Source organism: Thermonema lapsum (genome assembly GCF_011761635.1).
GTDB lineage: Bacteria > Bacteroidota > Bacteroidia > Cytophagales > Thermonemataceae > Thermonema > Thermonema lapsum.
The window spans coordinates 173,015-230,685 of sequence record NZ_JAASRN010000002.1; the positions used below are offsets into that span (position 1 = coordinate 173,015).

47 protein-coding genes (2 of these 47 running past the window's edge) are annotated in these 57,671 nt (G+C 47.7%); 17 read left to right on the top strand and 30 right to left on the bottom strand.

Translation table 11 applies throughout. From position 1 onward, the window contains the following. Nucleotides 1-125: the end of a T9SS type A sorting domain-containing protein gene (locus tag FHS56_RS06095; RefSeq protein WP_166919016.1), read on the top strand. Its footprint begins 1,690 nt before the window's first position; 125 of the gene's 1,815 nt are visible here — the last part of the coding sequence; its start codon lies off the left edge, out of view; its stop codon occupies nt 123-125. Nucleotides 126-137: 12 nt separating this feature from the next. Next, the gene (locus FHS56_RS06100) at nt 138-641 is read left to right on the top strand and encodes a SixA phosphatase family protein (protein WP_166919017.1); all 504 of its coding nucleotides are present in this window, start codon (nt 138-140) and stop codon (nt 639-641) included. Between the two features lie 179 nt (nt 642-820). On the opposite strand, the gene FHS56_RS06105 is transcribed toward FHS56_RS06100, so the two are convergent. Next, nucleotides 821-5,113 carry a choice-of-anchor D domain-containing protein gene (locus FHS56_RS06105; RefSeq protein WP_166919018.1) on the bottom strand — a complete coding sequence of 1,431 codons (4,293 nt, stop codon included), beginning with the start codon at nt 5,111-5,113 and terminating at the stop codon, nt 821-823. A 210-nt stretch (nt 5,114-5,323) separates the two neighbouring features. On the opposite strand from FHS56_RS06105, the gene FHS56_RS06110 reads away from it, so the two are divergent. The 3 genes from FHS56_RS06110 (at nt 5,324) to FHS56_RS06120 (ending at nt 8,703) form a co-directional block, all read left to right on the top strand. Then, a complete protein-coding gene (locus tag FHS56_RS06110; protein WP_166919019.1) occupies nt 5,324-6,772 on the top strand; it encodes a trypsin-like peptidase domain-containing protein in 1,449 nt (482 codons plus the stop codon). A 210-nt stretch (nt 6,773-6,982) separates the two neighbouring features. Then, entirely contained in the window at nt 6,983-8,107 is a 1,125-nt protein-coding gene (locus FHS56_RS06115; RefSeq protein WP_166919020.1) for a hypothetical protein, read from the top strand. 17 nt (nt 8,108-8,124) lie between these two features. After that, entirely contained in the window at nt 8,125-8,703 is a 579-nt protein-coding gene (locus FHS56_RS06120; protein WP_166919021.1) for a DUF350 domain-containing protein, read from the top strand. A gap of 95 nt (nt 8,704-8,798) precedes the next feature. Here FHS56_RS06120 and FHS56_RS06125 read toward each other — a convergent pair whose 3' ends face one another. From FHS56_RS06125 to FHS56_RS06135, 3 genes are all read right to left on the bottom strand, one after another. Beyond that, nucleotides 8,799-9,539, bottom strand: a complete 741-nt coding sequence (locus FHS56_RS06125; protein ID WP_243844167.1) for a DUF1573 domain-containing protein — start codon at nt 9,537-9,539, stop codon at nt 8,799-8,801. Between the two features lie 65 nt (nt 9,540-9,604). Further along, nucleotides 9,605-10,864, bottom strand: coding sequence for a 3-phosphoshikimate 1-carboxyvinyltransferase (locus tag FHS56_RS06130; RefSeq protein ID WP_166919023.1), 1,260 nt, complete (start codon nt 10,862-10,864; stop codon nt 9,605-9,607). Nucleotides 10,865-10,935: 71 nt separating this feature from the next. Beyond that, on the bottom strand, nt 10,936-13,338 hold the full coding sequence (locus FHS56_RS06135; RefSeq protein WP_166919024.1) for an endonuclease MutS2: 2,403 nt from the start codon (nt 13,336-13,338) through the stop codon (nt 10,936-10,938). 314 nt (nt 13,339-13,652) lie between these two features. On the opposite strand from FHS56_RS06135, the gene FHS56_RS06140 reads away from it, so the two are divergent. From FHS56_RS06140 to FHS56_RS06150, 3 genes are read left to right on the top strand one after another with little or no spacing between them, the layout of a single operon-like run. Next, nucleotides 13,653-15,623, top strand: coding sequence for a hybrid sensor histidine kinase/response regulator (locus tag FHS56_RS06140; RefSeq protein WP_166919025.1), 1,971 nt, complete (start codon nt 13,653-13,655; stop codon nt 15,621-15,623). Between the two features lie 39 nt (nt 15,624-15,662). Then, a complete protein-coding gene (locus FHS56_RS06145; protein WP_166919026.1) occupies nt 15,663-16,232 on the top strand; it encodes a DUF2911 domain-containing protein in 570 nt (189 codons plus the stop codon). Nucleotides 16,233-16,237: 5 nt separating this feature from the next. Continuing rightward, complete coding sequence (locus tag FHS56_RS06150) at nt 16,238-18,040, top strand: tetratricopeptide repeat protein (protein ID WP_166919027.1); 1,803 nt, start codon at nt 16,238-16,240, stop codon at nt 18,038-18,040. Here the strand turns inward: FHS56_RS06150 and hutG are convergent. The 9 genes from hutG to FHS56_RS06195 form a co-directional block, all read right to left on the bottom strand. Further along, nucleotides 18,024-19,013, bottom strand: a complete 990-nt coding sequence (gene hutG, locus FHS56_RS06155) for a formimidoylglutamase (RefSeq protein WP_166919028.1) — start codon at nt 19,011-19,013, stop codon at nt 18,024-18,026. The genes FHS56_RS06150 and hutG overlap by 17 nt on opposite strands. 126 nt (nt 19,014-19,139) lie before the next feature. Beyond that, nucleotides 19,140-19,925: a type IX secretion system ring subunit PorN/GldN gene (gene porN, locus FHS56_RS06160; RefSeq protein WP_317165657.1), complete on the bottom strand. Its 786-nt coding sequence runs from the start codon at nt 19,923-19,925 to the stop codon at nt 19,140-19,142. Nucleotides 19,926-20,050: 125 nt separating this feature from the next. Further along, nucleotides 20,051-21,652, bottom strand: coding sequence for a type IX secretion system motor protein PorM/GldM (porM, locus tag FHS56_RS06165; RefSeq protein ID WP_166919030.1), 1,602 nt, complete (start codon nt 21,650-21,652; stop codon nt 20,051-20,053). 74 nt (nt 21,653-21,726) lie between these two features. Beyond that, the gene (gene porL / locus FHS56_RS06170) at nt 21,727-22,539 is read right to left on the bottom strand and encodes a type IX secretion system motor protein PorL/GldL (RefSeq protein WP_166919031.1); all 813 of its coding nucleotides are present in this window, start codon (nt 22,537-22,539) and stop codon (nt 21,727-21,729) included. A gap of 91 nt (nt 22,540-22,630) precedes the next feature. Further along, nucleotides 22,631-23,833, bottom strand: coding sequence for a T9SS ring complex lipoprotein PorK/GldK (gene porK, locus FHS56_RS06175; protein ID WP_166919032.1), 1,203 nt, complete (start codon nt 23,831-23,833; stop codon nt 22,631-22,633). 122 nt (nt 23,834-23,955) lie between these two features. Continuing rightward, a complete protein-coding gene (locus FHS56_RS06180) occupies nt 23,956-24,918 on the bottom strand; it encodes a PorP/SprF family type IX secretion system membrane protein (protein ID WP_166919033.1) in 963 nt (320 codons plus the stop codon). A 139-nt stretch (nt 24,919-25,057) separates the two neighbouring features. Beyond that, the gene (locus tag FHS56_RS06185) at nt 25,058-25,849 is read right to left on the bottom strand and encodes a uroporphyrinogen-III synthase (RefSeq protein ID WP_243844168.1); all 792 of its coding nucleotides are present in this window, start codon (nt 25,847-25,849) and stop codon (nt 25,058-25,060) included. A gap of 16 nt (nt 25,850-25,865) precedes the next feature. Continuing rightward, nucleotides 25,866-27,026 (bottom strand): hypothetical protein, encoded by a 1,161-nt coding sequence (locus FHS56_RS06190; protein ID WP_166919034.1) that lies wholly within the window; start codon nt 27,024-27,026, stop codon nt 25,866-25,868. Nucleotides 27,027-27,053: 27 nt separating this feature from the next. Beyond that, the gene (locus FHS56_RS06195) at nt 27,054-28,787 is read right to left on the bottom strand and encodes a BamA/TamA family outer membrane protein (protein ID WP_166919035.1); all 1,734 of its coding nucleotides are present in this window, start codon (nt 28,785-28,787) and stop codon (nt 27,054-27,056) included. A 14-nt stretch (nt 28,788-28,801) separates the two neighbouring features. Between FHS56_RS06195 and hemW the strand changes: the two genes are divergently transcribed. Both hemW and FHS56_RS06205 read left to right on the top strand, forming a co-directional pair. Next, complete coding sequence (gene hemW, locus FHS56_RS06200; RefSeq protein ID WP_166919036.1) at nt 28,802-29,935, top strand: radical SAM family heme chaperone HemW; 1,134 nt, start codon at nt 28,802-28,804, stop codon at nt 29,933-29,935. A 72-nt stretch (nt 29,936-30,007) separates the two neighbouring features. Then, the gene (locus FHS56_RS06205) at nt 30,008-33,004 is read left to right on the top strand and encodes a tetratricopeptide repeat protein (RefSeq protein ID WP_166919037.1); all 2,997 of its coding nucleotides are present in this window, start codon (nt 30,008-30,010) and stop codon (nt 33,002-33,004) included. Nucleotides 33,005-33,071: 67 nt separating this feature from the next. Here the strand turns inward: FHS56_RS06205 and FHS56_RS06210 are convergent, their stop codons facing one another. The 11 genes from FHS56_RS06210 to dacB form a co-directional block, all read right to left on the bottom strand. After that, nucleotides 33,072-34,565, bottom strand: coding sequence for an LptF/LptG family permease (locus FHS56_RS06210; RefSeq protein WP_166919038.1), 1,494 nt, complete (start codon nt 34,563-34,565; stop codon nt 33,072-33,074). Further along, on the bottom strand, nt 34,565-34,957 hold the full coding sequence (locus tag FHS56_RS06215; protein WP_166919039.1) for an START-like domain-containing protein: 393 nt from the start codon (nt 34,955-34,957) through the stop codon (nt 34,565-34,567). Before FHS56_RS06215 ends, FHS56_RS06210 begins: the two co-directional genes overlap by 1 nt. A gap of 160 nt (nt 34,958-35,117) precedes the next feature. Continuing rightward, the gene (rpsJ, locus tag FHS56_RS06220) at nt 35,118-35,423 is read right to left on the bottom strand and encodes a 30S ribosomal protein S10 (protein ID WP_038032688.1); all 306 of its coding nucleotides are present in this window, start codon (nt 35,421-35,423) and stop codon (nt 35,118-35,120) included. A 53-nt stretch (nt 35,424-35,476) separates the two neighbouring features. Further along, nucleotides 35,477-37,609 (bottom strand): elongation factor G, encoded by a 2,133-nt coding sequence (fusA, locus tag FHS56_RS06225; RefSeq protein WP_166919040.1) that lies wholly within the window; start codon nt 37,607-37,609, stop codon nt 35,477-35,479. Between the two features lie 27 nt (nt 37,610-37,636). Next, on the bottom strand, nt 37,637-38,104 hold the full coding sequence (gene rpsG / locus FHS56_RS06230) for a 30S ribosomal protein S7 (RefSeq protein WP_166919041.1): 468 nt from the start codon (nt 38,102-38,104) through the stop codon (nt 37,637-37,639). Nucleotides 38,105-38,210: 106 nt separating this feature from the next. Further along, entirely contained in the window at nt 38,211-38,591 is a 381-nt protein-coding gene (gene rpsL, locus FHS56_RS06235; RefSeq protein ID WP_166919042.1) for a 30S ribosomal protein S12, read from the bottom strand. 172 nt (nt 38,592-38,763) lie between these two features. Next, nucleotides 38,764-39,774 (bottom strand): FecCD family ABC transporter permease, encoded by a 1,011-nt coding sequence (locus tag FHS56_RS06240; protein WP_166919043.1) that lies wholly within the window; start codon nt 39,772-39,774, stop codon nt 38,764-38,766. A 64-nt stretch (nt 39,775-39,838) separates the two neighbouring features. Continuing rightward, nucleotides 39,839-42,001: a ferrous iron transport protein B gene (feoB, locus tag FHS56_RS06245; RefSeq protein ID WP_243844169.1), complete on the bottom strand. Its 2,163-nt coding sequence runs from the start codon at nt 41,999-42,001 to the stop codon at nt 39,839-39,841. Then, nucleotides 42,002-42,232 carry a FeoA family protein gene (locus tag FHS56_RS06250; protein ID WP_166919044.1) on the bottom strand — a complete coding sequence of 77 codons (231 nt, stop codon included), beginning with the start codon at nt 42,230-42,232 and terminating at the stop codon, nt 42,002-42,004. It lies immediately after the preceding gene. Between the two features lie 346 nt (nt 42,233-42,578). Further along, nucleotides 42,579-43,784: a lysophospholipid acyltransferase family protein gene (locus tag FHS56_RS06255; RefSeq protein ID WP_243844170.1), complete on the bottom strand. Its 1,206-nt coding sequence runs from the start codon at nt 43,782-43,784 to the stop codon at nt 42,579-42,581. A gap of 101 nt (nt 43,785-43,885) precedes the next feature. Further along, nucleotides 43,886-45,343, bottom strand: coding sequence for a D-alanyl-D-alanine carboxypeptidase/D-alanyl-D-alanine endopeptidase (dacB, locus tag FHS56_RS06260; RefSeq protein ID WP_166919045.1), 1,458 nt, complete (start codon nt 45,341-45,343; stop codon nt 43,886-43,888). On the opposite strand from dacB, the gene FHS56_RS06265 reads away from it, so the two are divergent. Both FHS56_RS06265 and FHS56_RS06270 read left to right on the top strand, forming a co-directional pair. Continuing rightward, on the top strand, nt 45,342-46,262 hold the full coding sequence (locus FHS56_RS06265; RefSeq protein WP_166919046.1) for a DUF58 domain-containing protein: 921 nt from the start codon (nt 45,342-45,344) through the stop codon (nt 46,260-46,262). The genes dacB and FHS56_RS06265 overlap by 2 nt on opposite strands. An 85-nt stretch (nt 46,263-46,347) precedes the next feature. Beyond that, on the top strand, nt 46,348-46,908 hold the full coding sequence (locus FHS56_RS06270) for a ferritin (protein WP_166919047.1): 561 nt from the start codon (nt 46,348-46,350) through the stop codon (nt 46,906-46,908). Between the two features lie 142 nt (nt 46,909-47,050). On the opposite strand, the gene FHS56_RS06275 is transcribed toward FHS56_RS06270, so the two are convergent. Then, a complete protein-coding gene (locus tag FHS56_RS06275; protein ID WP_166919048.1) occupies nt 47,051-47,479 on the bottom strand; it encodes an EVE domain-containing protein in 429 nt (142 codons plus the stop codon). A 198-nt stretch (nt 47,480-47,677) separates the two neighbouring features. On the opposite strand from FHS56_RS06275, the gene FHS56_RS06280 reads away from it, so the two are divergent. The 3 genes from FHS56_RS06280 to FHS56_RS06290 are packed head-to-tail and all read left to right on the top strand — an operon-like array spanning nt 47,678 to nt 51,346. Beyond that, nucleotides 47,678-49,342 (top strand): TonB-dependent receptor, encoded by a 1,665-nt coding sequence (locus tag FHS56_RS06280; RefSeq protein ID WP_166919049.1) that lies wholly within the window; start codon nt 47,678-47,680, stop codon nt 49,340-49,342. Nucleotides 49,343-49,388: 46 nt separating this feature from the next. Further along, nucleotides 49,389-50,600, top strand: coding sequence for an HU domain-containing protein (locus FHS56_RS06285; protein WP_166919050.1), 1,212 nt, complete (start codon nt 49,389-49,391; stop codon nt 50,598-50,600). A 59-nt stretch (nt 50,601-50,659) separates the two neighbouring features. Beyond that, nucleotides 50,660-51,346: a MotA/TolQ/ExbB proton channel family protein gene (locus FHS56_RS06290; protein WP_166919051.1), complete on the top strand. Its 687-nt coding sequence runs from the start codon at nt 50,660-50,662 to the stop codon at nt 51,344-51,346. 146 nt (nt 51,347-51,492) lie between these two features. Here the strand turns inward: FHS56_RS06290 and FHS56_RS06295 are convergent, their stop codons facing one another. The 3 genes from FHS56_RS06295 to fabG all read right to left on the bottom strand — a co-directional run bounded on the left by FHS56_RS06295 (nt 51,493) and on the right by fabG (nt 55,110). Then, nucleotides 51,493-52,182 (bottom strand): TapB family protein, encoded by a 690-nt coding sequence (locus FHS56_RS06295; protein ID WP_166919052.1) that lies wholly within the window; start codon nt 52,180-52,182, stop codon nt 51,493-51,495. 116 nt (nt 52,183-52,298) lie between these two features. Continuing rightward, nucleotides 52,299-54,362 carry a hypothetical protein gene (locus FHS56_RS06300; protein WP_166919053.1) on the bottom strand — a complete coding sequence of 688 codons (2,064 nt, stop codon included), beginning with the start codon at nt 54,360-54,362 and terminating at the stop codon, nt 52,299-52,301. A gap of 4 nt (nt 54,363-54,366) precedes the next feature. Then, entirely contained in the window at nt 54,367-55,110 is a 744-nt protein-coding gene (gene fabG / locus FHS56_RS06305) for a 3-oxoacyl-[acyl-carrier-protein] reductase (protein WP_166919054.1), read from the bottom strand. A 130-nt stretch (nt 55,111-55,240) separates the two neighbouring features. On the opposite strand from fabG, the gene FHS56_RS06310 reads away from it, so the two are divergent. Next, nucleotides 55,241-56,461 carry a DUF445 domain-containing protein gene (locus FHS56_RS06310; protein WP_166919055.1) on the top strand — a complete coding sequence of 407 codons (1,221 nt, stop codon included), beginning with the start codon at nt 55,241-55,243 and terminating at the stop codon, nt 56,459-56,461. On the opposite strand, the gene aroQ is transcribed toward FHS56_RS06310, so the two are convergent. Together aroQ and FHS56_RS06320 are read right to left on the bottom strand one after the other, a co-directional pair. Beyond that, entirely contained in the window at nt 56,444-56,881 is a 438-nt protein-coding gene (gene aroQ / locus FHS56_RS06315; protein WP_166919056.1) for a type II 3-dehydroquinate dehydratase, read from the bottom strand. The two genes, FHS56_RS06310 and aroQ, sit on opposite strands and share 18 nt — an antisense overlap. 88 nt (nt 56,882-56,969) lie before the next feature. Then, nucleotides 56,970-57,191: a YgaP family membrane protein gene (locus FHS56_RS06320; protein WP_166919057.1), complete on the bottom strand. Its 222-nt coding sequence runs from the start codon at nt 57,189-57,191 to the stop codon at nt 56,970-56,972. 139 nt (nt 57,192-57,330) lie between these two features. Between FHS56_RS06320 and efp the strand changes: the two genes are divergently transcribed. Next, nucleotides 57,331-57,671: the 5' portion of an elongation factor P gene (gene efp / locus FHS56_RS06325; protein ID WP_166919058.1), read on the top strand. Its footprint extends 220 nt past the window's final position; the window shows 341 of its 561 coding nt (coding positions 1-341); its start codon is at nt 57,331-57,333; its stop codon lies beyond the right edge, outside the window.

Consider the following 57,671-nt stretch of genomic DNA (forward strand, 5'->3'; position numbering starts at 1 on the left):
GGGTACTCCACTGCCCTCTTCAAGGCAATCGACTTGATATAAGCCATCTGCCGCCAGGGATGTACGTCTTAAAGCTGGTGCTGAACAACGAACAACAACACATTCTTAAACTTATCAAACAATAGTCGCTTCGCCCTATGAAGTATCTGTACATTATCCGTCATGCAAAGTCTTCTTGGGAAGAGCCTCTTTTGCCCGACTTTCAGCGCCCTCTGAAAAAAAGAGGGATGCGCGATGCCAAATTTATGGGCAAGTGGTTGAAAAAAAACAAACATGTACCAGAAGTAATCGTAAGCAGTCCGGCAATACGTGCCCGCCAGACCGCCGAACTACTTGCCGACGCCATGAACCTTCCCCTTACAGCCCTGCACTTCGACGATTCGGTCTATGATGCCCAACTTGCTGATTTGTTTAGCATTGTTACTCGCCAAGAAGCTAAAATCAACGCTATGGCTCTCATAGGGCACAATCCTGCATTGACCGATTTTGCTAATCTGCTTACACAAAATGTGCACCTGCAAAACCTACCCACTTGTGGCATTTGGGCAGTGCAATTCAGAGTAAAACGCTGGGAAGATATACAAGAAGACAGCGGGCAATTTTTGTTTTTTGAGTACCCAAAAAAGCACTACGATAAATAGAGCGCCTCGTACCACAAAACCAGCACTTGTTACAAGCCAGATAAAAGCCCTAAAGGCAGCCTTCATTGCTATAAGGCATCCATCACTGTGTAAAACCAAGCCAATTTTCTAAAAGCGTATGACAAAGAAAAAGCCCTTACTGCATAGTAAGGGCTTCCTATTGCCGCTCATGGCTTGCCTTATTCTTTGATTAGTTTTAGGCTATGTTGCTGCATTCCTTCTTGCAGCAGCAAAATGTAAGTGCCAGCAGGCAACGAATTTAAAACATTTTGCATGCTTGTTTCCACACTTTGGGCAAAACCTCGCCACTCACCCATCAGCTGTCCGTAAGCGTTTAGTAAGCGCAAAGAGACAACGGCGTTGGCAGGCATGCCTTTTATATTCAGCTTAACACCCCGTGGCAGAGGGTTGGGATATACAGCCCAAGCCACAGCCTTGCCTTCCACGTAGCGTATGGGAGTGTATTTGGTGCTGCCGTCGGCGGCAATAGCCACTATGCGGTAATAAGCGCCTGCACCCAAATCGGCATCTATCCAATGATACTGCGACACCCCTGCTTTAGCCTCCACATGCCCCATCGTTTCAAAATGCAGGGCATCGCCTACCGATTTCTCGACAGCAAACATGCGCAGGTCTTCTACTTTACCCACTTCCCACTCCAATACAGCTGCACTTTGCTCGCGATAAGCATCGAAGCGTACCCACTCAACCGGCAAAGGATTGAAAGAGGAAGTAGAGGCTAAGGTGAAGGGGCTGAAAGAAGCCACCTGCGAAGCGGTAGTTACCGTACGACTTGTGGTGTTCACACTGCCTCCTTCATCGAACCATTGTGAGCCAGTCCAGTGTGCTACGCGCAAGTCTGTTTCTTTCCCCGGCGTAATGCCACAGCTGCGTGTATCTTCGTAAGAAAGCGTTACCTCAACGGCAGAAGTCCCCGCCGTACGTTCAAGCATCCAGAACTCACAATTGCTCACGTGGTCCAATGTAGGCACTTTCTGATTGATGTCATAATAAGGTGCCGGCGATTCATGACGATACAGAGCGGTGAAGTGGTCAGTAGTTGCTCCAGGTGCAGATATACTCAAGGGGGCATAGTAGCCGCCATCTCCTACGGGAAAAGTGAAGGAGTCGTCGCCTTCTTTACGTACCCAGCCTGCCACGTGGCTGTTATCTTTGGCGCCAACAGCCAGTGCATTGTCGGCAAACTCTACCCGAGGACTATAAGTAGTGGACGTGCGGTCCTGATTGGCATGAATCACTCCATTTTGGAATACCATCGATTGTGTTACCCGCAAATTGGTGCTATTGAGCAATAAGCCCGCAGGGTTATCTACATACACTTTATAGAAGCTTTCACTACCAGCTGTGCTGTATAGCTGCTGTGGCGCATTGCCTTGCCAGTAAACACTGCCCTCACCTGCATCAAAAGCGGTAGCCCCTGCTTGGTTGTTCCAATTGCCGGCAAGTAACAGAGTGCCATCCGGAGTGCCGGCAATACCGTCGTTCATATCCAAGCGCCCCCCAGTACCAATCGTTATGTTTCCATATACCCGCAAAACGTTGGCAGGCGCCCCCTCAAGACGTACAGCCCTTGAAGTGATGTTCAAATTGCGGCAACGTGCTGTATCGGCATAAATGTCGGAATAAGTAGCGGCAGCACTGATAACTAAATCATGGGGTGCCGAAGCACTCACAGTTACATCTACGGTTTCATCCGGTACGCGCCGCGTTTGCCAATTACGACAGTTAAACCAATTGCTGTCATATGCACCAGTCCACAAACCGTCGGTGCCGGGTCCGGTTACTGTAAAAATATTTCCACATACGGAAGAAGAGATATCATCATTACTAGTGCCATTACCTTGAGTCCAGTTGGTCGCATAGTCCAAGATGGCAGCTATCAAATCAGGCTGGTTGCCGGTGGTAGGTCCACTATAATAGCCATAATAATTGATAGGAATGCCAATACTTTGAATGGCAAAACATTCAATAGCAGGCGGAATACGCGATCGGCGCTTGGCACTGCCATTGGGCAGGTTACTCAAGTCGTCGCTTATGCTGTACCAGTTGCCTCCCGCCTGAATGCCCGAAAGCACCCGCCCATTGAAGGTATAATAACTCCCATGACAAACCCACGTTCCTTGCATCAGGAAAATTGCGTCGGAGTTACTAGTAGAGATATTGACATAAAGAGGCATATTGCCACATCCTCCATTTATGGAAGAAACTGTAAAGGCACTCGTAGAAGCCCCGTTGATGCTGAAGTTTGTCGCATAACCATTATTCGGCAAATCCATACAAATTACTGAGCCAGCAGACAAGGTAGAAGCACCATTATAGGTAATACGGTAAGTTGAGATATTGCTTCCGGCAGTGCCGTTGCAATCGAACCAGCGTCCCGAGCGCACATTTGCAGGGTCGCCTATTTCATACACGGCATTGGCAAGTACAAAAGAGGTACCGGGTAGGATGTCCACCAAAGTCACTATAGATAGACGGTCAGTTGGAGCGTTGCTTATAGAATTATCGTAGCCTACAATCATCAAATCACCGGGCTGCAGTATGGTTTGGTTGTAAATGTTGAAGGCTGCACTATTGGCGGCACTCAAGCCCGCTGCTGTTGCCTGCAATGTAAGCCCCGTACCCGGCAGTGTATGCACGATGTTGTTGAAAACAGCCACCCCATTGTTTGCAGCTACTATTTGAGGAGCGGGCGACATGCTGCCCGTAGAGTTCAGCGTAATGTTGCCTGTGTAATCCAAGTCCACATTGCCATACACATCCTGGGCACGCACTTGCACATAAGGCGTCATCACATCTTCGATGCCTGTATTGGAAGGCTGCTGCGCAAAAAACAATGCTGTTGCCACCACCTCTATGCGGTTGTTGTCGCCGGCAATAGAAGTTTGAGCGCCCCCTGCATTCCCGGCAGCAAAGAGCGAGGAATTAGACGCTGCCGTTGCCGAAAGCACCGTCAAGCGTATTTGTTGGTTATCGGTTACCGTAGTGCTAAAACTCACGATTACACGAAAAGTCTTGCTGCCATTGTCCGGAGCGGTCAGATTCAAGCCGCTAAAATTAGCAAAATTACAAGAGGGGGTTATTTCGGCAATTTCGGTATTGCCATCATAAATCGCCATACGACGAATAGATGCACAGCCCTGCACTGCGAAGTTGATGCTCTGCAAGATGGTAGGTTGATTGTCGTTGTCGGCGCTGCCCCCTCCATCACGAATCACGAAACGCGCGATTTCAATGGCATTGGTGCCGATGCCTGCCGCCGTGATATCCGTTGCCTGATAATTTATGTAAGGAATGTTGACCGGATAAGTAAAAGCAGGGTCAGCAATGATGTCGGATTGAGTGGAATAACTGCTGCCGGTTCCCTGTATGGCAAACGTATAAGGGTTCTCATCGGGGTCATCATTGGCAATGCTTATGGTAGCGCTGCGTGTGCCCGAAGCCGAGGGCGTAAAGGTAATCTGAAAAGAGGTGCTGCTGCCGGGCGCAATGGTTGTGGAAGGCAGCGCAGCCACAGAAAAGTCTGATGCATGAGGTCCGCTAATACTCACCAAAGGTGAGCCGGTCAAATTCAAATCCATACTACCGGTATTGTGAATAGTGAAGGTGAGAGTTTTGCTGCCAAAACCAGCCTCCACAGCACCAAAATTGGTATTGTCGGCAGTGGAGGGGGTGGCATCACCCGAGGCAATGCTGATGCCGTTGCCACGTACGTCTATTTCTGGTCCGAAGAAGAGCGCCGATACACTGATGTCGTCCAAGCCGAATTCGTCGCGGTTGCCAGAACCGCTAACATCATTCACTGTCCAGCGCAGGTAATAATAAGCCCCCGGTGCTATATTCAGTCCGCTGAGGGTGGTGCTGCGCATGACGGTCTGCCATGCAGGCACTTCATCTTCTGTTCCCGGCGAGACGTAGTTTAAAGCGGATACTTGTGTGTAAGTTACATCATCTGCCGAGTGTGCAAAATTGAAAGAATTTACCCTCGATTGGTCATTATAGACTTTAATTTCATAGGCTATGCTCAACTCTATGATAGGGGTGCTACCTGTGTTCTGAATGCGCAGGGTAAAAGAACCGGGTTTAAACTCACTCCCTGTGGGCTGCACGCCCAAACAATAATCGCCTGGTGCAGTTTGAAAGGCATAAATCCCACCAGTTCCTACGCCACCGTTGCTTGTGCCCCGGGCAAAGGTTCCAGTCGTTGCAGTGCCTCCAAAATTGAGGCTTGTACTATTTGATTTGACTGCCCAAGCGTCGGAATCAAGCTGCCCGCTAGCCGGTGTCGGACTAAAACCACTGCCGCTAAATTGCCCATTATTTACACCACTCAGCGTAGCATCGAAGGTAATCGTCTGCGCCGGTACGCTGTTGCTGAGCGAAAGCTGCGCATAACTCCATGTACATGCAATCAGTGTGAGGATAAGTATTAAGCCTAATGGTTTGTTCATGTTTTCATACTTTTCGTCTCTGCAAATTTATTCCCTGATAGGCAAAAAAGTAAGGCTATTTTTACTTTTTAACAAAAGCTTAACATTCAGGGGTTTATTTGTTTCGACAAGTAGCACCACACACTCGACTAAGAGGTCGATTGGCTCTGCCAAGGAACTCTGTAAATAAAATTGTACTTTTGTAAAGGAACTCTTAACTCTGGTTCAAACATGAAAAAAGTCATTGGAAATATCGCCATTGCGTTGCTTGCCGGCATGGGCGGCAGCTTCCTTTATACTCATTATTTTTTCACCCCTGCACAAAACTTGGTGGAAAGTAATACAGCAACCAACCCCACACAGACGGTTGTTTACCAAGCACGCTACGACAGCAACGGACAAAGCAGCCTGCCGCTCAAAGACGATGCTTTCGTGCAAGCTTCGGCTCTGGCTACTCCGTCGGTTGTTTATATCAAAACCTACTACGAAGGACGGCAAGCGGTCGATTATTGGGATTGGTTTTTCGGTTATGGCGGGCAAAGCAACATAGAGCTGAGCTCGGGCTCGGGCATCATCGTTTCGCCCGATGGCTATATTCTGACCAACAACCATGTAATAGACGATGCGCAACGCATTGAAGTCATCCATGGCAAAAATAGTTACGTAGCACGTCTGGTGGGCACCGACGCCTCTACCGACTTGGCAGTATTGAAAGTAGAAGCCCAAAACCTACCGGCTATTCGCTGGGGGCGCTCCTCCGAAGTACAAATAGGCGAATGGGTACTTGCCGTGGGCAACCCTTTCAATTTGACCTCTACGGTTACTGCGGGCATTGTCAGTGCCAAAGGGCGGCGTTTACACCTCAACAAAGGGCAATTCCCTATTGAATCGTTCATACAAACAGATGCTCCCATCAACCCGGGCAACAGTGGGGGCGCTTTGGTAAATCTGCGTGGTGAGCTCATCGGGGTCAATACTGCCATCTTGTCGAAACACGGCTCTTATGTGGGTTATGGTTTTGCAGTCCCTTCCGATATTGCCAAACGAGTGTATGAAGACCTGCGGCGCTACGGCATCGTACAAAAGGCAGTATTGGGCGTAGAGGCTGAAGAAATCACCCCCGAGCTGGTAAAGAAACTGAATTTAAAGCATACCGAAGGAGCAGCAGTGGTAGATGTATGGAAAGGCACTCCCGCTGAAAGTATAGGCTTGGAAGTAGGCGACATCATCACGCAAATAAACGATACCCCCATTCGTAGCTTGGCAGACTACGAAGAGACCATCAACCTGCTGTCGCCGGGCGACCAAGTGAAACTGTATTTCCGCCGCGGTAACCAACGCTATGAGAAAAGCACCCAGTTGGTCAATATAGACGGCAAGCCTACGGTTTACAAACCTTATGTTTATCAATCCACCAAACTGAAAGCAGTTTTTGAAGCTATCCCCTCTCTTGAAAGAAAACGTTACGGTATTCCCAACGGCGTGAAGATTAAAGAACTTCAAGGAGGTCTATTCTACCATTTGGGACTAAAAGAAGGTACCATCATTGTGCGCATCAACAACATAGAAATAGAAAAGCCCGAAGAAGTAGAAAAGGTAATTGAGCGCGTTGCTGGCGGCATTGTCATGGACATCATCACTCCAGAAGGCGTGCCCTATCGCGTACAATTCCGCTATTGATGCCCAAAAGTAAAAGTTATCTTTCATTGTGCAGGCAGCAAGCGAAGGCTATGCTGCCTATTTTTTTGCAAACTCCTCCCACGCTTAAGATGCTAAGAAGCCTGTATCCAACAAATCTTAAGTAGTTTTTTGCCGATTTTCTTTGTGCCATGATGAAATTCTACCTATTTTTTGATATACTTGTCTTAGTCGTAAAAACTTTAAGGCTTTATGGGGCTATTTAAGGCAATATTCAGTTTTTTCAAATGGACCTTGATTCTCACGCTCACACTCTTTGGTTTAGTTATCGCTGCAGGCATAGTCGCTGTTTACTATGAAGACTACCTCAGAGAGGAAGTGATGAACATAAATCAACAAAGCGCTTCACAAGAAGAAGAGGTAGTAAAGGAAGAAGATTTCATTCTCAAAGACACGGAATCAAATAAAGAAAATGAAGACAAGTCCTTAGAAACGAGTAAAGAACAAGCATCCCCACAGAAGTCGCGCCCGCCGGCACCGCCCGATGAAGATGCCCGTTCACGTCTCGACAAGAGCGAAAAAAGCAGCACACGCTCCGATGCCAAAAAAGAAGGAAGCTTAGCCCCTCCACCACCTCGCTTCAGCCCGCTAAAAGGTCAAACTGTATTCAAATCAGATGCTGAGCCTCCATGGTATCATTTTCGCTTTTCCTACCAAGACATCATGGAAAACCTCTATATGTGGGAGTGGCTGCTGCGTCAAGCCGATGTGGACCGCAGTCTGAACGCTTATGGATTACCTCGTGATTTTTTCCAAAATTATTATGACGAAGAAGAAACTGACATGATTCTAAAAAAAGGTTTTTTCCGCTACGATAAAGACGGCTACATCTGTACAGATTACAACGCAGTATTGAATTATTATCACCGCTTTACAGAGCCCTTGTATGTGATACTAAAAAATAAAGTAGGCGCCGAAGCACCGCTTACCGACTACATAGAAGAGCTGTTGCGTTTCTGCCAAGACATACCCTACAAACGCCCAGGCGATTATTACAAAGGAAAGTACATATGGGATTTTTACACGCCCGTACACATCATGCTCGAACGCAAGGGCGATTGCGACAGTAAGTCTGTGCTTTTTGCCAGTGTGCTCATGCATGACCGCCGCTTCCGGGATAAGATAGTCTATATTACTGTTTCGGGGCACTTACTCTTAGGCATTGAAGGTGAGCCCAACCCCTACCAAGACTGGGTAGAGTTTCAGGGAAAAAAATACATTGTGTGTGACCCGGTAGGTCCGGCACATACTGCATTCGGCGTTTCGGCATGGGACTACGGACCGGTACTCAATATAGAAAAAGCATCCTTGTATTAACTCAAACCAATTTTGTTATGAACCAGCAACTTGTATTCGTCGCTCTTTACGAAACGACTCTATCTCTTCTCTTTGGCTTGCTTACGCTCTACTGGGCGCTTAAGATTGTGGACAAACTCATTTTAAAACAAGACTCTTTGCGCAGCATTCAAGAGGGCAACTTGGCGTTAGCCATCTTCAAAGGGGCGTTAGTATTGTCTATTTTCCTTATGACACAAAATAGCATAGAACCTTCGGTACAAGCACTAAAAGTAATGGTACTAAGCAGCAACAAGCTCAAAGCTGGCATGTTGCTCATTGCCTTTGCCTATTTCATTGTGTTTTATTTAGTGTCGCTGGTCGGCTCGCTCTTGCTCATACTCATCAGTCTGAACGTGTATGTTACAGCTACGAAAGACATTGAAGAGCTGCAAGAAATAAAGAATAAAAATGTGGCAGTATCGGTGCTGCTGTCCTTTGTCATTGTGGGCATTACCATATTCATCCGCCCTGCCTTCGACAACCTCATTACCAGCTTTGTCGATTTCAGCGGGCTCACCCGCTACGAGCAGCCAGAGAGCAACCGCACAGCCCCTACCCCTCGTATCCGTCCATGAAACAAACGATAAGGTATCCATATGGAATCAGCCCGGTGGGTTTTCTTTCTTCTCCCACCGGGCTTATTTTATCAGCAATCCCAAACACAAAAGCACTAAAAACCCAATGGGTTGCTTTTATTTTCTTTAAGCGGAGTATCGCCCACCACCTCAGCCATGATTAACAAGGAATGAAAGGGCTGCTTGCCGTCGTTGGTTTGCAACTGAATATAATCTTGTACCTGTTTACCAGTCTTTTTAGGTGTGTAAACAAACTCAATGGCGGTTGTTTCTCCCGGCTCTATCGTCTTTTTAGCTAAGGTGTAATCAATACAGGAGCACGAAGTACTTACTCGGTATATTTCCAAGGTTTTCTTTCCATTGTTTCGTAAGATAAAACTGCCCTTTACCGACTGTCCTGCCTGCAGGCTACCTGCCTGCCACACGGTTTTGTCGAATTGCAAATCTGGGGCATCGGGATTGGTTTTGGCTTGTGTTTTGGGGTGCACATAGCCTTTGATAAGCAGCGTTTTGATAGGCTCGCTGGCGTTGCTGTGGATGGTGATGCTCTTGGTAAAAGCACCGGGGCGCCCCAAGCTGTTGTAAGCTACCTTGATAACTCCTTTGTTGCCAGGCAATACTGGCTCTTTGGTATAGTAAGGCGTGGTGCAACCACACGAAGCCGATACGCTCTGCAAAATGATGGGCTGGTTGCCTACGTTCGTAAACACAAACTCGTAAGTAGCCACGGTACCTTCGTCTATGTTTCCGAAATCGTGAATTTCTTTATTGAATTCGAATTTGCCCTGTGCCCATAACAAAGGTGCACACAAAAGCAAAAGCAGTATTGATGACAACCTTTTGCACATTTTTTTTCTCATAACCATCTGCTCTTTCTTTTTAAAAGAACCTGAATCCCATTTTATTGGTTCGTAAATTCCAATTTAAAGCCTGCTTTTTGCAGGTCCTCCCAAAAGTGGGGATAAGATTTTTTCACTACTTCGGGGTCGTTGATTTTCACTTTACCCAGCTTCAATGCCAGCGGTGCAAAAGCCATAGCCATACGGTGGTCCTTGTAGGTATCAAAGACAGGCATTGTGCCAGCGTTCCGCTTCGATACCTTGACCAATTTCCACTCTCCGTTGTGTTTTTCATCGAGCCAATAGCCCAGAGACATCAATTCGTTTTGCAAGGCACGGATGCGGTCGGTCTCTTTCACTCTCAACGACTCCAAACCATAGGCTTCCAATTCAATGCCTTTGGCAGCAGCCAAAACAACGAAGGTTTGTGCCAAATCTGGATTGTCGATAAAATCTATTTCCAGCTCACCTAACTCATCGGTTTTGGTTAGTACTGCCCCTTGTGGGGTAAAGGTAGTATATACGCCCATAGGACGCATCAGCTCAACCAATCGTCTGTCGCCTTGCCATGAGTTATCGGTAAGCCCGTTCAAAGTGATATGAGCAAAAGGTGCCAAAGCGGCAATGCTATACCAATAACCGGCTGCCGACCAGTCGGGTTCTACAGTATAATCACGCAGGGCATACTCCTGTGGCTCTACTTTAATGACATCGCCTTTCCATTCGGTCTTTACTCCAAAATATTCCATCAAACGCAGGGTCATCTCTACATAAGAGCGCGAGCGCAGAAAACCCTCAATATGGATTTCCAAACCATGTGGCAAGGTAGGTGCTACCATCAACAAAGCCGACAGGAATTGACTGCTCACCCCAGACGACAGCGTAACCTTTGGGTAACGTTGCACGAACCCCCTTATTTTGATAGGTGGATATCCTGGGCGCTTCATGTACTCTATTTGTGCCCCCAATTGGTTAAGGGCATCGACCAAGTCCCCAATAGGACGCTCTTGCATACGGTAAGTACCCGTCAAAATCACCGACAAATTATTGACAGCGCAGTAGGCAGTCATGAAGCGCATGACAGTGCCGGCATCTTCCACATCCAAAATAGCCCCCTCTTTGGCTTCTTGCAGCAAGCGCTGCATTACTAAGGTATCGTTGGCAGTGGAAAGGTTATGAAAAGTGTAGCCGCTTTGTTTTTTCTGCTTCTGAGCCAATGCCTCTATCAGCAGCAAGCGGTTGCTCAGGCTTTTCGAGGCGGGTAGGTTTATATCTACACGTATTTCTTTTTGTTCAGGTTTGTTTACAATGACACTTTTCATGGGCAAAACTACACTACTTTGGTGTAAAATACGAAAAACTATAATAGGCAAACGGGAATTGTTCCGATAAATTATGCCATTTTCACGATGGTGACCCCATCGCCACCACGTTCTATGTGTTCATCGCCAAAAGAAAGCACTTGCGGATAGCGGCGCAGCTCCTCGCGCACCAGTTTGCGCAAGATGCCATCGCCCTTGCCATGCACAATGCGCAGCTCTTTGGCACCCACCAAGATGGCTTCATCCAGCCACCTGCTCAGTTGCTGAATGGCTTCTTCGCCCCGCATGCCTCGCAGGTCTATCTGATGAGAAAAGTTTTTGAATTTCTCATGCAGCGCCTCCTCATAGCGTACGCCCCCTTTGGTGTGCTTCATTTGCTGTTTGGCTTGGCGGCGGCTAATGCGCTCCAAACGATTGAGTTTCACCTCAGAGGTGAGCTGCCCAATGAGGATGCGCGCATCTTTTCCGGTGATTTCCACCACTTCACCAATGGTTTCGGGGGCATCTTTCAGACGTACCCAGTCACCCACTTGAATCTCGCCGCCTATGACTTCATAGTCTTCGGTGGTGTTGGTTGGCAGCTCTTCCACCTCCTTGAAGTTTTCTTTGAGCTGTTCTATTTCTTGGCGTATTTGTTTTGTTCTGTTTTGCTCGGCTTGGTGTTCGCGTATTTCCCGTACTGCCTGCTCTATCTTCCGATTTACGCCCTCAAGCAACTGCTTGGCTTCTTTTTTTGCCTGCCGAATGAATTCATTGCGTTTTTCCTGCAGCTCTGCCATTTTCTTCTCATATGCTTGTTGTTGCTGCTTTAAGCGGCGCATTTCCTCTTCCGTCTGTCGATACAACTGCTCGTAGCGCTTGCGCTCTTCAGCCAGCTCTTTGAGCAATTTGTCGTAAGTAAAAGCATCATCGCCCAATTTTTCTTTGGCGCGCTGCAATACACTTTTGGGCAGTCCTATTTTACGGGCAATTTCGAAGGCATAAGAGCTACCTGCCTGCCCAACCACCAGTTGATAGAGGGGCTCGAGTTTATCCAAGTCAAAACGCATAGCCGCATTCACCATACCGGGCATGCGGTCTGCCAAGCGCTTAAGGTTGCCATAGTGGGTATTCAGCACTCCATATGCGCCCCGCTCATACAAGGCTTCAAGAATAGCCTCAGCGATGGCGCCTCCCAATTGGGGTTCGGTGCCCGCCCCAAATTCATCGATAAGAAACAGGGTGCGCTCACGTGCATGCTGCAAGAAAAAGCGCATATTGCTCAGATGCGAGCTGTAAGTGCTCAGGTCGTTTTCAATGGACTGCTCGTCGCCTATGTCAATAAAAATATCTTCGAAAAAACCTACCGTAGAATGCTCACCGAGCGGGATGAGCAAACCACATTGCCACATATACTGCAAGAGACCAACCGTCTGCAGAGCTATAGACTTACCCCCTGCGTTGGGACCCGATATCACCATGATGCGCTGCGCTTCATCGAGGCGAATGGACAAAGGCACCACCGGCTTATTGTTTTCGCGGTGGGCATACCAAAGCAACGGATGCACTGCCTCCTGCCAATCCAGCTGCGGGCGGTCAACGAAGTTGGGCGCTGTGGCTCCCATCTCTATTGCCAATTTAGCTTTTGCCATCACGAAGTCAAGCTTGGCAATGACTTCAAGCCCTTGCAGAAAAGCAGGCAACTGCTCTCTAATTTGAGCGCTCACTTCTGACAGAATGCGGATGATTTCCCGCTTTTCTTCAAGCTCCAGCTCGCGTATGTCATTATTGATTTCTACCAGTTCTGCCGGCTCTATATAGACAGTTTGTCCAGTATTCGATTCGTCTTGAATGAAGCCTTTCAACTGCCGTTTGTTCTCTACCCGCACGGGAATGACAATGCGCCCGTTGCGTAGGGTAGGTTGTGAATCGTCGGGGGTGTATCCAAGGCTTTGAGCCCGCTGAAAGACTCGTTCCGCTTCCTTACGCAGTTTTTGCCGCAAGTTCAATAGCTCTTTACGTATTTCTGCCAACTGTGGCGAGGCATGGTCCTGCAGCTTACCTTGCTCGTTAAGGATGCGTTCTATGCGCCGTATCACATAATCATCTAAATGCAGTTGCTCAAAAAGACTTTTTAGTTCGGTGTATTGGTCGGGCGCTGTTTTGTCAAAGAAGCGCAGCACTTCCAACAAAGAGCCAAAAGTTTTTTTGAAGTCAAAGAGTTCTTCCTCCGTCAGGAATGCCCCTTCTATTTTCAGATGCCGCAAAGGGCTGCGCAAGTCCACATAGGTCTGCACCGGGAAACTGACTTCGTACTTGAGTATTTCGACCATTTCGGCAGTTTGGCGGGTCAGGCGTTCTACCAAACGAAAATTATTCGAGAAGCGCATATTACCTACCCATTCCCGCCCCAACTCACTACTACACAGCTCTTCTAAACGGTTTCTCAGTTTATCAAACCCAAGCTTTTGCTCAATCGTGTGCGGATAAATCATATTTATGATTCGCGTATTTTGAAAGTGGTCCAAATTTAGTCAAATTCAGTATAAAAGCAGAAAGGAGCTCCTCATAGAGAAGCCCCTTTACTTGTAGTCTCACGACTACAAACATCACTAAATCACTACAAATATACATTGTTACTACACAGAACTTGCCAATCATTCGACGAAGACATGGATTTTTTCCATGAAAGTTGCATTTTTCGCTAATGAATGGCACTTTCCACCTGCCCTACTTACAAAAGTTTTTATATCTTTAAGTCAAAATTCAACTACCCATAAGCTCATTTTGCTGATATATTTCGGTACTTATGTCATCCCCAAAAGCATCTTTAGCAGAGTTTTTAAATAAATTCTTAGAGGAACAAATACAGTATTTGGGCTTTCAGTTTCATGCCAAAACAGGCAGCATTGAAGCAATACATCCGGAACACTTGGTGGCTAAAGCCATACAATTTGCCCCGGCAAATCTCTATGAGCTAATCCCCCTGCTTTTGAGCTTACAAGATACCCTCCTCACGCAACGCAAAACGATATCAATTCCTAATGTAAATTTACCCATAGCCCAATTGTCGGCAATAGAGGTAGCTAATTTACACATTTTGCCCTATGGACGCAGTAAATATAGCTACGTGTGCCTTGTTGAAAACCTGAGCCACCATGCTAAATGGTTGCAAAACATGCAGCAATCTGCTCATGACTCCAGCATTTACAATGAATTGCTACTCGCCAATGAGAAAATACTAAAGCTTGAAAAAGAGAATCTCGAGTTGCGTAACCGTGAGTTGGAGCAGATGCAAGCATTCAAAAACCGGCTATATGCCGCCATAGCCCATGAGCTGCGCAACCCTACTCAAGGTATCATAGGGCTTGCCGAGCTGATACAAGAAGAACCTCTTTCTGCCAAACAAACAGAGTATATTAAAAGCATCTACCGGGCGGCACTGCACATGCAAACGCTGCTGAATGACTTTTTAGATTATTCGAAATTGGAAGCCGGTGAAATCAGCTTGGTGCAGCAGCCTTTTTCTATTCAAGACATACTTAATCATCTGGAGTTATCCCTCCTCAAGGCAACCCAGGAGAAAGGGCTGTTTCTGCGTATCTATGTGTCGGCAAGTATTCCGCCGGTGGTTATCGGCGATTCGGCACGCCTGCTCCAGATACTTTACAACCTTGCGGGGAATGCCATTAAGTTTACTGAAAAGGGAGGCATTTCCATAGAAGCTTATCTCGACGCTATAGACGCTGAGCGTTGCCGTGTACGATTAGAAATAAAAGACACAGGCATAGGTATTCCGCCCGAAAAACTGCAAACCATCTTCGAGCCCTATAAACAAGCCCATGATGACACTTACCTACGGTTTGGAGGCACCGGCTTGGGCTTGGCTATTGTCAAAGAGCTGGTCGAACGTATGGGCGGCAGCATTCAGGTGCAAAGCAAAGTGGAACGAGGCAGCACCTTTATCGTCCTTTTACCTTTTAAAATGGCAGAGATAAGCGCAAACCTGCTCGAAGAAGACCTATCGCCTGTACCGGAAGATTTCCACGGTATTAGGACGCTTCTGGCAGAAGATAACCCCGCCATTTCGCTTTACCTGCAGAAAATATTGGAAAAGCGTGGCATACATGTAGATGTTGCTACATCGGTAGCACAAGCCAGCAAATTGCTCGAAAAAAATACTTATCAATTGCTACTTTGTGACTGGCACCTCAGTGATGGCACCGTCGAACCTCTTCTAAAAAAGCTATTTGCTCAGCAACAAGACCAACCGCGTCCGGCTGTTGTTCTTATCAGTGCCAGCGAAAAGGTAAATGAGCATGGATTGGCTTTCGATGCCATTATCCCAAAGCATTTCAATGAAAGTCAGTTTTTCCATAGCCTTTCGCCTATCCTAAAAAGGATACGTCCTTTTCCCCGCCTTATTTCTTTTGAGCACTTACTCGAATATACACAGCATGATGAAGAACTATTGCTTTCCATACTGAGCAGCATCATACCGGACCTTGAGCTTAAAAATGAAGCATTGAAAAAAGCCTATGCAAGCAAGCTCACGCGGAAAATAGGCGAGATTGTGCACCAAGTGAAACCCATTGCCCAGATACTGGGCTACGAAGAATTTATTTATCACGTGGAAAAAGTGAATTTTATCCTTAACAATCAGTTGAATCCTCACTTGCGTCTTAAACCACACATAAAGAAGATACAAGAAATCATCCCAGAAGTGATTGCAGAATTAAAGCACTACCAAAAACAATTAAAGGATATGTTGTCGTTATAATAATGCAAATACAGAGTCGTTCAAAAAACATCATCAATCATGCAAAGATTACTAGTCATACTCTCGCTTTTTATAGCCCTGCCTGCTTTTGCACAAGCACAACAAATAGACTTGCTTCAAGACAGCATCCGTGTCATCCGCCCCAAGAAGCGATTGAGCCCTATTGCCATTGCCTCCTACATAAAAGGAGATACCTACATCAAAATCACCTATGGGCAACCATTTAAACGCAATCGTGAAATATTTGGTGCTTTGATACCCTATAACCAAGTATGGCGGACAGGCGCCAATGAAGCCACCGAAATCACGGTTACAAGGGATGTAAAAATAGGAGACAAAATACTGAAAGCAGGTACCTATACCATTTTTACTATTCCCAATCCCGACGAGTGGACTATCATCTTCAATAAATCCTTAGGGCTATGGGGTGCTTATGATTACGAGAAAGTGAAGTCGCAAGATGTGCTGCGGGTAAAAGCCAAAGTAACTCAAACACAAGAGATATACGAAGCCTTCACCATCAGGCTCACAGAAGCCCCCTATGGCGTAGATATGGAGCTTATCTGGGATAGAACGAAAGTCACACTACCCATTTATTTCATAGAATAAACCCCATGAAAAAAGTATCACTTTTTGTTTTCGCTTGGCTATTTCTATACCCGGCGCTATCTGTTTTTGCCCAACCCACCGAACGCCTGTTACACAAAGCCTATACCTACTCTGTCAAAGGCAAGTGGGATAAAGCCTTTAAGAAACTGAATACCATCTTAACAGACGACAGTCTGCATTTCGATGCCCTTCTTTTACAAGGCGACATGCTGCTACGCACCAATCGCTTGCAGGAAGCCTATGCCACAGGTCGCCTGCTAAGCCAGCTCTATCCCGACTCTCTCGCTTCATGGCTGTTTCTTGCAGAAGTACAAACAGCACTCGACTCACTGCCACAGGCAGAGCAAGCCCTGTTTCAGGCGTACCGCCTACAAGCCGAATCGCCAGAAGTACACATGCAGCTGGGCATTCTGTATGCACAAGCCGGCATCGACAGCGCCGCTATCAAGCATCTTGATTATGCCTATGAAGCATTGCCCGCTGCCTCCGCTCTACGGCAAGAGGTGCTTTTTCACTTGGGTATGCTTGCCCTCGAACAAGACAAAGCAGAGCAGGCTTTGGGATATTTCAACCAAGCAATTCAAGAAGCGCCCCAGTTCTATCTCACCTATGTGGGCAAGGCTTATTGTCAATACCTGCGCGGTCGTCCCCAAGAATCGCTTCAACTGCTGTCAAAAGTTGAGCAGAAAGCCCCCTACCTGCTTACCCAAAAAGATTATGTGCTTTGGGCAAAAAGCCTCTACAGCCTGAAACAACGTGAAAAAGCCATCAAGGTATTGCGCCTTTTGCCGGAGCCGCTGCCCCCAGAAGGATACCAGCTCCTTGCCCGCATGCTCTATGAGAGCAAAAACTATGAGGCAGCACTTGCATATCTACAAAAAGCTATTCCGCTTGCTCAAACGCCACAAACACTGGGCAGCCTATTCCATGACCAAGCTTTGATTTATCTGGCATTAAAAGAACCCGACAAGGCACTCAACAGCTATTCCCAAGCCCTTTATCTTTGGTATCCGGTTGCCCAAAAAGAAAAACAAAAGGAGCATCAAGGTGTGCTACAAACCTGTCTTTACGATGCTGGCAAACTACTGACTCATTACTTTTCTGCCGACACCCTCGAGCAAATACGCCGTGAGCAATGGCACGAGCTGGCACTCACGCTTCTGTATGAAGGCAAAGCCCAGGAAGCAGAAAAAGTTTGTCAGCAACTCATTGCGCTCTCCCCCGATGACGGACTCGCCCATCAATATCAAGGCATGGCTTTGCTGTTGCAGAACCGAGCCAGTGCCGCCGAAAAAGCCCTACTCAACGCCTTGCAATTACAAGGTGCCGACTCTGCCCTTGTGTATGAACTACTTGCCGAATGCGCCATTGCACAAGAAGACATAGCTAAGGCACTGCATTACATAGACCTTTCGCTAAAAATAGCGCCACACGAGCCAGGTGCTTTGCATTTAAAAGCCTACATCTATAGTCTGAAGCAAGATTATACCACAGCCTGCCAATGGGCTAATCTATCCCTGCAATATGCGCCCCATGAGCATGAAATAAGAAAAGATGCCATGCGCTGGGCAACAGCAGCGAATATGTGCGAACAAGCGCAGGAACATGCCTCCTTACTCCTCGAAACACAAGTCTATGCCCTCGATGCATGGGTATGCAAAGCCCATTGTGCTTTGATAGCAGGCAATATAACACAAGCACAAGACTACTACCAAAACGCCGCAGCCATAGACAAAAACCACCCCGAGGTGAAATCACTCCACCGGGCACTGCAAGAAAGCAGAGAGAAAGCTACTGCCGGGCAATAGTTTCTACTACCGCATGCAACAATTGGGCTGCCAGCTTGGCTGTGCGCCCGTCTATATCATATTTGGGATTCAGCTCGGCAATATCGAAGGAAAAAGGTTTACCGGCAGCCACCAAACGCCGCAACAGAGGCAGCACATGCCATGGTGCCAGTCCCATTCCATTGACAGCACTCACACCCGGTGCAAATGCCCCTGAAAATACATCCAAACAACAGCTAATATAAACAAAATCTTTATCTGCTATGAAAGCATCGAGCAAAGAATAAAAATCCGTGATTGCTTGTTCATAAAGAGCTTCTGCCAATACATAGCGAACCCCCAATTCTTCTGCCCGTTCAAACAAAGCTCGGGTATTCCCCGCTGCTTGAAGACCTACGACCAAATAATGAAAGTCCCAGCCACGACGCTCACACTCGTGAGCTATCTGCAAAAAAGGAGTACCTGAAGAGCCAATATCGATATAATTCCGCAAATCAAAGTGTGCATCAAAATTGATAATGGCAATGGATGGCTTCGATTGCTGCTTTGCCATGTGCTTTGCTATTCCCTGGAAGTGCCCCCATGCCACTTCGTGTCCTCCCCCCAATACTAACGGAAGCACTCCCATATCCAAGAGCTGTTCTACCTTTTCTCCCAAGTCTTCCTGAGCATCTTCCAAAAATTTACCCAAACAACAAACATCGCCGGCATCCCAAATGCCTATATGCTCCGCCTCCCAAGGATAAGGCAAAGAAGCAAGTGCTGCCCGTATGGCTTTAGGTCCTTTGGCAGCGCCTACCCTGCCCAAATTGCGCCTTACTCCTTCATCGGACATAAAACCGAGCAGTGCCAGCTGACGGTGAGCTGCAATAGCAGGCAGGGGGTCTGCCAAACTTACCGGCACTACTACCTGATGCCAACGCAGACTATTGCCTTTTTCCCATTGATCTATGCGTCCATTTTTCCAGTAATCCGAAGCGGGCGGTCCATACATAACACATGCTAATTACATCAAAAAATAGATGACAGCTATAAATGTATTGATTTGCCTAATAAAAACAAAAAGGCTATTGCGCTTCATGCACAATAACCTTTTTTATTTCACACAGAACCAGAGAGCTTAGAACTCCCATAAGTTATGCTCAAACTCCATCAATTCATATTCAATTTCACGCGACTTGTAGAGCTGGGCTTCTACATTTCCCTTCAATTCCGGATAGCTATGAATAAACTTATCATCCGGGTTAGATATTTTCACAATACGTGAAGAGAAGAGGCGCAATTCAAAAGCATCGGTCAAACACATGTGGCGTCGATTGTTTTGAGGATTATACCACAAGCAGCGGGTTTGGTTACTTTCCTCATATTTCTTGCGAAAATACTCTGCCAATTCCTTGTACTTAAATCGAGCAATAGGAAGGTCGTTCTCTTCCGTTTTCACCTGCCGGTTATAGCCGGGAGCTACCAATGTAAGGGTGAGAATATTGATATACATACGAGAACGGCGCTTGTCAAACACCACCTCCTCAGTAATTTCCAGGACAGAAATATTGCTCGGATCCATTCGCATGTTCTCATAGATATCAATATCATCCCTCTCAGCTACTGCACTACGCCAAGCACTGTCAGACAATAGAACTTCCACGCTACCATCGATAGAAGGAAAATAGGCAGTTACATAGCCAGAATCTACTGCCAATATAATTTCTTCAGCAATATGATGATTTTGTGCTGCAAACGGTTTGTTTTGCTTTTCGCGCAAATTGATGATTCTTGTCACTGTGCGACGAAACATAATATCATCCTCTAAAATCGGATGTAACGCCAGGGGATTGTAGCCATACTGAGCCCACGCCCACACTGACAGCAAGCAAAGCAACATCGAAATACCCATGCCTCTTCTCATAAGATTATTCAATTATTGTACTTCATTAACTTTTATCAAATATTATGCCTGAGTACAGGTAGCAAATTTCATTGAGAGAAGCATGATAGAGACAGACAAGAAGCCTATCTCCATCATGCTTTTTATTAGCCCCCAACAACCACACTCAAAAACTTAGGTCTTACCTCAGCAGGCAATATTGCACCTCTGTAATTAGAACGAACCACTGATTCTACTATAATCACAACAGTATCGCCGGGACGCGCACTAGTTGCTGCCTGTTGCAAGGAGTTTGCGTTAGTCACTGGACGCCCTTCCCGGTACACTTCCACGCGATATTGCTGTACACGATAATTAGCCTCTTTGGGTAGAAATTCTGCAAAGGATGGATCAGCCTTAGCTATCACCTGCGCGTTACTCAGCTGACCACGAGTGAGCGTTCTTTCAATTTCACGCCCGTTTACTACCAGGGCTAAAGAAGCTGCCGGTACCTTCTTCACAGCAAATTCCTGAGTACCAATCAACTGCCCTCCACTGCTCACCGACATCACTACCTTATTCACACCCCGGCTAGGTACGATGGTTACATCACCAGCACCTCTACCAGGAATGAAAACAGCGCCCTGCCCACTGAACGAAGGATTATACTCTTGCCCTAAAGCAGGCACCAATACTTGAATTTCGTTTCCACACTCTTCGTACAGTGCTTGCACACTCTTCGACTGAATTTGCATCACGGGCGCTACAACTTTGTACTCGCCTTCTACAACAAAGGTGGTATCGCCACCGCCAGCTTTGGGAATGGTAATTTCACCTTTCCATTTCTTAGTAACACCTTCAGCAGTACCCCCTGAGGCTCGTATTTCATAGATACCTCTACCGTTCTCTACCTTCACCGGCTCGCCATTCACTTTGATAGTGGGTGTTACATTGGATGCCGAAGCAAAGATAAACAGTTCGGCACGGTACTTCATACCATTGGCAACTACGCTGGTAGGAGCAGTATAAGTAGCCTGAATCACGTCAAATTTTAAAGTAACTCCAGAAGCTTCTTGTGCCAACTCACTAAGGACAATGTTTTCATAACGCAGTACTTCATTGGCTCTTTGCGATAGCACCGCCAGAGCCGCTGCCACAGGTGTATTGGAAAAGTTGGCTTGCGCCCAATCTTTATCCAGTTCAATGGGTTCATTTTTGTACCGCTCCCTCGTCACAGGGTTCTCTCTATTACTTAGCGTAAGAGAGACCAATTGTGAAGCCACAGGCTGGGGCACTAACTTTTTCAACTCCTCTACATATTCATCCAGCTTCTTCTCCAGCTCGTAGGCTTTGCCGTTTTTTTGCCCTTCGGCTCCTACCATCAAAACCTCTAACTTGGTTTCTTCGGCAGGAGTTTTTATCCCTCCGGTCTCAGGGTCAATGCCCCCTCCCGCTTTATCAATGATTTCCTTTCTTACTTCGGCAAGGTATGCCAGCATCTTCTCAGTCAACTCCCGGGCTTTTTGCGCCTTCTGCAAAGCAACTTTGGCTTTAGCCTCGGGGTTCTCTTCGGCAGCCTTGGCTACAGCTTCCAGCTGTCCTTGGTTTACCTTTATGGACGCTTGCATGGCTGCCTGCAGAGTAGAGTCAATAAACAGGAATTTATCAAGAATCGTACTATTTACTTGTAAGGCAAGCATGGCTGTTAACACCAGATACATCAGGTTTATCATCTGCTGCCTTATGCTTTCTTTTCCTCCTCCGGCCATAGTTTCTTTTAGGTTTTAAAGTTGAAAAATAGAGAGGCTTTGCAGCCTCGCCACATATTTAAAAAAACAAATGCTTATTGAGCAGCTCCTTTCATAGCGGTGAGCATAGCACCATACACTTTGTTCAGAGCTGTCAAATTGCCGGTCAGATTTGCCAATTGCACCTTGAACTCTTCGGTATCTTTCGACGCATCTACCACATTCTTCATAGCAGTGGATACGCTTCCGTAGTACTTGTTCAAAGCCTCGATGTACTTTTTGCTATCTTGCAATTCCATTTCATAGGCGGTATTCAAGCTTGCCAAAGTTTTGGTCAATGCTTGAATTTGTGCATGGTAAGCCTTTGCATCTTTCGATGCCTCAGCCATGCTACTTACTGCCTCGATAGCAACAGAGTAGGACTTATTCATTTCAACTACTTGATTGGCTGCCAGCTTCACATTCTTGGCATACTCAGAAGTAGCCAAAGCAGCATCGCCCAACTTGGTCATTTTATTTACATTCTCAGCCAACATCCTCAACCCCTGTCCGAACTGGTCTATCATCTGCGGCTGAATTTTATCTGCCAGCTGTGCTTCCAAAGCAGCAAGTTTTGCAGCAACATTTTTGTCTAAGGCTTGTCCTCCTGGTGTAATCGATGACAAAGACTCGACCAGTTTATTCCAGTCGGGTTGTTCATGAGGTGCCTCTATGGGAGCAAAGGCGGTAATAAAGAAGATAAGAGATTCGGTTCCCAAACCAGCAATCAGCATGTAACCAGCACCGGGCCAGTGCATGAGCTTAAACAAAGCACCCAAAATAACGACCGATGCACCTACTGAAATAATCTTTGGTACAACGTAAGTGTAGAAATGTTCTCTAGCTGTTAACTTTTTCTTTGCGCTCATATTTTTTCAGATTTTAAGTTGTTTGATTGTTCTATAATAGCGAATGGTTTTTTCAAAAACAAGCAGCAAGAAGGGATTATTGGGTATTTTTTTAATAAACGCCAAACTCTGTTCCTCCGGAACGTCCCAAGTAAGTCATAGCACAACGGAAACCTACCGAGGTAGAGGTGGAGTCGTAGTGCATGTAGGTGCGGGTACTTGTTTCAAGGAAATAGGCAATGTCCTTCCACGAGCCCCCACGAACCACCCGGCGTGGATATCTTTCCAAATCAGAGGTCAATCCGGGCATTGCTGGGTTGGGATTGGGAGCCGGCGGGTCAAACACAGGGTTCAAATCCCAAGTAATAGGATAAGCTGCTTCATAGTAAGCATCTTGGCACCACTCTGCCACATTGCCTGCCATGTCGTAAAGCCCCCAGTCGTTCGCAAAATAAGATGCCACAGGCGAGGTGTACGCAAAACCGTCGTCATAGTAGTTACCACGCCCGGGTTTAAAGTTAGCAAGCACACATCCCAAGGTGTTACGCACATAGGGGTTACCCCAAGGGTATTTCACCAAGTCACGCCCACCTTTTGCTGCATATTCCCACTCTGCTTCTGTAGGCAAGCGGAAACGCGGAGCAGGCGGATAGCCCTTCTCTATTTCGCGGTAGCGGTTCAAGTGATAGGTACGCCACTGGCAAAAGAGCTGCGCGGCAGTCCATTTGACCCCTACCACCGGGTAATCATCAAAAGCAGGATGCGAATAGTAGTATTCCATCATGGGGTCTCCCATGTGGTGTGCATATTCGTTTTTCCAACGCATCGTGTCGGGATACGCCCGGCGCATTACATCTAATGAGTCGGGCTTTCCATTCGGAAACATTACATTCATCACTTGTTCCTCGTAGTCGGGGTCAAGCACGATACCTGAGTTGGTACCACTGGCATATGCCAACAACACATCGGTAAACATGCGATATTGGTTGTTGGTAATTTCAGTTTCATCCATGAAGAAGGCACTAATGGTAATTTGCTTGTTAAAGTTCAACTGGGTGTGCGCAACGTCTTCATCAGCTTGCCCCATGTGAAAAGTACCGGAAGGGATAGCCACCATCCCTTGAGGAACATATTGGTCCCAGCCCGGTCGTACTTCTTCAAAGGAAGGAATCTCGCCTTTGGAGTATTTCAGGCGGGTATTCAGCTCACCTTGCTTCTTCCCTCTCTTGCCTCCTATGAGCCCGCAACCCGTCATCCAAACTGCAGAGGCTGCCAACATCAAGACTGTGACCAATCGAAAGCCCATTCTATTCATAACTTCCTGTGTTTATTTGAAAATACGTTTTAATACAATGCTAACAAATACCATACAAAACTCTACGAAAAATCTGTTTTTTTTATGGTTTTTGCAAACATTCCAGCTTATTTAAAATCAGTTTAGAAATAAAATCTCGGCGTGTATTGTTTTGGTGGTCTTGCTTGCAAGCGTATGGGCAAAGCATAACGCACCGTAAATTCATGAGAGGTAGCACTTTTGGCTTGTACACTGCTCAAGGTGTAATCGAAAGCATACCCCACACTCCATTGCTTATCGCTGGTAAGGAAGGTACCCAACAACAGCCCTACTGCATCGCCCTGCCTGTAAGAAACCCCACCCCAATAACGCTCATCAAAGTAAAACATCATTCCTCCTTCTACGCTATAGGTGTTCAGGTCGGTACGAGCTAACAACATGGGTTCCCATTCCCAACGATAAGTGAGTGGATACTTATACGAAGCTAACAAATAAACGTTACGTGACAAGGTATTTTTTAGTGCGTCGATACCGAAATTCAAATCAAAAGGCACAAGGTGTGTGGCACTTAGCGACAGAAACAGACGCGACGTTTGCCAAGCGACACCCAAACTTACATCGGGGCTCCACTGTGCTTCCTGCCCCTGCAGCCCAATTAAAATGGGGTCGCCACCGTCCTTGGGGCGATAAAGATTGTAGTTGATTTTTTGCATATAGGCACCGCCACGGACTCCCACAGACAGGGTGCCAGCTGACATATTGAATCTTTTGGCAGCAGAGAGCTGTATTTCCATGTTTTGCACGGGTCCTAACTGGTCATTGACTACATGCAAACCGGCACCAAAGCCTGCAGGCAAGGGCATGGAAGCCGTAAGCAATTGGGTAGTAGGTGCTCCTCCGTCATCAAAGCTATTTTCATAGCCTACCCACTGGCTGCGATGCGTCAAAGCTATTTGCAAGCGGTCGGCTGGCATGCCTGCCACTGCTGGATTGTAAAAAAGGGGATTTAAAATGTATTGTGTAAACTGCGGACTTTGCTGAGCCTGGCTCATATCCACGCAGCAGCAAAGTAAAAGCAGGCAGTACAAGTAGAAGGTCTTTTTCATAAACTCTTGGTTCGATGCAACCGACTACAAATGTAGCGTTTTTAAAGATAATGTAATTAGTCAGAACTACCAACAACATAACAAAAAAGTCGTTACCTTATCCGGGTAACGACGGAATACTAAACGAAATAGTTTCACTTTATTTCAAACCATTGGCTATTTTGATATACTCTTCAATGGCTCCGGTCATGGAAGGCGCATTGGGCAATGGTGCTTCTATGTCAACAATCAAGCCTGCTTCACGAGCGGCTTGTGCCGTAGTAGGACCAAAAACAGCTATACGGGTGTTTTCCTGTTTGAAATCAGGAAAGTTGGTGAATAAAGACTGAATACCCGAAGGGCTATAAAACACGATGATGTCGTATTTTATATCGGAAAGGTCAGACAAGTCGCTGGCTACGGTTTCATACATAACCGCTTCGGTCAACTGCATGCCTTGCTCCTTAAAGAAGCTGGGAATATCGTCTTTACGGATGCTGGAGCAAGGATATAGATATTTATCATTTTTGTGCTTTTTGAAGTAAGGGAAGAGGTCTTTGGCAGTACGCTCTCCCACAAACAGCTTGCGCTTGCGAATGGTAATGTATTTCTGAAGATATTTTGCCGTTTGCTCCGAAATGCAGAAGTATTTCATTTCAGCAGGCATCTCTATACGCAATTCTTTGCACGTATCGAAGAAAAAGTCCACCGCATTGCGGCTAGTAAAGATGACTGCCGTGTGGTCTAATATATCAATTTTCTGCTTCCGAAAGTCTTTTACCGGCACCCGCTTCACTTCTATGAAAGAACGGAAGTCTATTTTGATGCCATATTTTTCTGCAAGTGTAAAATAGGGGGCATTGGATGCTTGGTCCTTGGGTTGCGAAACCAGAATACTTTTTACCGGCTTCATTCTTTCCTTCACTTCCTCGAATAGTTTAGTGTCCTTCATTTGGCTGTGCATTAAATCATTGAACTGCTTTCAAGAACCAGAACAGAGGTATCCATTCCGTGGCGCAAAAATACAAAAAACCACGTAAAGACAGGTAATCTGGTTGTGCGCTCAATTGCCGCAGCACCCAAACAGAGGAAAGAACGGATGCCAATGCAAGTGCATGAAAACGGAACTGCTGCAGCAGGTCGAAACGATAATGAAGAAATGTAATGAAGACAGTTAGCAACAATACAACAAGCAAGTATTGGAATATTTGCAGGAAACGGAAATAATGAAGCACAGCCCTTTCCTTCAGACTCAGCACATAGGCAACCACCACACATGCCAACCATTTGGCAATTAGCGCTGTCAAGACCCGGATAAATACCTGCCCCCAGTCAAGCAGATAAAAGGAATAAGGGAGCAAGGAGTTACTCGCAAGGTAAGGTCCCGGATGTAACAGCAACCACAAAAGAGCCGTGAGCCCTGACAGCCACAACAGGTGCAGCAACCAAGTTGCAGAAAATAGCGAATAAGTCTGTGCTGTTTCGAGTGAGCGCCGCAGTTGCATCCATGATATCTGCCAAAAAGCATGCATGTTACGAGGCGACATAGCCACCAGTCCCCGGTAAGCCAACAAAAAAAACAATGCCCCAATGAGAGCTACATCGCGCAAGCGAGAGACGTTCTTTTTTTTCACAAATAATTTTGGAATATCCAAAGACGCTTCTGTTTGCTTGGGTAATACAGATACCGCAGGGCTTGGGGCAAAAGGAAGGACTCCTGATGAAGGCTGCGCCACCCAAGTTTGCAGCTGTTCGACTGTGCCTTCTTGAGTAAATATGGAAACGAACGCTGCCTCTTTTTTGCCGCGCAGCAACTCTTCGCAAGACAATGCCACCCATCGCCCGGCAGGAAGCATCTGTACCATGCGTTGATTGACCCACAGGCTTCCACCATGGGGTAACCACAGCAGCAAGTCATAGGGAGCATACTCACGGCGTAGAAAGAAGTGCACGCTTTGCCCCTTGTGGCGCTCCGGCAAATACGGCACATAAGTCTCATAAGCCTGGTCATAAATGAGCCAGTCCTCTTGCAGGTGATGCACAGGCACGTAGCTCAGTGTGTCGGGGAAGGCTACCACAGACAAAGCCACCCCCCAAAGGCTTATAGACAAAAAGAATCGAAAAAACATAGATTTCGTGTTGAGCATACAAAAAAATCAAAATACGCTCACATAACCAAAGTGTATTTTGGCACGATTGAAGGCAAAAGGCTGCTGTGGTGCTGTCCCTATGGCATAGAGAAGACGGAAATTGCCCGCCCGTGTAAAGAGCTGAATACCTGCTCCCAAACCAGCTGCACTATAGAAGCGCTTCGTGTTGCTGTCTTCTGCCAACAAAGCATAATCGGCAAGCAACAACAGATACGACTTGGGCGGCAATAGATATTGCCACTCTATGCTCCACAATGTATAGGCAGGCGTAAAAAAGAAGTTTTCATTGAACCCACGCAGTGAGCGCAAGCCCCCCAGCCGCTCCCATTCGTTGCGCAAGAGCAAGGGAGCCTGCTTGAGCGCCGTTTGCTGCTTAAAATGCAACACCTGCCGCCGTGAAAGGGGGTAATAACCCTCTACGCTCCACTGCACATGCCATTGAAGGGCACGTAATCGAAGCGTATCGTAATAAGCCTCCGGAAGGAAAGGATTACGTGCTATGGTTTTGTTACCCAGCTCTACGGCTACATCGGCTTGCCAGCCCTGTGTAGGGAACCAACGGTCATTGAGACGCGACTGTTGCCATCCCAATAGGTAGTAAAAATAATCTGTTTCTTGATAACGAAAATCTTCGGCTTTGGTGCCCGTAGGCGAAAAGCCCAAACGCGAGGTGTGCAAGCCCACGCCTCCTTTCACATAGCTACCATCTGCCAGCGGATACATCAAAGTAAGGCTGCGATTTACATTGATAAAAAGCGTATCTTCACGCATCAAGCTCAAAGAAAGCCCGACATCAAAAGCCCCCCACAAGCGACGGTGCAGGTAATCTGCCTGCAACTGTTCAGCCACCGGACGCATCTTGTTGTAATAAAGCTGCAGGCGGCTTGCCCTTCGAAACAAATTCAACAAGCGAAGGCTAAGCTCACCGGTGATGAGCAGCTCACCCTTGTTTTGCTCATTGGGCAAAAAACCCAAAAAGCCCTGTATTTGAGAGCTGTTGCCCCACTCTACTGGCAGTCGCAAGTCGGCTTGCAGCCCCGAGAAGCGCACCTCCGGGCTTCCTTTTAAGCGTAGAAAGCCTAAAGCCTGCAAACGGCGGTCTATTTGCTCCACGGCACAACGCCGGAAAGGTGTACCACGGACGATAGCCAAATATTTACGCAAGAAAGCTTCGTTTATACTACGCTTATCGGGGCTTAAAGTCAGTGAATCGAAAGTAATGAGCGCGTGCGTCTGCAAGCGCAATGCAGGCTGCCATATCTTTTTTAAGGTATCGAAAACAGCCCGTTCGACCTGAACCTCTGCAAAGGGGTAGCCATAGTCCTCTGCCATCTCTACTATGAGCCGTTGTTGGCGCTGCCACCACGTCCATTCAAAAGGAACAGCCTTGCGCTGCAAGCGCCGCAACGATGCGGGCAGGCTCCATGTTGCGGGCAGTCCTTCTATATTCCCAAGCCGCAAGCGCCAACGCTCTCCAAGAAGATACACACACCAAACCTCTCCTTCCGCTTGGCGACAGGAGTCGAGGCGTGCATCCCAATAGCCATGTGCATGCAATTCTTTCAAATAAAGTAAGTGCAGGCTGTCGGACGATGCTGCCCCCTCTATGCTCATTGTGCGCTGCCACTGAACCTTGGCGGGTTGTGTGGCAAAGTGCCAGCTTTGATGCTGGGCTTGTCCCCAAAGGCTCCACAGCACACAAACACAAAGCAATCCATATCTTTGTAAAGTACTCAGCATATTTTGCATTTCTTATGGCGGGCATCTACATACACATACCTTATTGCAAGCAGGCATGTTATTACTGCGATTTCCATTTCAGCACCTCGAAAGCTACACTCCCTGCCATGATAGAAGCCATTTGCAAGGAATTGAACTTACAAAAGGATTATCTTCCGGGCAAACCATCGCTGCAAAGTATTTATTTCGGCGGCGGCACGCCTTCTTTGCTTTCGCCCGCTCATATAGAGCAGATTTTAAACACCATTTACAAGCTTCACCGAGTAGAAACCAATGCAGAAATTACACTGGAAGCCAACCCCGATGACCTGACTGCCGACAAGTTGCAGGCACTGCACCGGCTGGGCATCAACCGCCTGAGTATTGGCATACAGAGTTTTCAAGACGACATTCTGCAGAAGCTACACCGTGCCCACTCGGCGCGGCAAGCCATTGAGGCAGTCCAGCAAGCCCAAGACAGGGGCTTCCAGCGCATCAGCATCGACCTCATTTATGGCATCCCGGGCGTAAGCACCAGTCGCTGGGCGCAAGACATCGCCAAGGCTCTTGAACTACAAGTGGGGCACATCTCGGCTTACTGTCTGACCATAGAAGAAAAGACGGTCTTTGGACGGTGGTATCAAAAAGGCAAGCTCATGCCCACGGACGACGCAACAGCTGCCGAGCAGATGGCTCTATTGATAGAAAGCCTGCAAGGTGCCGGCTTTATCCATTATGAAATATCGAATTTTGCACTGCCGGGGCAGTTTGCCCTCCACAACAGCAGCTACTGGAAACAGCTGCCCTACTTGGGGGTGGGTCCGTCTGCCCACTCGTATGACGGCAGCAGCCGGCAATTCAATATTGCCAACAATAGCCTGTACATCAAAAGCATTGACGCAGGCAAGGTGCCGGCACAGCGCGAAGAGCTCTCTCCCTTAGACCATGCCAACGAGTTGCTGCTCACCGGCTTGCGCACCCTCTGGGGGTGCTCCCTGTCGAGCCTGAAGCAATATCTTACATCTCTGCAATGGAATGTTTTATGCAAAGAAATTGAGCGCTATCGCGTAGAAGGATATTTGCAAGTCGAAAACGATACTTTACGCTTAACGCCACAGGGAAAATTCATTGCTGACAGCATCTTGGAATCCTTGTTTATCGTAGAATAAAAACCTGCCCCCTGACTAAGGTATGTTTTTTTTAGTTAGTTTAGCCTGCACAGCCAAACCATTTTCAACCTTATGATTAAAAAAAGCCTAATTGCCGCAAGTCTATTTACCAGTATAGGATTCTCGACTGTTACTTATGCCCAAAGCACCTACGGCACTCAAGCTGAAGCTATGCTATGGCAAGCAGCACAAAGCTTGCAGTCTATGCAATGGAGCTTGGGCGCTTTACCTTCGTGGAGTTTCTACAAAAAAATAGCCGGACGCAACGATAAGCTCTATGCTGCCTTCTATGAAGCCGTAGATGCCCTGCGCAGCCGCCAAGCCGACGGCATCCCTCTGGCAGAAACTTTTGTGCGGGAACATCGCTTTCATCCGCTCACGCAATACATGCATTACGAGTTGGGGCGTTACTATTTTCAAGAGAGAGATTTTGCCCGAGCCTTAGCGAGCTTAGAAAACATCGAAAGCGACCGTTTATCGCAAGATGCCCGCAGCGACACGCAATGGATGCTGGGCTACGGTTATTTTATGCAAAATCAATACAACAAAGCCTATGAGCAGCTCGCGTCACTGAAAAGCTATGCCAACCCCTACCGAGGGGCGGCTCTTTATTACTGCGGCTATATACGCTATCAAGAAGGGAAGTATCAGGAAGCTCTGCGTGACTTAGCCGCTGCCACCGAGTATCCAGAGTTTGCGGCACATGCTCACTACCTCATTGCACTCACCCATTACAGCAAACAGCAATACCAAGAGGTAGTAGCATACGCCAACAAAGTCCCGACACAAGAAGTCAACCCGCAGTTTCTGCTTATTTTGGGCGATAGCCATTATCAACTGCAGCAATACCAAGAAGCAGCCAAAGCCTTTGAACAATACCAGCGTAAACAAAGCATTGCGCAGCTTCCGGCAGCCGTGCGTTACCGCATCGCTTACAGCTACTACGCTTCGGGGCGCTATGCACAAGCCATCGATATTTTCCGCTCTTTGGCAGGCTTGCAGTCGCAAGACCCCAACGAGCAGCGACTGGCTCAAGAAGCCATGTACTACATGGGGCTGGCTTATTTGAAACAAGAGCAGTACCCCAGCGCCCTGCTGGCATTTGAACAAGCCCGTAAAGCCACCCACCAACCAGAAGTGGCGCGCTTAGCCCAGTTCTATTATGGCAAATTGTGTTATCGCCTGAACCGACGTGCCGAAGCCATCGAAGCACTCAACCAATATGTGTTGGAATATCCTGGTAGCCCGGAAGCCAAAGAAGCCAAGCAACTCATCACCCGCTCGTATCTGTTCAACAACGACTACCCAAAAGCCATCAGCTATCTGGAAAAACTGCCCCAACTGAGCACCGAAGAGCAAAAAATTTATCAGGAGGTAGCCTTCACCCAAGCCACGCAGCTTTTTAACAGTGGCAATTATCGCGAAGCCATCAGCTACTTCGAGAAAGCGACACGCTATCCGATAGATGCAAGCCTTGCCCAACGTGCGCACTTAGGTATCGGCGATGCCTATTCAGCTCTGGGGGAGTATGAAAAAGCCATTACTGCCTATGAAAAAGCATTGAAAAACGCTGCTCAAAACTACACTACAGCTATGGCATTGTATGGCTTGGGCTATGCTCATTACAACCTACAGCAATATCCACAAGCCCAAAAATACTTCGAGCGCTTTTTGGCAAGCCAACATATCAACGAAAAGCTGCAAGCCGACGCTTTTGTGCGCTTGGGCGATTGTCATTATGTGCAGAAAAACTACTATGCCAGCTTTGAAAGCTATGCCAAAGCACTGCAGAAAGGCTACCCCGACGAGGATTACATCTATTATCAGCAAGGCATCATTCTCGACATTCAGGATAAAGATGCAGAAGCCAAACGCACCTTGATGCGCATCGTGCAAAAGGGAAGTAGCAACCTTTATTATGATAAAGCGCTCTTTCAGTTAGGACAGATTGCCCTGGAAGCAAAGCAGTACCAAGAGGCGGTAACGCACTTCTCTACCCTCATGCAGCAAAAGCCCGGCAGCCCCTTGGTTGCGCATGCCTTGTTACGGCGGGCAGTCGCTTATAGCAACATGCAAAAAATAAACGAAGCCATAGAAGACTACAAGCGCATCATCGAGCAGTATCCGAACCACCCGGCTACGGCTGCCGCCCTCACTGGTGCACAAGAGCTACTCACTCAAAACGGGCGCAACGAAGAGTTTGAGGCATTGTTAGCTATCTACAAGAAAAACAACCCCAACAGCGACAACCTCATTGCTTTGGAGTTCGACGCTGCCAAAGGTATGTTTTTCAATGAAAAATACGGCAAAGCCATTGCCAGCTTTTCCCTCTTTTTACAAGAACACCCCAATAGCCCTTATGCCTATGATGCACGCTACTATCTGGCAGAATCCTATTACCGCACCGGCGATTTGGCACAAGCCGAAAAATTGCACCTTCAGGTCATAGAAGAGAAGAAAAGCACCGGCTACACGCGCTCACTGCAACGCATGGGCGATTACTACATGAGCAAGCAAGAATACGCCAAAGCCCAGCGCATGTGGCAAGAACTGCTGCAGGCAGCCATGAACCAGCGTGAACGCAGCAAGGCATTACAAGGGCTTATGGAAGCACACTATGCCACGCAAAGCTATGACTCCACCCTGTATTACAGCGATGAAATCCTAAAAAAAGAAATGGCAAACACCCTCGCCTATAATACCGCCCTGCTGTATAAAGCCAAAGCACTTATAGGCAAGCAGCAGTTCGAAGAAGCCAATCAACTGCTCAAGCGCATCGCTACTGAAAACAGCGACGTATTCGGAGCAGAAGCTCAATATCTAATAGGCGAATTGCTGTATAAGCAAAAACAATACAAGGCTTCATTGGAAGCACTCTTTGCGCTGAACGAACGGTTTCCTAACCAAATCAAATGGCGCCTGCGTGGCTACTTGCTTATTGCCGACAACTATGCAGCCTTAGGCGATACTTTCCAAGCAAAAGCAACCTTAGAGTCAATCATACAGAATACCCAAGACGCAGAAATATTGGCTAAAGCTAAGCAAAAATTGGCTCAGCTATCCAAATAGCAGCCATATAAAAAAGAGAGGCGGTCGAAATGCCTCTCTTTTTTTGTAGCCTGTCATAAGCAGCTACTCAAGCTTCTTGCATATTTTCTTGCTTTTTGTTGCGTAGGCGTTGCCCCAAGCGACGGAAGTAGTGAATGTAAATGTCTTTGTCGAACATACGGGAGTCGTTGCGTGCTTTCTGCAAGAAAAATAAGCCAAAAGCAAAGAGTATAAAATCGGAAGTCCACATTCCCCAAAAAACAGATACAACTCCGTCCTTTGCCCATTTCTCACCGGTCATAGAAAGCGCATAGAAGAGAATGAAGAAAACGATAGACACCAAAATGGGCACTCCCAGTCCCCCCTTCTTAATGATAGCCCCCAAAGGAGCACCTATCAAAAACATGATAAAACAAGCCAGCGAATAGGTATATTTGCGGTGCTTCTCGATAAGGTGCTCACGCACCTCTTTCTCTTTGTCTTTGATAAGTTTTTCTTGCATATCCAAAAACTGCTTTACCCCTCGAGCCTGCCCTACTGCTCGCTGCAAGATAATGCTTAGCTGGAAGTCAGAAATGGGGCGCTGCTTCAATGAGTCCAGAAAGCCTTCCGGTAAAAGGAAAGCACTTTCCCGAACAGGCACCGACCACAACGAATCCATAGGCTTGGGGCGCCGCTCTTCTAAATGGTAAGTAAAATATGCCGACATATTCTGCGGGATGTTCTTTTTCAAATGATTGACTTCTTGGCGCAAAGAGTCAGCGTCTGCCTCCAGCTCATTGATGGTCTTCATCATACGGTGATACATAAAGAGGGAATCAGGGATTTCACTCATCTCGAAAGCCGATAAGCTGAAAACCATCTTGGTATGCTCAAATTCATGCCGCAGGAATTGCGTGTTGCTATATACCTCTTCGGTGTAGTCGGAATAGCTGCGCCCATTGAACAGCTCCATCACCAAGTATTTGCCATCTAAGATGGTGTACATATAAGCCGAGTCGGCTATGATTACTTCTTTGTTGCCTTTATTGGCTGTGTGATTATAAATCATCACCTTGCGCAACAGTTTACCGTCGCGCTCTTTCTTTGCCACCTTGATGCTATAACCCGGCAAGCCGTTGTAAAAAGCCCCTTCTTTCAAGTCTATGGAAGCCTTGGTTACCCGTATGTTGTAGAGCGTGCTGTATGCCTTGAGGTTAGCATAAGGCACCACGCGGTCGCTGAACCACAAAGCAACCGCAGTAATGATGGCAGCAAATACGCCAATGGGACGCAGCACACGCACCAACGAAATGCCGGCACTTTTGATAGCCGTCAACTCGAAGTGTTCGCCTAAGTTTCCAAAAGTAATCAAACAGGAAAGCAAAACAGCCAAAGGCAGTGCCATAGGTGTCAGGCTCATGCTGAAATACATGAGCATCTTGGCAAATACCATAAAGCCCACATCTTTGCCTACAAGCTCCTCCACATACCCCATCATGGTGTGGATGAGCAGTATGAAAACAACAACGGCATAAGTGAGGAAGAAAGGACCTAAAAAGCTTTTTAAAACTAATTTGTCAATGATTTTAACGCGCATCATTACCCTCCGACGATTTCTTTAAGGCTTTGCACCAAGCCATCCCACAGTTTATGTAATTCTTCCTCGTCGTCCATTTCCGAGAAGTCGACCACCTTCAAAAAGGTGGACCCGATAATGTCATTATAATCGAGAAAGAACTCCACAAAATTAGCTTTTATTTCGTCATCTCCGCTGTCGGTAAACACAAACTTCACATGCTTATTGAGGCGGCGACTCACCACACGGGCAGAATGCCGTTCTCCCTCCCACTCAAAAAGATAGTTTCCATCAGGCAGTACTTTTACGTCATCGGCAAACCACTGCGATAAGCCCTCCGGGTTCAACAAATAAGGATACAACATGCGAGGTGATGCTTTTATTTCAAATTCTTTTTCGAAACGGTATTTTTCCATAGCCCTTTCTCTTGGTTTAAATCCTCAAGTGCTTTCTGCAATTAAACAATTTTTAACATTTCACAAAAAGACACACTCAATTCAATAATCAAAAGGGCAAAAAAAGAAGCCGTGCACATAATATGCACGGCTTCTGGAAAGAATCACATAAAGACAACCCTCAGACTTTGATTTTCACATCTACCCCACTGGGCAGCTCAAGCTTCATCAAGGCATCTACGGTTTTGGGGCTGTTGGAGTAGATGTCAATCAAGCGCTTGTAAGTGCAAAGCTGGAACTGCTCACGCGACTTTTTGTTCACGTGAGGTGAGCGCAATACGGTGTAGATTTCCTTTTTAGTAGGCAAAGGAATGGGACCGCTTACCACTGCACCGGTGGCTTTGACAGCCTTCACAATGCGCTCAGCCGACTTGTCCACTAAATCGTGGTCGTAGGATTTGAGTTTGATTCGAATCTTTTGTGCCATAGTTTTTTATGTTTAAGGCGGTGCCCGTCCGGCACCGCTGTTAAATCCTGTTTTTATTTTACGGAAGCGCCTTTCATCTCTTCCAAAATCTTAGCCTCCAAGTTGGTAGGCACAAACTCGTAATGCGAGAACACGATGGTTGCCGAGGCACGCCCCGAAGTGATGGTCCGCAGGTCGGTTACATAACCGAACAATTCAGCCAAAGGCACGAGGGCACGAATCACTTGGGCGCCAGCACGGGTATCCATACCACGCAACACCCCACGACGACGGTTCAGGTCACCCGTTACAGCACCCGTAAATTCATCGGGGGTTACTACTTCTACGCTCATGATGGGCTCCATTAAGCGCGGCGCCGCTTTCTTGGCAGCTTCTTTGAAACCAATCTTGGCAGCCAATTCGAAAGACAGCGAGTCAGAGTCCACTTCGTGGTATGAACCGTGGAACAAGCGCACGTACATCGATTCTACGGGGAAACCAGCCAAAGGACCGTTCTTCATGGCTTCCTGGAAGCCCTTCTGAACAGCAGGGATGAATTCCTTGGGAATAGCGCCCCCTACGATTTGGTTCACGAACTCCAACCCAGGCTTGTTGTCCTCTCTGGGACCAATTTCAAATACGATATCGGCGAATTTACCACGACCACCGGTCTGTTTCTTATACACTTCGCGGTGTTCTACACGCTGTGTCAGGGCTTCTTTGTAAGCTACCTGCGGTGCACCCTGGTTAATTTCCACTTTGAATTCACGCTTCAAGCGGTCGATGATGATTTCCAGGTGCAACTCGCCCATTCCTTTCAGGATAGTTTGCCCAGTTTCTTCGTTGGTTTCTACCTGCAGGGTGGGGTCTTCTTCGAGCAGCTTACCGATAGCCTGGCTCAGCTTGTCGCTGTCGGCTTGGGTTTTGGGTTCGATAGCATAACCAATCACAGGTTCGGGGAACTCCATAGCTTCCAGTAAAAGCGGATGTGCCTCGTCGGTCAGGGTGTCGCCAGTTTTGATATCTTTGAAACCAACGGCAGCAGCGATATCACCCGCTTGCACGCGGTCGATGGGGTTCTGCTTGTTGGCGTGCATCTGCATGAGGCGAGAAATACGCTCTTTACTGCCGGTACGGTTGTTCAATACATAAGAACCAGCCTCGAGCTGCCCCGAATAAACGCGCATAAAGCACAGACGACCTACATAGGGGTCAGTAGCAATTTTGAAAGCAAGCGCCGTGAAGGGACCAGAGTTTTCAGGCACACGCTCTTCTTCTTCGCCGGTTTTGGGGTTAGTACCTTTTATCGGAGGTAGGTCCAAAGGCGAAGGCAAGAAGGCGCAGACAGCATCCAATACAGCTTGTACCCCTTTGTTTTTGAAGGCAGAGCCACACAAAACAGGGAACATTTTCATGTCGATGACTGCCTTGCGAATGGCGGTCAGTAGTTCGTCTTGGGTAATGGAATCGGGGTCTTCAAAATATTTTTCAAGCAGAGAGTCGTCGTACTCGGCTACTGCCTCTATCAACACTTGGCGCCACTCTTCGACTGTCTCTTTCAAATCTTCGGGAATGTCCACATATTCATAGGTCATTCCCATGTCTTCCTCGTTCCAGATGATGGCGCGGTTTTTAATAAGGTCAACCACGCCGCGGAATTTATCTTCTGCGCCGATGGGCACCTGCAAAGGCACCGGATTGGCGTTGAGACGCTCTTTAATTTCGTTTACCACGCGGAAGAAATCGGCGCCCACCCGGTCCATTTTGTTTACAAAACAGATACGGGGCACGTGGTACTTGTTTGCCTGACGCCATACGGTTTCGGACTGAGGCTCCACACCACCCACAGCACAAAACAGCGCCACAGCACCATCCAATACCCGCAATGAACGCTCTACCTCTACGGTAAAATCCACGTGTCCGGGGGTATCGATAATGTTAATACGGTATGCTTTGGTATCGGGAGTAGCTAACCCTTTTTCGGTAGGATACTTCCACTGCACCACGGTTGCTGCCGAGGTAATGGTGATACCACGCTCTTTTTCCTGCTCCATCCAGTCCATGGTAGCTGCCCCCTCGTGCACCTCCCCTATCTTGTGGGTCAAGCCGGTATAGTAGAGGATGCGCTCGGTGGTGGTGGTTTTACCCGCATCGATGTGCGCCATGATGCCGATGTTGCGCAGATACTTTAATCTTAAGTCAGCCATTGTATTTCGATAATTTGATTGATGGGATTAGAATTTGAAGTGAGAGAACGCTTTGTTGGCTTCTGCCATACGATGTACGTTGTCTTTTTGCTTCACAGCGGCACCTTCGCCTTTAGAAGCTGCGATGATTTCGTTTGCCAGACGCTCTATCATGGTCCTTTCACCGCGAGCACGCGCAAAGCGAATCAACCATTTCATGCCCAAAGACTCGCGACGCTCAGGACGCACTTCAGTAGGCACCTGGAAAGTAGCCCCTCCTACACGGCGGCTACGCACCTCCACGCTAGGCATTACATTGTTCAGTGCTTTGCGGAATACTTCGATGCCTTCTTCGCCGGTTTTCTCTTGCACTATATCCAAAGCACTGTAAAATATCTTGTAAGCAAGGCTTTTCTTGCCTTCTTTCATCAGATTGTTTACAAACTTGGTTACCTGAACATCACCAAATTTAGGGTCAGGTAATAGGTATCTTTTTTTCGGTTTTGCCTTTCTCATGATACATCTTGTTTTGGTTACTCAACCGGTAATTAGCCGCGCCATTTACCGGCTGTTCGCTTCACACTACGAGGATAGAAACGAAAGGTTGAACAATCGGTTTAAATTACTTTTTCGCTTTGGGGCGCTTGGTTCCATACTTCGAACGTCCCTGCTTGCGGTCAGTTACACCGGCAGTATCCAAAGCGCCACGTACGATGTGGTAACGCACACCAGGAAGGTCTTTCACACGACCACCGCGTACCAACACGCGAGAGTGCTCCTGCAAGTTGTGTCCTTCACCGGGAATGTAAGCAATGACCTCTTCTCCGTTGCTCAGGCGTACTTTGGCTACCTTACGCAAAGCAGAATTTGGCTTCTTGGGGGTAGTAGTGTACACTCTGGTACATACCCCACTCTTCTGCGGGCACTTGTCCAACGCAGGCGACTTACTTTTGTAAGTCTTTGGTTCTCTTCCGATTCGTACTAACTGTTGTATGGTTGGCATGTAATCCTAACGTTTTGGTTTACTCACACTTCATTTTTTTGAACTGCAAAGATAGGTAAAAAAGTATTGAATTCCAAACAACTACTCCCTCTTTCCTTGCAAAGAAAAGGCTCACCTTAGGCAACCACCAACCACTCACACACTCCACTTTTTCTAAAGGGAACAGAAAAGCTCAGGTAGCCAGCATTTGTTTTCGTCTTCTCCAGAAGATAGACAAGACCAAAGGCGCTCCTATCAACGAAGTAACCACATTGACCGGCAAAGTGTAATAGGTATCAAACAAACGAGCCAGTAAGTCGCAAGCCATGCAAAAAGCGGCGCCCATAAGCCAAGCAAAGGGGATGGTAAGCAAGTGGTTTTGCCGATGTAGCAGCAGGCGGGTCAGGTGTGGCACAGCGATGCCTACAAAACCAATAGGTCCACAAAAAGTAGTAGCAAGCGCAGTGGCAAATGCAGCCCAAAAGATTATCCACCGGCGCATAAAACGCAACGAAACGCCCATACTGCGGGCATAATCTTCGCCCATCAGCAACAAGTTGAGCTGGCGGGCAGTGAGCCAAGGTGCGCACAACAATAACAGGCTGCCTGCCAAGAACCAAGGCACATGCTCGAGCAACAAACCGTCGAAGCTGCCCATCATCCACACAAAGAAGGCTTGCAGCTGCTCGGGACGACTCAGATACTGCCACAGACTGATGAGGGCGCTGCCCAGATAGCCCAACATGACGCCCATCAAAAGGAGGGTATTGTTATCGGTCAAATACCCGCTGAAAGCCAACAGCAGCAGCAAAACCACAGCAGCACCGGCAAGAGCTGCTACAATCACCCACCCTAAATGCAGGCTAAGTGCCACAGTGCCCCAAGTACCGCCCCCCAAAACCAGCACTATAAACGCCACGCCTATGCTCGCCCCGGTGCTAATACCCAAAATGGAAGGACTTGCCAAGGGATTGCGAAAGAGCGTTTGCATGAGTAAGCCCGCTACCGAAAGCAGCGCTCCACAACCAGCAGCCGCCAACGCACGTGGCAAGCGTATTTGCCAAAGTATCTTTTGCATGCCAACAGCCTGTAGCTCGGCAGGCGAATCGATAGCGCCATTCCCACAAAGCAATTCCAAGCCAAAGAGCAACAAACAGATAAGCAACAGCCCGCCACCACGCCATAATAAAGCTTTTCCGCGCATGGAGTTGTGTATTGTGTGGGCGACAAAAGTGCAAAAAATGAATACAAGCACCAATAGGTGTCAATCAGCTCAACCATTGGTAGGCAGCCCAAGCACTCAGGTAGGCAATCGCCGACATGTAGAGCAGCTGCCACAAAGGATACTTCCAGCCGTGTGTTTCGCGATACATCACTGCCATAGTACTCATGCACTGCATGGCAAAAGCATAGAACAAAAGCAGGGACACAGACGTAGCCAAGTTGAATACTGGCTTACCGGTATGGGGGTTTATCTCGGAGCGTAGCCGTTCTACCACCGTCATTTCATCTTCGCTGCCTATGCTGTAAATCGTAGATATGGTACCGACAAACACTTCCCGCGCAGCAAATGAACTAATCAAAGCAATGCCTATCTTCCAATCGTAGCCAAGAGGACGGATAGCCGGCTCAATGAAACGCCCCAAGTAGCCGGCATAAGATTGCTCGAGGCGCACCGATGCCACCGCATTTTCTATTTGCTCGTCGGTGGCTTTGCCTTGTAGCTGCCTACGCAGCTCACGCTCGGCTTCTTCCATAGCATTGCCGGGACCAAACGAAGCAAGCCCCCAAATCAAAACAGAGATGAGAAGAATCACCTTACCGGCTTCTACTACAAAAGTGCGGGCTTTCTCCCATACAGTTAGCAGCAAGTTGCGCCAGCGGGGCAAGCGATAAAGTGGCATTTCCAACATAAAGAAACTTCGCCCCTGCTCCATGCGCAAAAAGCGGTTAAGCAACCAAGCCACCAGCAGCGACATGAGTGTACCTAACAGATACAAGCCCAACATCACCACGCCTTGCAAGCTAAGCCATCCCCACAGCAACGTATTGGGCACTGCCAGTGCCACCAGCACCGTATAAACGGGCAAGCGTGCCGAGCAGCTCATCAGCGGCACCACCATCATGGTAATCAGGCGTTCTTTGGGATTTGGGATAGTGCGTGCCGCCATGATTGCCGGGATGGCACACGCTACCCCCGAAACCAAAGGCACCACGCTGCGCCCGTTCAATCCAAATTGCCGCATCACTTTGTCCATCAGCACAGCCACACGCGCCATATAGCCGGTTTCTTCTAAAATACCCAACAGAAAAAACAGAATAGCTATCTGGGGCACAAACACTAAGATACCCCCCAAGCCCGCCAGCAAGCCGTCGGCTACAAACGACACCCAGAGGCTATCGCCCCCCTGCAGGTGTACCCAATTTACAAACTCCGAAAAAGAAGCGTCTATCCAGTCCATGGGGACACTTGCCCATGTAAAAACGGATTGAAAAATAAGCAGTAGCACCAGCAAGAAAGTGGCATAGCCTGCCAGCGGATGCAAAAGCCAGCGGTCTAAAAGCCTCGTTAGGCGTGAGTAGTTCCCGCCTTTGGTCTGTTTGAGTACTGTCTCTGCCAAGATGGCATCAATTTGTTCATAGCGCTGCAGTACTTCCTCACGTTGCAGGTTCAGCGCTTTGAAAGGCTCTTTGGCATGTAAAATAGCGCGCTGAATACTGTCCTTTTGGGCTTCGGTCAAAAAAGACAAACGCTCGAACAGATGCAGGCAAAGCCATTGCGCATAGGCACTCAAGCCCTTAGGCAAATTTTCTTTGAGCGACGCCTCAAAATATTGGTCAATCAACGGCGCCACGTCATAAAATGAACGGCAAGACGGTTTGATTTCAGTCAACTTCTCTTTGAGCTGTTCTATACCTACGCCCTTGCGGGCATTGGTAGCTACCACTTCTATGCCCAACAGCTGCTGCAGCTGCTCCGTGTCTATGCTGATGCCTTCTTTCTCTGCCACATCTACCATATTCAGCACCAGCAGGATGGGCAATCCCAAGTCAATAAGCTGAGTACAAAGCAACAAATGACGCTTCAAGTTGGCGGCATCGGCTACCACCACGACGGCATCGGGGTAGTCTTTGCCTTCGGGGTTGAGCAACACCTCCAAAACAACCTGCTCGTCCAACGATTTGGGATAAAGACTATAAATACCCGGTAGGTCCAGCACTTCCAGCTGGTTTCCTGCTGTGAGGCGACAAATGCCTATTTTTTTATCGACGGTTACACCGGGGAAATTACCTACCTTTTGGTTTAATCCTGTCAGTGCATTGAATAAAGTCGTTTTGCCGCTATTGGGGTTACCCAACAATGCCACTTTTCGGATACGACGCTTTACGCCTACTTTCTGCTCATTGCTCATGCGGTGCGCATCTTTCATTTAGGAAGCGATTAAAATGGTTTTTGCCTCTTCTTTTCGCAACGATAACTGATAGGTTTCGTCTATACGCACACCAATAGGGTCTCCCAGAGGCGCTACAAATACCAGCTCAACCCATGTATTAGGCAAAAAGCCAAGTTCAAAAAGCTTCAAAGAGAGTTGCTCGTCAAGCAATGCCACAATGCGGGCGCGCTCTCCCTTACGCAAGTCTGCCACGCTTCTACGGTTCATATTTTATTTAGACTTGTTTTAAATTGCTGCAATTTAATAAAACTGCGTTTTGCTGCCAAATGTAGGTGTCTCGAAAAATGCAAATCAATGACTTTTATCAACGCAGGCAGTCGTCTCCTTCCGCCTATCCTCTCTTACGAAGCAAAAGTACAGTAAGGAAGCTCCCTTCCTCCAAAAGAGGCAAGGGAGATTTCTCGCTTACACTCGTAATAAAAAGCGAGTTGCAAAGAACATGAACTAACTTTTTTTGGCTTGCACTCTCTAAAATCTAAAATAAATCGAGCGACACCGAAGGAATGCCTCGATGCCGCTCGTCTTTTGCCTGCCAAATATCCCTTTTACCTTATTACTTCAAACGACGGAACCCCGAAATACCCAAAGGTATCCACCCAATCAACGGCAGATAGTAGGCAATCACTTTGGGGTTTTTGAATAAGATACGCCACGTGGATAAAAAACCCAGTTTCAGTTTAGACTTGCGGTCTCCCTTCTTAATGCGCACGCGCTCCCATTCGGCAAACAACAGAGGCCAGCCAAAGGGCAAAGTATAAGGGAAGTAACGAATCCATTTCCATTGAGCTTTGAAGAATGATTTCCAATCATAAGGTTTGCGCCCGTATTGCTTCACCGCTTCATTCAGCTCTTCTTGCATCATATCGCGTATTTTGTCGGCGATGGCGCGAAAATCCTCATAAGTCATCTCTTCGTAAGGCTTGTCTGTCATTTCGTAAGGCTTGATGCGCTTGCCTTTGATGTAGGTGAGGCGTGCGGGAAATGCCATGTAGAAAATCCAAGGAAACACCAGGATGAAAGGCGTAATGAAGCCGATGGGAAGGAAGGGAATACCAATCAGATTGACCAGCTTATTTAAAAAATTAGAGCAGTAGCTGTAGGGGTTGATGTATTCGCCGTTTACGGTATAGAACGGAATGATATCGGTTTTGTATTTGATAGCCATATGCACCATTGAGCTGGAGAAGCGCTGCAACTGGTAACGCCGATGAAAGCCTTTACCTATGCCCGGCACCCCTTCTGGATAAATCATCACGTTGAAATCATTTTGGTGCATCATGGTTTCGAAATTCAGGAAAGTAGCATCGACGCACCCCATGCGTTTCCAGAGATATTTTATTTGGTAGGGGTGCATCAGCACAGAAGCCGAAAGCATGGGGGCAGTCAGCGGGCGGATGGCGTCGGGTCCATAGTGGCAATGTTTGTGGACGCGGTAAACCCACACCATGCCGTCCCAAGGGAAAGCCATGCCCGAATGGTTGCTGGCAAAAATCAGCGGTCGATTGGGGTTGTTGCGTTTTGGGAAAGGGTCAAGGTCAATGAGACGCGAGCGGAAATAGGCAGCATCCAGAATTTCCATTACGTCTTGCGCAAAGAGCTTGCCCAGCTCTAAGTCAAAATGCTCGTCATAAATATGCCGATTGGCAAGCACTTCTGAAGGAGGCGGTACATTTTCCAAGCTTTGTTCTCCATTTACATCGGACATCGGGCGAAGAGCTGCTTCTTGTGGCTTCACCGGCTTATGGTCTGGGCTTTGCATGATGGTTACAATTTACAGTTATCATAATTTCAGCATCTTAAAAGATATGACATTACTTCTGAAATTCCAAAACAAAAACAAGTAACTTGCAAGCCCTGTTGCTATGGCAGCTGTTGCAGCAGTTGCTCGTAAAGACTCAACACTTTTGTATAAGAAGCCTCTGCTTTGTTCATCATCAAGGCAAAGGCATAACGCCTGCCGCTAACACTGTGGTAATAGCCTGCCAAGCATGCTACATCGCGCATGCTACCTGTTTTTGCCCACACTCTGCCCGCCAGAGGGGTGCCTACACCAAAACGGCGCAAAGTACCGCTATGAGCGGCTTGTGCCAGGCTTCGGCGAAAGTCCTCTGCATAAGGCGTATGTGCCATAAAACGCAAGACCTCTACTATGCTTTTGGGCGACAAGGCGTTTGCAGGCGAAAGACCGCTACCATCTAAAATACGGGCATTATCAAGCGCTACTCCCTGCCCCCGCCAAAAAGCTTTTATCACTTCTGCCGCATCGTTGTGAGCACGCGTTGACCCCATTCGTATTGCCAGCGTTTTGTACAAGCCCTCAGCAAAAAGGTTGATACTTTTTTGGTTGGTCTCAGTGATGATGTCGAGCAAGGCAGGCGAACGATACGTCCACAGCAGTCGCACATTTGCAGGTTGCTCCACTCGACAAGGGGCTGCCACAGACAAACGGCACTTTATTTTTGATTTTTCAAAAAATGTCTGCACTTCTTGCAAGAAATAAACAGTAGGGTCGTGCATCATCAGCTTCACGGAGAAGGTGCCGCCCATAGGATAGGTGCCCCGCAAAAAACCATGGGTTTGATATGCCGCTCGGTCGGCATACACGCGGTCGCCGCTGCCCGCTTCACCCGTAGTTACCTGATTCACCCACGAGTCCACAGTAAAGGGCAGCGAAGGTTCTATTTTGCGCAGCACCGCCGGTTGTCCCGGTGCACTGCCGGGCGTGAAGTAAGCATAAAGGGTATTGTCCCGCCAATTGAGCTCATAAGCCGGCGCTGCATAATAGTTGCCCAAGTCTTCCCACGTCCAGCCGTCGGGGGTTACGTTGGGGTCATAAGGCGTTTTCAAGAGGCAGACGCCCCGCGATATTGAATCGATGGCGTGGTGCCGGAGCGCTGCCCCCAACGCCTCCAGAAAAGCAGCCGGAAGTGTATCTGCAAAATAGCGACTGCCCAAGGAAGGGTCTCCCGAAGGCGCAATCATCAAATAACCATCCAAGCATCTGCCCGACACAGTCCCTACAGCATAAATTCCGGTTTCATAGCGGAAGTTCGGTCCTAAGAGCTGCAAAGCGGTGGCAGTGGTTAGTAGCTTCATCACCGAAGCAGGCGCCAGCAAACGCTCAGCGTGCACATTCAGTATTTCTTTGTCTTGGGTCAATTCGTAAATATACACCCCATCCCAAGCTTGGCGGTAGTCGGGCGCCTGCATTTGGGCTGCCCACCAAGAAGCAAGCTGCTGCTGTGCATGCAATGCCCCTTGCGGCAAGCAAAAGATTAGCACGAAAAGCGTATATTTGATGAAACGGCTACGATTCATGACAAAACGGACTATTGATTTAGAACAGATACGAGAATTTAGCAATATAGGCTTACTTGCCAAGACTTTGGTCGAAGGCTTTATTGTAGGCTTGCACCGCTCACCCTTTCATGGTTTTTCGGTAGAATTTGCCGAACACCGCCCCTACAATACCGGCGAAAGCACCCGCCACATCGATTGGAAAGTATATGCCAAAACCGACCGCCTATATACCAAACGCTACGACGAAGAAACCAACCTGCGAGCCTATCTGGTTTTGGATGTATCTTCATCGATGTATTACCCTCTACCCCATTTCGACAAACTCACCTTCAGCGTGATGGCAGCCGCTTCTTTGGCTTATTTACTTCATAAGCAACGCGATGCCTTTAGTTTATGCACTTTCGACCGCCAGCTGCTTTATCAAAGCGAACTCAAAAGCACCGCTACACACCTGTGGCAGCAATTCGAACAGCTGCAAAGTCTGTTGCAAAGCAAGCGCCCGCCCTTATCTGGCACAACCGCCGCTGCACCTGTTTTGCACACACTTGCCGACAAAGCCGGCAAACGTGCTTTGTTTATCATCTTCAGCGACATGCTTGAACACAGCCGGCAAGTCGAAGACATCTTTCAGGCGCTTCAGCACCTGCGCCACAACCGCCACGAGGTGCTCCTCTTTCATGTATTGGACTACCGTACCGAAGCCTCTCTTGATTTCCCCGACCAAGAGCAAGAGTTTATCGACTTGGAAAGTGGCATGCGTCTGCGACTGAACCCCCAAGAGGTGCGGCAACAATACCGCCAGCAAATGCAGCGTTATGTGCGCGCGCTGAAGCTGCGTTGCGGACAATACGGTATCGATTTTGTGGAAGCCGACGTGCGCATGCCCTTTGAGCAAATTCTGAAAAGTTATTTAATGAAACGCAACAAAATGGTATGAACAGTCAGTTTTCTTTTTCATATTCATAATTTTCGCTAAATTCATTTTATCAATCCAGTAAGTCAAGAAAAAAATATCAAAAACTATGACAAAGAAAAAAGAAAAAAAGCTTGAAAAAGGACGCCGCAAAACCTCTTTGCAGGCTGAAATAGAAAAAGCACTAAACGAACAGGTAAAGCTTGAAGCTACCTCTTCGGCAAACTATTTGGCAATGGCAAGCTGGTGCGATATACAAGGTTTTGAAAACAGTGCCAATTTTTTTTACAAACAATCAGACGAAGAGCGCACCCACATGCTCAAAATATTCAAGTATATCAACGACATGGGAGGGCATGCCCTTACCCCTGCCATAGAAGCACCTGTACAGGACTACGACTCCTTACGGGCTGTCTTTGAGGCTGCTTTGAAAAACGAAATCCAGGTAACACAGTCTATCCGCAAAATCGTGGATTTGTGCCGTGAGAACCATGATTATGCCACAGAAATGTTGATGCAGTGGTTTGTGCGTGAACAGATAGAAGAAGAGTATATCGCACGCCGCTGTCTCGAGCTATTCGACATCATCGGCGAAGAAGGTTTAGGATTGTTCATGATAGACCAGCAAATTCCTGGCATCCACTATACCAGCCCAGACAAAGAAGCTTAAAACAAGTGTAAGACATGCGAAAGGGCAACAGGCTGTTGCCCTTCTTGTTCCTTTTACTGTGAGGCACAAATAAAACGATTTGCGAAACATAACAAGCTCTTCGCTCTTGCCGGAAATGAGAACCGTTTTAAAATTCTACTTTTTACGACTGTTTTTTGGCAGCCTTGTCCTGCGCCATCTGCAAAATGGTTTGATACTCTGCTTCGCTAACAGGCATCACCGACAGACGCGCCTGTTTTAGCAGCTTCATTCCAGCTAAAGCAGGCAGCTGCTTGATTTCGGCTAAGGTTACAGGCGCCGGCAGTGGCTGCTTGGGGCGCAGCTCCACAGCTACCCAATCGCCTTCCTGTGCCGATGGGTCGGGGAATGCAGCACGGCTCACTTCGGCAATGCCTACCAGCTGTTTTTCTTTGCCTGTGTGGTAATAAAACACAAGGTCTCCTACTTGCATTTGTCGTAAGTAGTTACGAGCTTGATAATTGCGCACGCCAGTCCATACTGTTTTACCATCTTTGAGCAACTGCTCAAAGGCATACTTTCCGGGTTCTTCTTTTACCAGCCAATAAGCCATGGTGTGTCGTTTTGATTTTACTGACGATAAAATGTAGCTTAATTTATGAAAGTTCGCTTCTTTTACCAATACAACCCTGGATAGCCACAGGAACCATTTTCTTGCACAGGTTCATGAAATAGGCGGTAAAATCATTAACTTTCGACAAACAACAGAAAATACATGTTTTACGTAAACCCAAAAGCGAAACCGTTAAATATGAAAAGATACCTTCCTGCCATTGTTTTGTTGATTTGGATAAGCAACCTCTATGCGCAATCGCCTTCGGGTATTGAAAGCGCCGAATTTGTCATAGAAAAAGAACGAGAAAACAAACTCCCCCCCGCACCACGCTCGTTCGAGCGGATAAACTTCACCCCTTATTGGATAAAAGACAGCAGTTTCAGCAATACCCCTTCGTTTCAAATCATCGAGCTGAGCTTGCCTGCGCTTGCCCCTCTGCAAGCGCAAACAGAACCTCAAAAAGCCCGCATTAGTAAAGAAGAAGTGCAAAGCGGCACTTTGATACAAGGCGGCTTTGGCAACTATGGCACCCCCCTGCTTCTGCTACGGCATGCACAAAAAGTATCGGACGAGCTCAGCTATCACGCCGCCTTCACCCATCGCTCTTCTGCCACAGGACCCAGCGGCGACAACAAATCGGGCGATGCCTACAACCAACTACGCATAGGCAGTCGCCATCGCCTGCATCCCAGTTGGTTGGTCAAGCCCTCGGCAGGCTTCGAACGAAGGGGCTTTTATTTCTACGGCTACGAGCCCACGCAGCTTGAATCCATCCAACGCGATTCTATTAAACAATACCTCCAGCGCTTCGACCTCGAAGTGGACATACAAAGCGTACAGCTAAAAAGCCCTTGGCGCATAGAAGCCCGACCCTCTTTTTACCACTTCAACGACCGCTTCAATGCACGGGAACAGACCTTTCACCTGCCCCTAAAAATACAGTATCAAAAGATACGCTTGTGGCAAGCAGGCTTGGACATGGAATGGCTCTATAACCGGCGCACCGATAGCTCGCGCATCAACCGTTCGTTGCTACAGTGGCGCCCTTATTTCCAATGGCAAAACGAACAATGGGACCTGCAGGCAGCCGCCCGCATCACCTTAGACAACGACAGCACCCTCAACAGCAGCCTACACATCTACCCCGACGTAGCGGTGGCGTACCACTTTCTTGTGGATTTCACTGCAAAAGTCGGTGTGCGCGGGCGCATGCAAGCCAATACGCTCTATGGCTTGACACAACAAAACCCATGGTTGGCACCCGAAATACAGCTTCTTCATACCCACATACCCATAGAAGTATATGCCGGACTACAAATCACCCCTTCGCCTGCATGGCGCTTTGAACCTTTGGTGAGTGTGTCGTGGCAACAATACCGCCCCTTCTTTGTGAACAGTTCGCTTGACTCAGCACGCTTCGTGGTACGCTACAATACCGAAATGATGCAACAAAGCGAAGTGAGCTTGCAGGCAGAGTACAACAACGGCAGAGGGTTCTACTGGAAGCTGCAAGGCAGTCTCTGGAAATATGCACTCAACAACAAAGAAACGCTACTCACCGAAGCTTACCACCTGCCTACATGGGCATTCAATAGCCGCTTGAGCTGGCTGCCACTGCCTAAATGGGAAGTGCAAATGCAGGGGCAATGGATGGGGGGCATACGTGCTCTGCGCCCCGACGGCAGCACCACGACTCTACAAGCCCTCTTTGACATGGGACTTTACAACCGCTACCAGTTCAATGAACATTTAGGCGCCTTCATACAGGCTTCCAACATATTCGGGCAGTCTTACAGCCGTTATTTGTACTATCCAAGCAGAAAGATTACTTTTATAGGAGGTCTTTCTTATCGTTTCTGAAACCAATGCTTAAAGGCTCCAAAAGCCAGAGATTAAATGCAGTCTTATGGAAGAAGTAATTAAAACAATCAAAGAAACACTCTACCAGCATGGGCAAGTGTGCCTGCCAGAGCTGGGGTGTTTGCAAGTGCAATATCGAGGTGCGCAAATACACGCAGCCATCCATAAGATATCGCCGCCCACTGCCAAGATAGTCTTCACTACCGACACACAAGCAGACAAGCGGCAGCTGCAAGAAGCCCTGCAAAAACACACCAATTTGCCCGCCAGTGAAGTAGATTCCCTTCTTAAAAGCCTCAGCACCACCATCAAAATTGAACTGGGCACACACAAGAAGTTCACCATTCCGGAGCTGGGAACCTTCAAGCTGCAATACGACGAAAGCATAGAGTTTGAACAAGACCCTGATGTAAACTACCTACCCGATGCCTTCGGTTTACCGGAAGTCTTCGGACAAGTGGTCGTACGTAGCGAAGAAGAAGCAGCAACACTGCAACAGGCGTTTACCAGTATGGCAAGTAGCCCGGCGAGCAGCGCCGATGAGGAACTCCCTACCCTACCTCAAGAAAAAGAGCGCAACTGGGGAGGCATCCTTGTCATAGCCTCGCTTTTCATGATTGCCCTTTTTGCCAGCTATGTGTTGTTCATTGACCCCTCGCTCAATCCATTCAATGCTTTGTTTGGCGCAAACAACGAGCAAGCAGAAGCCAAAACCACTGACGAAGAAAGTTTGGCAGAAAATCCAGATGCTACAGGAACAACAGAAGAGACAGCTGCTGCCGAACCGCTGCCTCTCGATGAAGAGAGGGCAACAGCTACTACTACAAAAGAAGAAGAAGTGGCAAAAGAAGAAGAAACTAGTAGCATAAAAGAGAGTAGCACCGCTGCCAACAGTTGGAACTATGAAAGCAACAATACTCCGTCTACCCCTACTCAAAAAACACAACCGACCGCCACAAATACCACGCCTACCCCACAGCCAGTAGAAGGCTATAACAAAGCCGTAGAATTCTATACGGTCACCAGCCCACAAAATCAATACTTTGTCATTGCAGGCAGCTTTACTAACAAATTACATGCCTATAAGGCTGCCGAAGAGTTTTTCCATAAAGGCTTAAAGAAAACAAGGGTGATAGTATCGGATGGGCGGTACCGGGTAGCTGTAGGCTTCGATGCCGACAAAGAGAAAGCCGACAGCCTCAGGATTGCCCTTCAACAACGCCTTGGAAAAAATGACCTGTGGATTTTAAAATATTAACCACACAATCACGTAAATTTGCAAGCTAAACGCGTCTTTACACTAAAAGAAAAAGATTTATGCTGTTACAGATAGATACGCTGCAAAACGCACTGCTGACGCCAGAAACCCCTACCGACGAAGCCATCAATTTGATAGACCTCCTGATGAAGGGCGGTTGGGTCATGGTCGTGCTCTTGCTTCTTTCTTTCGTTACCGTTTACCTCTTTGTGCAAAAAATCATCATCCTTACCAAAGCAAGCAAAACTTCACCGGGCTTCATGGAGCAAATACGCACCTTAGTGCTCAATGGAGACATCAATGCTGCCAAGATGCTTTGTCAGCGGGAGAATACCCCTACTGCCCGTATGATAGAAAAAGGATTGAGTCGCTTGGGTACTCCTTTGAAAAACATAGAAGCAGCCATCGAGAATGTGGGGCGCATTGAAATATACAAGTTAGAGAAGAATCTACCTCTGTTAGCAACCATTTCGGGAGCAGCACCCATGATTGGTTTCTTGGGTACAGTTACCGGCATGATTAAAGCTTTTATGCGCATTGCCGAACTGAAAAGTCAAGTAACGCCCGGCGACCTGTCCACGGGCATCTACGAAGCTATGATAACTACGGCTGCCGGCTTGGTGGTGGGCATCGTTGCCTATTTGGCATACAACTATTTGGTTACGAAAGTGCAAAAGGTGATTCACGAAATGGAATACAGCAGCATTCACTTCATGGACTTGCTGCAGGAACCTACCAAAGTGTAAATCCGATAACGCTTGCCACTGCGAACACTCGGCGACCATGTCGGGTGTTTCGTTTTTTTCATCAAATTTTAATAGCTGGAGCGGTGAAAAAAATAAGCAGGGAAGCAGCTTATACTGCCTCCCTGCTTACATATTCAAAAGACACACTATCTGGTATAAGAAGTCAAAACGAAGGTTCCTATCACCTTACCTTTTTTATTATAGGCTTCACTTTTCACCACCCCTATACCCCTCGCTATCCATGATTTGCTGTTGGAAGTAAAGGTGGGACCCGAACCCATTCTACCCATGGAAGTAGTAGTAGTTTCTGCAATCCTATAAGTTTCAAAGGTACCGGCAGGCGTGGTAATCGTCTCTTTGGCTTCGACGGTACGTTTAACAATCATCTCTTGAGTCATGGTCATAGGAGCGCCTTGTATTTTAAAAGTAATGGTTGCTCGTGCTTCGGGCAGTACCTGTCCGGGACTTAGGTTATTAGGCAGCTCCATAAATTCACCTTTCACATCAACTTCCATATCTCTCGTATTTCTTTCGTTCAGGTTGCCCAGCGCAAACTGCCGAAAGTCTATTTTTACATGGTCACCTTCACAAAGCACCGTATATTCATTATCGAAGATTTTATCTCCGTCTTTTTCATACATCTCGGTATGAACCGTTGCCTTACTGCCCTCCACTCTGAGGATTTTGGTAACCTGTTTAGTTTCTTCCCTTCCCTTTTGGTCGTAAGAGGTATATTGGAGGGTAGTCCCTTCATCAAAAGAGAAGAAAGCCTGCTCGCATTGAGCATAGGCATTTACACTAAGTAACGCCAATAAAATTGCAATAAAGGACTTCATATTACATTTCTTTTGGTTAATGAAAAAGACGGGAGGCAAAAATCAAGCCAAAAGAGCAATTTAAAATTGTTGAAAGTAAACAATTTTAAGCTACTGGCACGATAGAAAATGCAACATCAAACGTAGCCATGATACTTTCTCAACAACCATTCTAAGGAAGCCAAAGCAAAAAATATCCAGAAGAGCCAAGGCAAAGCAATCACCTCCATTAGTCGACTTTGGGTATATAAACGTGCCTTTGCCTCGCTTAAAGAAGCCATCCATCTTTCAAGCTCTTTGAGCGTCAAGAAAGTGCCCCCGTTTGCTTGCGCCAGCTGACGCAAGCGGTCGAATTGTGCCGTACGGTCATACAGCTCCAGTTCCGTTTTACGCACTACAAAACCTCCTTTAGATACCTCTTCCTTACCATTTATGACAGCCTTCGCCACAAAGCTGTATTTTCCGGCAGGCAGCTGGGTCAAGGCAAAACGCCGCTCCGTTTCGCTTAGCGTCAATCGATAACGCTCTTGCGTTTGTTCGCCTTGCAAAAGCAGCTCAAAACTCAAATCACTCAAAGGCTGGAACAGCTCGTCGTAGGCTTCTACTTCCAGCCACACCTGCTCGCCTTCTTCATAGTCTGCTTTGTTGGTAGTTACCAAGAAGCGCCGCTTGCTGCCTTCCGCCGTTAAATACTGTACGGTCTTATCTATGAGCTCATCCACCATGCTTTGCTCTTTAAACAGAGCGTAAGCCTCCAGACGCCAATGCCACAAGCCCTCGGCAAGTAAGATTGCTTGTCGTGGCGACTCTTGCCCCAAGACCCACAAGGGGCGAGTGGTGGGAGTCGAGCCCACCCGCTGATACATCAACACAGTAGTAGAAGGCAACAAAGTAAAGGCGGCATAGGGCGCCAGCAGAGGTGGCAACTTGCGCAGTGCGTCGCTCCATTCAGCAGCAGGAAAACTAAAAGCACGAAAGTCATCGGCAAAATAGCCGCCCACCTCGTCGTAGCGGTTGCCTGAAGGTGAAATCGTCAGCAACTTTTGCATGCGGTTAAGGGCAGCCCAATGGGTCTGTGCGCCCCCAATCCACCACTTGGGCAAAGGGCTTGCCAGCAGCTCCTGCAGAGCAGGTGACAAAGGACGAAGCAGGTGAGGCAGTTGATAGGCAATGAGCAGGTCATAGTTTTTGCGCGGCAGCTCGCGACTTACTCCTTCCACATACAACTGCACATCATAGTTGCCCGTACGTTCCAAAGCGCTGCGCAATGCCTTCAAGTCGGGATGAGCCACTGAAGCAGCAATCAAAATATTTTTCTTGCGGTCAATCACTTCTACCACCACCGAGCGGCGGTTATTGGTCGTATTCAACTCACCAGCAACAGGGCTTACCTCCAGCGTATATTGAAAAACTCCCTCTTCGGCAGCACGCAGCTCGAAAGTATGGGCGGTAATGCTTCCCTCCATAGCTTGGATGCTGCGCTGCTCTAAAACTTTTGTTCCCTCGCTCAGACGCAACAGTACCTCACGGTTGCCGGCACCTCTGTTTTGCACCTCCGCAGTGAGCTGAAAGCGATTGCCCTTTTGCACGACGCGCAAGGTACTGAAGCTGTAAATAGAAAGGTCAGGATAGCGGGTAGTATCCCCTACTGCCAAGGTATGCAGCTTGAAGGGGAAGGAGATGTAAAGCGGATTTTCGCCGGCATTCACGATACCGTCCGATACCAGCAACACATTGGCAAGGTAGTCCCCTTCATGTTGCGACTGTATGCGCCGCAGCATCGATGCTAAGTCGGTGCGGTTTTGGTTAAATTGCAGAGAGTCGAGCGCCGGCAGTGGTCCATTCAAATCAAAGACAGACACCTCATAGCCCAGTGCCTGCAAACGGGCTTGCAGGGCTTGCAGCTGCCTTATGAACTCTTGGCGCTGGGTAGCGTCTTTCCAAGACAAAGACACCGAACGGGAGTTGTCGATGGCAATGACCCACACTGGCGGCTCTTCGTAGCTTTCAAGCAAGCGCCATGTGGGTGCCCATAAGAGCCACACTAAGAGGGTTACTAACAAAAAACGTATGCCAAAAAGTATTTTTTTCAGCACAGGTGCAAAGGGGCTGCGACGATAAAGCCCCCATGCATAGGCTAAACCTACCAAAACACACAAGCCCCCTTGCCACCATGCCATATGTTGCAGTAAGTCGTTCATGGGCTTAGGTCAGCATGCCCCCATCTACTTGCAATACCTGCCCAGTTACATAACTCGACATGTCGGAAGCCAAGAAAACACAGGCGTCGGCTACCTCTTCGGGACGCCCACCACGTTGCAAAGGAATTCCTTTCAACCATTCCTCTTTGTTTGCCAGCTCGTCGGTCATATCTGTTTCAATGAAACCGGGGGCTACCACGTTGCAACGGATGTTGCGAGAGCCCAATTCCAAAGCCACCGACTTAGAAAAACCAATGATGCCGGCTTTTGAAGCCGCATAGTTGGCTTGCCCTGCATTGCCTCGAATCCCCACTACCGACGATATGTTGATGATGCTGCCTTTGCGATTTTTAAGCATGGTGCGCATGACTGCCTTGGTCAGGTTGAAGACCGATTTCAAGTTGGTATTGATGACGGCATCCCACTGTTCTTCACTCATGCGCATCAGCAAATTGTCTTTGGTGATGCCTGCATTGTTCACCAGAATATCGATGTTGCCAAACGCTTCCAACACCTGCTTGACCAATGCTTCGGCTTCGGCAAATTGAGAGGCATCGGAGCGATAAGCCTTCACCTTCACCCCATATTTCTCATGCAACTCTGCTTCCAGGGCTTTGGCTTTCTCTTCGCTGGACAGGTAAGTGAAGGCTACGGCAGCGCCTTGTTCGGCAAAACGAGCAGCAATGGCACGCCCGATGCCTTTCGAACCGCCTGTTACAATCGCTACTTTGTCTGCTAATAACTTCATTGTGTTCGTTCTTTTTGGTTGTTTAATTGGTTTCCCAAAACTAACAATTTGCAAAATAATAAAAGGCACCCATATCTTTCCTATGCTTTTTCTTATTTTTAAGCCAAGCGCTTAAAGTATCCGCCCCACTATGGAAGACATCAACTGGTTACGCCTGCTCTCTTTGCTTAGCATACCGCTCATTAGCGGTTTTATTGGCTGGTTTACCAACTGGCTGGCACTGAAAATGACTTTTTACCCCATAGAATACGTGGGCATACCGCCTTTCGGATGGCAGGGCATCATTCCGGGCAAAGCGCATAAGATGGCAGCCAAAGCCGTAGATATGATTACAACCAAGCTGCTACGCATTGAAGAGCGCTTTGCGCAATTAGACCCGGAGCGCGTAGCCCACGAAATGCAACCGGCGTTGGAAGAGGTCAGTCGCAAGATAGTGAACGAGGTCATGGAAAGCCAAGCGCAAGGCATCTGGGAGCGCACCCCCGATTTTGTAAAAAAGCGCATCTACCAAAGCATCACTGCTGAACTGCCCCACATCACCAAGCAGATGATGGAAGACCTTAAACAGCATATCACCGAAATCCTCGACATCAAATCACTGGCTATCAAAATATTGCTGCGCGACAAAGCCCTGCTCAATCGCATTTTTCAGGAGTGTGGCAAAGAAGAATTCAAGTTTATCGAGCGGTCGGGCTTTTATTTCGGCGCTTTGTTCGGGCTGCCGCAAGCCATCATTTCTTATTTCTATACCCCTTGGTGGCTGCTGCCCCTTGCCGGACTCATGGTGGGGTATATCACTAACTGGTTAGCACTCAAACTTATCTTCTACCCGCTGTATCCCAAAAAATACCTGTTTGGACTGGTTACTTATCAAGGCTTGTTTTTGAAACGCCAGCAAGAAGTAGCAGAAGCGTATGCCAAAATAGTAAGCGAAGAGATAGTGAGTGTAGAAAACATGACGGAGTTTGTGGTGCGTGGACCCGGTGCCGAAAACTTTGCCAAGCTCATAGAAAAGCATGTAGAAGCCTTGGTGGAGCATACCGTAGGCGACACCAGCGTGGCTATCCTGCGCACAGTGGCTGCCGACCGCATCGAAGCCATCAAAAACATAGTAACCTACCGCTTCATGGAAGAGCTGCCCATTTCGGTACGCCGCCTGTTCGCCTATGCCGAAGACGCCCTGTCGATAGAAGAAGAGCTGCGCGAACGCATGAAAGCACTGAGCCCTCCCGAGTTTGAGCGTTTTCTGCATCCTGTTTTTGAAGAAGACGAAACCACACTCATCATCGTGGGTGCCGTGCTGGGCGGCATTGCTGGGCTCATTCAATATTACCTACTTTTCATGCTGTAGGGCATCTAACAGATACTGCACAGCCAAAGCATAACCGGCAAAACCCAAACCTACAATGCTGCCCACGCATACCGGTGCCAAGTAGCTGTGATGGCGAAAAGACTCACGAGCATACACATTCGAGATATGTACTTCCACCACAGGGGCTGCAATGGCAGCTACGGCATCTGCCAAAGCAATGGAAGTGTGCGTATAAGCCCCCGCATTCAATACGATGCCCACTTTGCCGAAACCCACTTTGTGCAGATAGTCGATAAGTGCCCCTTCGCTGTTCGATTGAAAGTAATGCAGCCGATGACCAGCAAAACGCTCTTTCAATTCCTCAAAAAAGGCTTCGAAATGCTGCTTTCCGTAAATTTCCGGCTGACGACGCCCCAACAAATTCAAATTGGGACCATTGACAATATGAATTTCTGCCATGAAACTGCTCTTTTGAAAAGCAATATAAACAAAAAAGCATCGCTGCGGTTTCGCGCAACGATGCTTAGCCACGCCTGCGATTGGGCTCTCAGGACTGCTGCTCCTGCTTTTTAATCGGACAAGTATTGATGCCCAGCAAGGCATACAAACCGCAGAACCCTGTAGCAGCTGTTGCCAAAAGCACAATAGAAACGACCAGAGCCACCGTGCCCCAAGTACCTGTAAGCACGTTGGCAAGGTAGAGCGCCAGCAGTACAGCGCCCAACACAAAGCGTATCAAGCGGTCGGTTTTTCCTTCGTTTACTTTCATAAGCATGGGGGTTTGTTTTTCCTTGTCAAAAGATAAACATATTTTTGAATGTTTCCCAAAATCTGTGTCATTTTCTTTGAACGGTAAAAAAACTAAATTTGCGGCATTGTATTTTTGTTTCTTAACCCTTGAGAAATATATGGCACAGGTCAATGAGATTACTCGTGGTTGCTTTGTTCGCTACAAAGGCGAATTGATGCAAGTACTCGAATATGAGCACCGCACACCGGGCAACCTGCGTGCATTTTATCAAGTGAAGTTCCGCAACGTGCGTAACGGGCGCTTAGCAGAAGAGCGTTTCCGCCCCAGCGACGAAATCGAAATCGTGCGTGTGGAACGCCGCGAGCAGCAGTTTCTATACCGCGACGGCTCCCTCTTCTATTTCATGGACGTGAATACTTACGAACAGACCCCCGTAGACGAAGTGGTGGTGGGCGAAGCTGTCAAATACCTGAAAGACGGCATGGTAGTGTTCGTGCT

Coding starts and splice junctions, on each gene's coding strand:
- FHS56_RS06100 (WP_166919017.1), top strand. CDS start 138: ATGAAGTATCTGTACATTATCCGTCATGCAAAGTCTTCTTGGGAAGAG.
- FHS56_RS06105 (WP_166919018.1), bottom strand. CDS start 5,113: ATGAACAAACCATTAGGCTTAATACTTATCCTCACACTGATTGCATGT.
- FHS56_RS06110 (WP_166919019.1), top strand. CDS start 5,324: ATGAAAAAAGTCATTGGAAATATCGCCATTGCGTTGCTTGCCGGCATG.
- FHS56_RS06115 (WP_166919020.1), top strand. CDS start 6,983: ATGGGGCTATTTAAGGCAATATTCAGTTTTTTCAAATGGACCTTGATT.
- FHS56_RS06120 (WP_166919021.1), top strand. CDS start 8,125: ATGAACCAGCAACTTGTATTCGTCGCTCTTTACGAAACGACTCTATCT.
- FHS56_RS06130 (WP_166919023.1), bottom strand. CDS start 10,864: ATGAAAAGTGTCATTGTAAACAAACCTGAACAAAAAGAAATACGTGTA.
- FHS56_RS06135 (WP_166919024.1), bottom strand. CDS start 13,338: ATGATTTATCCGCACACGATTGAGCAAAAGCTTGGGTTTGATAAACTG.
- FHS56_RS06140 (WP_166919025.1), top strand. CDS start 13,653: ATGTCATCCCCAAAAGCATCTTTAGCAGAGTTTTTAAATAAATTCTTA.
- FHS56_RS06145 (WP_166919026.1), top strand. CDS start 15,663: ATGCAAAGATTACTAGTCATACTCTCGCTTTTTATAGCCCTGCCTGCT.
- FHS56_RS06150 (WP_166919027.1), top strand. CDS start 16,238: ATGAAAAAAGTATCACTTTTTGTTTTCGCTTGGCTATTTCTATACCCG.
- hutG (WP_166919028.1), bottom strand. CDS start 19,013: ATGTATGGACCGCCCGCTTCGGATTACTGGAAAAATGGACGCATAGAT.
- porN (WP_317165657.1), bottom strand. CDS start 19,925: ATGAGAAGAGGCATGGGTATTTCGATGTTGCTTTGCTTGCTGTCAGTG.
- porM (WP_166919030.1), bottom strand. CDS start 21,652: ATGGCCGGAGGAGGAAAAGAAAGCATAAGGCAGCAGATGATAAACCTG.
- porL (WP_166919031.1), bottom strand. CDS start 22,539: ATGAGCGCAAAGAAAAAGTTAACAGCTAGAGAACATTTCTACACTTAC.
- porK (WP_166919032.1), bottom strand. CDS start 23,833: ATGAATAGAATGGGCTTTCGATTGGTCACAGTCTTGATGTTGGCAGCC.
- FHS56_RS06180 (WP_166919033.1), bottom strand. CDS start 24,918: ATGAAAAAGACCTTCTACTTGTACTGCCTGCTTTTACTTTGCTGCTGC.
- FHS56_RS06185 (WP_243844168.1), bottom strand. CDS start 25,849: ATGAAGGACACTAAACTATTCGAGGAAGTGAAGGAAAGAATGAAGCCG.
- FHS56_RS06190 (WP_166919034.1), bottom strand. CDS start 27,026: ATGTTTTTTCGATTCTTTTTGTCTATAAGCCTTTGGGGGGTGGCTTTG.
- FHS56_RS06195 (WP_166919035.1), bottom strand. CDS start 28,787: ATGCTGAGTACTTTACAAAGATATGGATTGCTTTGTGTTTGTGTGCTG.
- hemW (WP_166919036.1), top strand. CDS start 28,802: ATGGCGGGCATCTACATACACATACCTTATTGCAAGCAGGCATGTTAT.
- FHS56_RS06205 (WP_166919037.1), top strand. CDS start 30,008: ATGATTAAAAAAAGCCTAATTGCCGCAAGTCTATTTACCAGTATAGGA.
- FHS56_RS06210 (WP_166919038.1), bottom strand. CDS start 34,565: ATGATGCGCGTTAAAATCATTGACAAATTAGTTTTAAAAAGCTTTTTA.
- FHS56_RS06215 (WP_166919039.1), bottom strand. CDS start 34,957: ATGGAAAAATACCGTTTCGAAAAAGAATTTGAAATAAAAGCATCACCT.
- rpsJ (WP_038032688.1), bottom strand. CDS start 35,423: ATGGCACAAAAGATTCGAATCAAACTCAAATCCTACGACCACGATTTA.
- fusA (WP_166919040.1), bottom strand. CDS start 37,609: ATGGCTGACTTAAGATTAAAGTATCTGCGCAACATCGGCATCATGGCG.
- rpsG (WP_166919041.1), bottom strand. CDS start 38,104: ATGAGAAAGGCAAAACCGAAAAAAAGATACCTATTACCTGACCCTAAA.
- rpsL (WP_166919042.1), bottom strand. CDS start 38,591: ATGCCAACCATACAACAGTTAGTACGAATCGGAAGAGAACCAAAGACT.
- FHS56_RS06240 (WP_166919043.1), bottom strand. CDS start 39,774: ATGCGCGGAAAAGCTTTATTATGGCGTGGTGGCGGGCTGTTGCTTATC.
- feoB (WP_243844169.1), bottom strand. CDS start 42,001: ATGAAAGATGCGCACCGCATGAGCAATGAGCAGAAAGTAGGCGTAAAG.
- FHS56_RS06250 (WP_166919044.1), bottom strand. CDS start 42,232: ATGAACCGTAGAAGCGTGGCAGACTTGCGTAAGGGAGAGCGCGCCCGC.
- FHS56_RS06255 (WP_243844170.1), bottom strand. CDS start 43,784: ATGCAAAGCCCAGACCATAAGCCGGTGAAGCCACAAGAAGCAGCTCTT.
- FHS56_RS06265 (WP_166919046.1), top strand. CDS start 45,342: ATGACAAAACGGACTATTGATTTAGAACAGATACGAGAATTTAGCAAT.
- dacB (WP_166919045.1), bottom strand. CDS start 45,343: ATGAATCGTAGCCGTTTCATCAAATATACGCTTTTCGTGCTAATCTTT.
- FHS56_RS06270 (WP_166919047.1), top strand. CDS start 46,348: ATGACAAAGAAAAAAGAAAAAAAGCTTGAAAAAGGACGCCGCAAAACC.
- FHS56_RS06275 (WP_166919048.1), bottom strand. CDS start 47,479: ATGGCTTATTGGCTGGTAAAAGAAGAACCCGGAAAGTATGCCTTTGAG.
- FHS56_RS06280 (WP_166919049.1), top strand. CDS start 47,678: ATGAAAAGATACCTTCCTGCCATTGTTTTGTTGATTTGGATAAGCAAC.
- FHS56_RS06285 (WP_166919050.1), top strand. CDS start 49,389: ATGGAAGAAGTAATTAAAACAATCAAAGAAACACTCTACCAGCATGGG.
- FHS56_RS06290 (WP_166919051.1), top strand. CDS start 50,660: ATGCTGTTACAGATAGATACGCTGCAAAACGCACTGCTGACGCCAGAA.
- FHS56_RS06295 (WP_166919052.1), bottom strand. CDS start 52,182: ATGAAGTCCTTTATTGCAATTTTATTGGCGTTACTTAGTGTAAATGCC.
- FHS56_RS06300 (WP_166919053.1), bottom strand. CDS start 54,362: ATGAACGACTTACTGCAACATATGGCATGGTGGCAAGGGGGCTTGTGT.
- fabG (WP_166919054.1), bottom strand. CDS start 55,110: ATGAAGTTATTAGCAGACAAAGTAGCGATTGTAACAGGCGGTTCGAAA.
- FHS56_RS06310 (WP_166919055.1), top strand. CDS start 55,241: ATGGAAGACATCAACTGGTTACGCCTGCTCTCTTTGCTTAGCATACCG.
- aroQ (WP_166919056.1), bottom strand. CDS start 56,881: ATGGCAGAAATTCATATTGTCAATGGTCCCAATTTGAATTTGTTGGGG.
- FHS56_RS06320 (WP_166919057.1), bottom strand. CDS start 57,191: ATGAAAGTAAACGAAGGAAAAACCGACCGCTTGATACGCTTTGTGTTG.